Genomic DNA, 56,275 nt, shown 5'->3' with positions numbered 1-56,275 from the left:
CACCCACATGTCCGTCTGGATGTACTCCAGCATATGGCCAAGATGGATCGATCCATTGGCATAGGGCAGGGCGCTGGTGACGAGAATCTGACGTGGCTCGGACATGGTGGCTCGGCTACTTATCTGGCTACGGGGTAAAAATGAGGGTGATCGGCCACTATAAAGGGCTGGCGAATATATTTCACCCAGCAGAAGCATCTGCGGACGATTGACGGGTTAGGATAGGCGCCTGTTTTATATTCAGTTTGCCAATGGGAGTGTCCATGAGTGCCGTCACCCGTGCCGCCGTCGAAGGCGTGCTTCGCCAGTACACCGACCCCTACCTGAACCAGGACCCGGTCAGCGCCGGTTGCGTGCGCGCCATCGATATCCAGGGTGGGCAGGTCAGCGTGCAGTTGCAGCTGGGGTATGCCGCAGGGCTGTTCAAGAACGGCTGGGCCCAGGTGCTGCAGACCGCTATCGGCAACCTTGACGGCGTCAGCGGCGCCCAGGTGTCGATCGACTGCGTCGTGGCTGCGCACAAGGCCCAGGCCCAGGTGCCGGCCATGGCCAACGTCAAGAACATCATCGCCGTGGCCTCGAGCAAGGGCGGTGTGGGCAAGTCGACCACCGCAGCCAACCTGGCCCTGGCCCTGGCCCGCGAAGGTGCACGGGTCGGTATCCTCGATGCCGATATCTACGGCCCTAGCCAGGGCGTGATGTTCGGTATCGCCGAGGGCACTCGCCCGCAGATTCGCGAGCAGAAGTGGTTTGTGCCGATCAAGGCCCATGGCGTCGAAGTGATGTCCATGGCGTTCCTTACCGACGACAACACGCCTATGGTCTGGCGTGGCCCGATGGTTTCCGGTGCATTGCTGCAACTGGTGACCCAGACTGCCTGGGATGACCTGGACTACCTGGTGATCGACATGCCGCCGGGCACCGGTGACATTCAGCTGACCCTGGCACAGAAGGTGCCGGTGGCCGGCTCGGTGATCGTCACCACGCCACAGGACCTGGCGCTGCTGGATGCCAAAAAAGGCGTGGAGATGTTCCGCAAGGTCAATATCCCGGTGCTGGGCGTGGTCGAGAACATGGCCGTGCATATCTGCTCGAACTGCGGCCATGCCGAGCATCTGTTTGGTGAGGGTGGTGGGGAGAAGCTGGCGAGCCAGTACGGCGTCGACCTGCTGGCGTCACTGCCGTTGTCGATGTTGATCCGCGAGCAGGCCGACAGTGGCAAGCCAACGGCGATTGCCGAGCCGGAAAGCCAGATTGCCATGGTCTACCAGGAACTGGCGCGCCAGGTGGGCGCCCGGATCGTGCTGCAGGAAGCAGCAGCACCTGCCATGCCGAGCATCACCATCAGCGAAGATTGACCTGAGACCGAGTCGCCTGCTCCCGCAGCGGGAGCGGGCAAGCCCGCGAAGCAGGCGACCCGGTCTTTCAGCCAGGCATAAAAAAACCCGCCAGAAGGCGGGTTTTTTTGAAAGCTAGGAAGCTAGATCGACTTAGGCGATCTGAACTTCTTCAGCCTGCATGCCTTTCTGGCCGCGGGTAGCGACGAAAGTAACAGCCTGGCCTTCTTTCAGGGTTTTGAAGCCGTCAGCTTGGATGGCTTTGAAGTGCACGAACAGGTCGTCGCCCGACTGAGGGGTGATGAAGCCGTAGCCTTTCTCATCGTTGAACCACTTAACGGTACCGTTTTGACGGTTGGACATTTTTCTGTCTCCTTGGACAATTTAATTACGGTCAGGAAAAACCCTTCCCGGGACTGAGCGCAAAGAGAGCAGAAAATTCAGCGATGGTGCGATCTTGATCGTGCATCAAACTAGAGATTCTCGGTGTCACGTGCAGCACAGTGGCGACACCTTACCCCACTTTCCGCAACCTGCCAATGGCCAGAGGCCGCTTTACGCAAAATCGGATCGACGGCGGCTGCAAGCCCCGTCGGGCGGGGATTGTAGCCCTAATGCAGGATGAAACTTTGAAGCGGGCGCCGGGACCGGTAAGATGCGCGTCACCATTTTCACCTCGCAACTCTTCAGGACACCCCGCCATGAGCATCAAATCGGACAAGTGGATTCGCCGCATGGCGCAGGAACACGGCATGATCGAACCGTTCGTCGAGCGCCAGGTGCGCGGCGAGCAGGACAGCCGGGTGATCTCCTTCGGCGTCTCCAGCTATGGCTACGACGTGCGCTGCGCCGACGAATTCAAAGTGTTCACCAACATCAACTCGGCCACCGTCGACCCCAAGAACTTCGATGCCGGCAGCTTCGTCGACATCAAGAGTGACGTGTGCATCATCCCGCCGAACTCGTTTGCCCTGGCGCGCACCGTCGAGTACTTCCGCATTCCACGTGACGTGCTGACCATCTGCCTGGGCAAGAGCACCTACGCCCGCTGCGGCATCATCGTCAACGTCACCCCGCTCGAGCCCGAGTGGGAAGGCCACGTGACGCTGGAGTTCTCCAACACCACCACGCTGCCGGCGAAGATCTACGCCAACGAAGGCGTGGCGCAGATGCTCTTCCTGCAGTCCGACGAAGAATGTGAAGTCTCGTACAAGGACCGTGGCGGCAAGTACCAGGGCCAGCGCGGCGTCACCCTGCCGCGCACCTGAGCCGACGGGCGCGCGGAATTTCACGCGCCTTTGGCACTCCAACGGATAACCGTGCCGATGTGCATGACGCCCATCGGCTGTTGTCAGGAGGTGCCAATGAAACTCCATCCCGCGATCAGTGCGAAGCTGGCCGGCTTGCAGCCCAACCATGTAGGGGTGCTGCCGTGGTCACTGCTGGCGCATCCGCTGCCGCTGCAGGCGGGGGGCGTGCCCCACCAGCCTGGTCCCGATACCCCGCAACCACCGCAACCTGGTGAAACACCACCCATGGAGCCGGGCGAGCCGACCCTGCCTGATGAGCCACCTCCCGCACCTGTTGCCTGAGCCTGCGCTGCTATAGCAGCGGCCACACGCGGTCTGCGCCAGCCAGATAAACCTTGCTGGCGCTGGCCGGTGCAATTTCCCACCCGCCGGTGAACTCACCGAATGCGGGCAGCAGGCTGACTTGCTGATCGATCAGGAAGCACGGCAGGCGCAAGCGCTGGCGTGCCCTGCCGCGCAGGACGAACACCGGATGCACGTGGCCCGCAAGCACCGGGTAGGCCGGGTGCGGCTTGGGTTCGTGCTGCAACGCGAAAGGCGCCAGTACCCATGGCTCGTCGACGACCCGGATATCGAGCGCGGCCGGTGGGTCGCCGGCGTTGCGGTCGTGATTGCCCCGTATCAGTACAATTTCCAGGCCTGCATGGCGCTCGCGCCATGCTTGCAGCCTGGCCAGTGTTGCGGGTGCCCGGGCCGTACGTGCGTGCAGAAAATCGCCAAGCACGACCAGACGCTCGCAATCATGCGCTGCCAGCAAGGCATCCAGGCGGGCCAGCGTCGCATCGGTGGTCCCGCGCGGTACCGGTTGATGCAGGGCACGGTAACTGGCGGCCTTGCCGATATGCACATCGGCCACCAGCAAGGCCCGGCGGGCCGGCCAGTAAATGGCCTTGTCGGGCAGCAGCCATAGTACCTGACCGCACAAATCGATCGGCTGATGGTTGTTCACTGCCCACCCGCCGCGCGTTCCAGATCCGCCACCATTCGCGCAATACGGTCGGCCAGCTTCTCGGTGCTCAGGGTTTCGCGCATCCCCTCCACCAGCAAGGCAAACGCCAGCGGCCCCAGGCGCTTCAATGCCTGCAGGTCCAGGCGCAGGCCCTCCATTTTCACCAGTTGCCGATGCAGCCGGTCGATTTCCAGCTCCTCCCTGAGCACTTCATCGCTAGCCTGGCCCAGTAGCAGGTTCCCCGCATCGTGCTTGCGGAACACCTCATAGAACAACCCGCTGGAGGCCTGGATCTGCCGTGTACTCTTCTGCGCCGCCGGGTAACCACCAAACACCAGCCCGGCAATCTGGGCGATTTCGCGAAAGCGCCGCAGCGCCATTTCGCCTGCATTCAGGCTGGCCAGCACATCCTCCAGCAGATGATCGGTACCGAGCGCCCGAGGCAAATGCGTCGCCCAGTCCACGTTGCCCGGGCTGAGCAGTTCGAAACCATAGTCGTTGACGGCAATCGATACCGACAGCGGCTGGTCCCGGCTGACCCGCCAAGCAATCAGGTTGGCCAGGCCCAGGTTGGCCATGCGCCCGGCGAACGGGTACAGGAACAGGTGCCAGCCCTGGCGTGACTTGAAGGTTTCTGCCAGCAGCGTGCGGGTGGTGGGCAGCGCCGACCATTGCGCCTGCAGTTCCAGCAACGGGCGCACCGACCGCATTTCGGGCCCTTCGAAATGCTGATGAGCGGCAGCGTCGAGCTGTTCGACCAGCGCATCGGCCAGTTCGCTGGAAAGCGGCATGCGCCCGCCGTTCCAGCGCGCCAGCGCAGCCTTGCGCGCGGTGCTGCGGCGCACATAGGCGGTCATGTTTTCGACGCGGACCAGCTCCAGCACCCGCCCGGCAAAGACCAGGGTATCGCCCGGCCGCAGGCGAGCGATGAAGGCTTCTTCGACACTGCCCAATGTCTTGCCGCCACCGCCTTTGCTCCAGTATTTCAGTTGCAGGTTGGCGTCGCTGACGATGGTGCCGATGCTCATGCGGTGGCGTCGCGCCAGGCGTTCGCTGGCAACCCGATAAACCCCGTCGGCGTCGCGCTCGACGCGCTGGTAGTCCGGGTAGGCGGTGAGCGAGCTACCGCCGTGGCAGACAAAGTCCAGTGCCCACTGCCACTGGCTGTCGCGCAGTTCGTCAAAGGCCCAGGTGCTGCGTACTTCGGCCAGCAACTGGTCGGCGCGAAAGCCGCTGCCCAAGGCCATGGTGACCAGGTGCTGCACCAGCACGTCCATGCACAGCCGCGGCGAGAAGCGCGCCTCGATATGCCCCGCGGCCAATGCCTGGCGGGCCGCCGCAGCTTCCACCAGTTCCAGGCTATGGGTGGGCACCAGGGTCAGTCGCGAGCGCCGTCCGGGGGCATGACCAGAGCGCCCGGCGCGCTGCATCAGGCGGGCGATACCCTTGGCGGAGCCGATTTGCAGCACGCGTTCCACCGGCAGAAAATCTACCCCCAGGTCCAGGCTGGAGGTGCAGACCACCGCCTTGAGGGCGCCTTGCTTGAGGCTGCGCTCGACCCAGTCACGGGTATCGCGGGCCAGCGAGGCATGGTGCAGGGCAATCAGGCCGGCCCAGTCCGGGCGTGCGTCCAGCAGGGCCTGGTACCAGAGTTCGGCCTGGGCGCGGGTATTGGTAAAGACCAGGCAGCTGGCACTGGCATCGATCTCCCGGCTGACCTGGTCGAGCATTTTCAGGCCCATGTGCCCGGCCCAGGGGAAGCGCTCGATCGCCGCTGGCAGCAGGGTATCGACCTGCAGGGCCTTGTCCTGCCTGCCCTGCACCAGCAAGCCGCCTTGGGGCAGCAGAACGTCCAGGGCGTGCTGCAGGTTACCCAGCGTGGCAGACAGGCCCCAGGTGGGTAAGCCAGGGTGCCAGCGACGCAGCCTGGCCAACGCCAGTTGCAGTTGCACCCCACGTTTGTTGCCCAACAGTTCGTGCCATTCGTCCACGACCACCAGGCGCACGCTGGCGAAGTCTTCGCTGGCCTGTGCCCGGGTCAGCAGCAAGGTCAGGCTCTCGGGAGTTGTCACCAGCACGCTGGGCAGGCGACGCGCTTGGCGGGCACGTTCGGCGCTGCCGGTATCGCCGCTGCGCACGCCCACGCTCCACGGCAAACCCAGTTCATCCAGGGGTGCCTGCAGTGCCCGGGCGGTGTCTGCGGCAAGGGCGCGCATGGGCGTCACCCACACCACCTGCAAGGGCGCCGGCTGACGGCCTTGAGGCTGGGCCTTGAATGCACGCAGTGCGGCGAGCCAGACCGCGTAGGTCTTGCCCGCGCCGGTACTGGCATGCAGCAGGCCGGACTCACCCCGCTCGACAGCCGCCCAGACCCGCCGCTGGAAAGCGAACGGCGTCCAGCCGCGTTGGGCGAACCAGGCATCGGCAAGGTTGGTAGCGGCGGGCATGGGGCTGGTGGTCCTTCGAAGGCTGTGCTTCTACAGACCGCCCGCCAGGTGCAATGGTTTTACCGGATCAGTTGGCCAGCAGGTAGCCGCTGCGGCATACCTGTTGGCCAGCCACATGGGCGACGACCATGCCCGCAGTGGCCATGCGCCTTACGCTGCGTGCATACAACAGGCCCGGTTGACTGTTGCGTATGGCGGTCACCCGGTCGCTGAGCGGGTCGATCACCTCGGCGATCAACTGCCCGGCCTCAAGGTGCTGCCCGGGTTTGGCGTGATACACCAGCAAGCCGCCCAGCGGCGTTGCCACAGGTTCAACCGCAGCCAGCGGCGTGGCGGGGTTGAGCAAGGCGGGCAGGGCAGCGCTGGCACCCTCGATGACCCCGGCATGCGTCAGGAAATCCAGGATCGCCTGGCTGTCCTTGCTGGCCAGCGCGTGGCTGACGTCCGCCTGGCCACGCAGCTCGACGGTGACCGAGCAGCAACCCTGCGGGATCGGATAGCGCTTGCCGAAACGTTGTTGCAACTGCCACCAGACCAGGCTGAAGCACTCATCGAACGACTGCCCGCCCGAGTCGGTCGCCAGCAGGCTGGCCCGGGCGCCCAGGTAGCGGGCCAGTGGCTCGATCTGCGGCCAGGCTTCGGGCGTGGTGTACAGGTGCTCCACGGCCTCGAAGTCACAGTGCAGGTCCAGCACCAGGTCGGCATCGCAGGCCAGCCGCTGCAGGATCAGGCGCTGCGCCTGCAGCGGCGTGCGCGCGGGATGTGCATCAAGCCCCCGGCGCAGGTATTCACGGATCAGTGCGGTGTTGTGTACCGGGTCCAGGGTCAGGTGTTCTTCGACCTGGTCGCCGATGCTGTCCGACAGGTCGACGAAGTTGCGGTTGAAGTTCTCCCCACTCTGCAATTCGAAACGCCCCAGTGGCGCATCCAGCAGCACCTGCTCCAGGCCGACAGGGTTGGCCACCGGCACCAGAATGATCTCGCGCCGCAGGCGGCCTTGCTGTTCCAGCTCTACCAAGCGCCGCTTGAGGTGCCAGGCCACCAACATGCCGGGCAGCTCGTCGGCATGCAGCGAGGCCTGGATATAGACCTTGCCGCCCCCGCGGGGGCCGAAGTGGAAACTGTGCAATTGGCGGGTAATGCCCGGAACGGGTGAGAGCAGGTCGTGGGTCGAATGGTGCATGGTAGTCCTGGCTACGTGGCGAAAACGGTCTGCGACACGGGTCGGCACAAAGATAGAAGCATAAATTCTGCTGCTGCGCCTCTTCCGGTATCTGCTTGAAGCCTGCAGGTCGCACATTTGTCTCAGGCCAGCAGCGCCTGCAAGGTCGCCAGGTCATCGGCCTCATCCACCGGTTTGTCCAGCCGCCAGCGCAACATGCGTGGGAAGCGCACGGCGATGCCGCTCTTGTGGCGCCTGGACAGGGCTATGCCTTCGAAACCCAGTTCGAACACCAGTGTTGGCGTTACGCTGCGTACCGGGCCGAAGGTTTCCACGGTGGTCTTGCGGATGATGGCGTCGACCTTGCGCATCTCTTCATCGGTAAGCCCGGAGTAGGCCTTGGCAAAAGGCACCAGCGCTCGCCCCGGGGTGCCAGCCGGAGCGTCCCACACGGCAAACGTGTAGTCGCTGTAAAGGCTTGCCCGCCGGCCATGGCCGCGCTGGGCATAGATCAGCACGGCATCGACGCTGAACGGGTCGATTTTCCATTTCCACCAGGTGCCCATATCCTTGGTGCGCCCCACGCCATACAGGGCCTCGCGTTGCTTGAGCATGAAGCCCTCGACACCCAGGCTGCGGGACCGCTCGCGCTGGCGGGCGAGGTCGGCCCAGTCCGGGCCTTCGAGCAGGGGTGATAGCAGCACCGGGGCCAACGGATAGTGCTCCAGCAACAGCTCCAGCTGACGGCGGCGTTGGTACTGTGGCCGGCTGCGCCAGTCTTCGCCTTGCCACTCCAGCAGGTCGTAGGCCTGCAGCACTACAGGCGCATCCCCCAGCAGCTTCTTGCCCAGCGTCTTGCGCCCGATACGTTGTTGCAACAGGGCAAACGGCTGTACAGCCAGGTCAGCAGCGGTAGCGCCCGGCTTCCATACCAGAATCTCGCCGTCGAGCACCACGCCATCAGGCAACGTCTGCGCCAGGCTGTGCAATTCGGGGAAGCGGTCGGTGACCAGCTCTTCGCCGCGCGACCACACCCAGAGCTGGCCCTCGCGCTTGACCACCTGGGCGCGAATGCCGTCCCACTTCCACTCGATCTGCCAGTCGCCTGGCGGGCCGAGCAGTGCATCGAACTGCTCGGTTGGCGCTTGCAGCGGGTGGGCGAGGAAAAACGGGTACGGCTGGCCGCCACGCTGGCGATGTTCATCGGCAGACTCCGGGGCGACCAGTTGCTGGTAGCTGGCCGCAGTGGGGCGGTGGCTGATGTCGGTATACCCGACCAGGCGCTGGGCCACCCGTTTGGCATCCAGGCCCGCCAGTTGCGCCAGGGCGCGGGTGACCAGCAGCTTCGATACACCGACGCGCAAGCTGCCGGTGATCAGCTTCAGGCACAGCATCAGGCTGGGGCGGTCCAGCTGCGCCCACAAAGGCGGCAGGCGTTGCTGTATCTGTTCCGGGGGCAGCCCGCGCAACGGCAGCAAATGGGCTTCAACCCAGTACGCAAGGCCATCGGCGCTCTGCTGAGGGCTCTGCGGCAATAGCAGCGAGATGGTTTCGGCCAGGTCGCCAACGGACTGGTAGCTCTCTTCGAACAGCCAGTCAGGCAACCCTGCCAGGGCGGTGGCCAGCTCCCGCAACACACGGGTTGGCACCAATTGGCGGGGGCGGCCGCCCGCCAGGAAGTACACCGCCCAGGCCGCATCGTCGGCGGGGGCGCTTGCAAAGTAGTCGCGCAGGGCTTCGAGCTTGGCATTGCTCGAGGTGGTCGCATCCAGCCGCAGATACAGCTCGGCGAAGGCCTTCATGCGTCTGGCTCCGCGCTGGTCGCGTCGTCTTCCTCGCCGTACTCGGTGACGAAAGCACGGGCGTCCAGGCCTTGTTCGTTGAGGTAGCGAACCAGCACGTTGACCGAGCCGTGGGTGACCATCACCCGTTCTGCACCGGTCTGGGCGATGGCCCAGAGCAACCCTGGCCAGTCGGCATGGTCCGAGAGCACGAAGCCGCGGTCGACGCCGCGCCGCCGGCGCGTGCCACGCAGCAGCATCCAGCCGCTGGCGAACGCGTCGCTGTAGTCGCCAAAACGGCGCATCCAGCTGCTGCCGCCGGCCGATGGCGGCGCCAGCACCAGGGCCTGGCGCAGCGTTGGGTCGTTGCGCGGGATGTCACCGGCGTAGCGGGTTTCCGGCAGGTGCACGCCGGCCTCCCGGTACACCCGGTTCAGCGGCTCGACGGCGCCATGCCCGAGGATCGGGCCGATGCTGGCGTCCAGCCCGTGCAGAATTCGCTGGGCCTTGCCGAAGGCGTAGCAGAACAGCACGCTGGCCTTGCCCAGTTCGCAGTTGGCCCGCCACCAGGCATTGATGCCGGCAAATATTTCACCCTGGCTGGGCCAGCGGTAGATCGGCAGGCCGAAGGTCGATTCGGTGATGAAGGTGTGGCAGGGCACCGGTTCGAAGGGGGTGCAGGTGCCATCGGGCTCCACCTTGTAGTCGCCGGAGGCCACCCAGACTTCGCCCTGATACTCCAGGCGCACCTGCGCCGAACCCAGCACATGGCCGGCAGGGTGCAGGCTCAGGGTTACCCCGTGGTGCAGCAAACGCTCGCCGTAGGGCAGGGTCTGCAGGTCGATGTCCTGGCCCAGGCGGCTGCGCAGGATGCCGGCGCCCGGTGCGGCAGTCAGGTAATGGGCGTTGCCGGTACGGGCGTGGTCGCCGTGGCCGTGGGTGATGACGGCACGCTCGACCGGCCGCCAGGGGTCGATGTAGAAATCACCGGGCGGGCAGTACAGGCCTTCGGGGCGGGCAATGACGAGGTCCATGGCACGGGCACTGGTTTGGCGTTACCAGTTAGGAGCCATGGCAGACATGGGAAGTTCGACCGGAAATGACCGGGGCCGTAAAGCGGCCCCGATACGGGCGATCACGCTTATTTTCCAGGCACCAACGTCAGCCGCTGGTTGCCATACGCCCGCCCGAAGTTCTGCGGTTGCAGCGGCAGGCTCATGAAGCGCCCTTTGAGCCAGGCATCCAGCCCGTCGCTGTAATGCGCGCTGGCCGGGTTGCCGGATTGCCCGGTGCTGGTCAGCACCTGCAAGGGTTCGGCCTGACCGAAGTCGACGATCATCCGCGCCGAGGCCGGCAGGCGGGTATCGAAATCGTTGCCCCAGGCGTAAGGCGTCAAGGCGAGGGTCGTGAAATCGCCACCTGCGGCCATGGGCGAGCGGCCGAGCGGGTCGCCCAAGCCATGGTAGGCCGGTGCCGGCCAGCGGTACTGGTGCAGCTTGCCCCACTGCCAGGCGCGGCGGTCAGCGCCCAGTTGCGCGGTGCCGGCATCCACTGCCGCTGCCAGGCTGCGGGCGAGGATGGCCGGCTTGTCTTCCTTCTGTGGGGTGTTGCGGTCATCCCAGAACGGGCTGTCGTCGCGGCCCAGCAGGTGATCGGCCTGGGCCGAGAATGACAACCGCGCATTGCTGACGAAGGCTTGCCAGGCCGGGCCGGACTCCGGGCCCAGCTCGTCAAGGAACGTCTGCCGAGCCATTTCCTGAAGGAACAGCTCGTACAGCGCGGCATCTGCCGACACCGGGCTCAGGCGGCCATCGAACGCCTTGAGCCGGGCCAGGGTGTCGCGGGCCTTGTCGCGCTGTGCGGCGGGCAGGGCATCGATCGCCTGTTTCAGCGGCTGTGCCATCCCCGGGGCGTCGAACATCTGCTTGAGCTTGTCGGCCATCAGGGTGACCTGGTCATTCTGCAGGGCCATCAGGCTGCGGCTATCGTGGCGGCCATTGCCGGCCAGCTGGCCCAGGCGCTCGGCGCGCTCGGGGTAGTACCAGCTGCTGGACAGCTGCATGCCATAGCCGCGTGGCAGGCTGCGCTGGTTGGCGTGGCCGAGCCAGCCGGCAGGCGGGTCCTGGTCGTAGGGGTGCAGCATCGGGTCGGCATAGCCGTCCCAGTCGTAGCGCCCGTCCCAGCCTGGCGAGGGCAGCAGGCCTTGGCCTTCGCGGCGGTTGGGGTAGCGGCCGCTGACTTGCCAGCCGATGTGCTCAGGCTCGGCGAAAACGAAATTGAGGGCGACGGCGGTGACTTCGCGGGTACTGTCGAAGGCACGTTCCACGTTCTTGGCGCGGGTCAGGTCGAACAGCGCATACAGGCTGCGGTCGCCCTTGAACTGCGGCAGGTTCAGTGCCAGCCCCAGGCTGGCGTTGTCGGGCTGGGCCAGCAGGGTGCCATGGCGGGTGTCGTACATCACTTCGCGCAGCGGTCGCTGGCCGCGCACCAGGAAGGTTTCGCTGCGGGCCCGGGCCGGCAGCCACTTGCCGTCGGCCAGGTAGCTCAGTTGGGTGCCCTGGCGGCGCAGCTGCTCCAGGTACAGGTCCTGGTTGTCGGCCATGACTGCACTGCTGCTCCAGGCCAGCTTGCCGTTATAGCCGGCCAGCACGATCGGCAGGCCAGGCAGCGACAGGCCGGCAACCTGGTACTTGCCGGTGTGGATCTGTACCGGGCTGAGGGCCCAGGCGGCACGGCTATCGCTGGCCAGCAGGCTCTTGCCGCTGCGGCTGCGCTGCGGGGCCAGGGCCAGGTTGGCCGAGCCCGGGCTGCCGAGCAGGTCGAGCTCGGCGAGCTTCCGGCTGGCAGCCGCCAGGGCCGGCAGCCCCGGCAACTGGCTGGCCAGGTTCAGGCCCTTGAGCTTGTCCACCTCGCTTTCGGCCAACGGTTCGTCCGGGGCCCCCGGCAGCAGCCAGGCCAGCTTGTCGCTGCCGGTTTTCTGCGCCAGGGTCAGGGCGCTTAGCTCTTCCTGCAGGTTCACCGACTGGCTGAAGGCATACAGGCTGAAGATCAGCGCCGAGTCTTCTGGCTTCCAGTATTCGGGGCGGTAGCCACTGCTGGCCAGGCTGGCGGGCAGTTTGTCGCGGTAGCGGAACAGGTAGGCGTTGACCCCGCGCGCATACACTTCGAAGAAGCGTTTTAGCCGTGGCGATGCGTCGGCGTATTGCTGGGCGGCGCTCTGCTTGAGGTTGGCCGCGCGCATCAGGCGGTCGATGTCCAGTGCTTCGCTGCCGGCCAGCTCGGCCAGGCGGCCTTGGGCAAGCAGGCGCATGGCGACCATCTGTTCGATGCGATCGCCGGCGTGCACATAGCCCAGGCTGAACAGTGCGTCATGGAAGCTGCTGCTTTCGATCAGCGGTGCACCCATGGCGTTGCGGCGTACCGAAACGTTCTGTGCCAGGCCTTTGAGCGGTTGCATGCCGCTGGTCGGTGGCACGCTGTCCTGGTAGCCGCCCGTCTGGCAGCCGGCCAGCCCGAGCGTGCCGAGCAGCGTGGCGGCGGTTGCGAACCGCAGGCGGAAGGGAGGAAAGGCGGGGGCGGCCATGACAAGGGCTCCTGCAAGGCGTGGCAAGGTTTTAAAGGCGCTAAGGTAGTAAGCGCGCAGTCGCCGTGCAAGGTCACTCGGCGCTTTATTTACCGATGCCTGGCGGAACCTTGAAATGCTCGGCCACGGCGTCGGAAAAGTGTGTGCAGTTGATGCGCGCAAAGCGTTTGTAGTCACGCCCGACCGCAAACGCCGAGCCTGGCATCAGCAGCACTTTATGCTGTTCCAGCTTGTGCATGAAAGGTTGCAGGTCTGCCAGATCGGGGTGATGGACCCACAGGAACATGCCGCCTTGCGGGGTTATGTCGAACTGCCAGCCACGCGCCAGCAACAAACGCTGGGTTTGCGCCTGCTGGCGGATCAGGCGCTGCTGCACGTCATTCATGTGCCGGGCATAGGTACCATCGGCCAGGATGGTGTTGACGAAGCGCTCGCAAAACGCCGGGACGGCCACGCAGGTCAGCAGCTTCAAGCGTGTCAGCGGCTCGATCAGGGCCGCCGGGCAGGCGATGTAGCCCACCCGCAATGATGCCGACAGGCACTTGGAGAAGCTGCCGATGTAGATGACCCGTTCCAGGTTGTCCAGTTCCGCCAGGGTCTGGCGAACGCCGGGGCTGAAGTCGCCGTACACATCATCTTCAACCACGTGGAAGTCGTGCTCCACCGCCAGGCGCAACACGCTGAAGGCATTGTGCGGGGTGATATTGCCGCCGGTCGGGTTGTGGAAGGTGCTGTTGCAGAAGAACGCCTTGACCTTGTGCGTGGCCAGGTGCTTTTTCATCTCATCCACGTCCGGACCATCCTGGTTGCGCCGCACCCCGACCACCTGGCCACCGGCCAGCTGGACCAGCTTGATCAGGTTGCCATTGCCAGGCTCGTCGACGAACACATGGTCGCCTGGCGTGATCAGCAGCCGTGCGACCAGGTCCAGTGCCTGCGTGGCGCCCAGCGTGGTCAGCAGCTGGTGCGGCCGCGCGTCGATACGGGTCAGGCGTGCGAGGTGCACGCACAGCTGGTTGCGCATGGGCAGGTAGCCCTGGATGTCGCCGTATTCAGCCAGCGAGCTCTGCTCCAGGCGCGCCGTGCGCCGGATCGCCTTGGCCAGCAGTTCGGTGTCTCGCCAGGCGGGTGGCAGCCAGCCGCTGCCCAGCTTGGTGTAGTGCTGGCCACCCTGCAGCAGCTTGAACAGCGGGTCGCCAGCCATGCCGCTGGGGGCATCCACCGGCCCGTGCTGCCGTGGGTGGCTGGCCACGAAGTAGCCACGGCCAGGCACGGCCGTCAGCAACCCTTCGCCGACCAACCGGGCGTAGCCAGACACAACATCGTGATAGCTGCAGCCGATCGCTGCGGTCAGCTTGCGAATGGACGGCATACGCTGCCCGGGCAGCCATTCGCCGGCGTCGAGGCGTTGTTTCAACTGCTCATGAAGGCTGGGCGTAGGCATGGCGAGTCCGCGACTGTTAGAAAAACCAGCCTAACAGTTAAGCCAAAACCTCGTCGACTGTTCGAGCTAGCCCGCGCGGCTGATGCGACCATGCGCCAGTAGGCACTTTTTCGCGATGCCAAAACCCTTCGAACCACCGTGAGCACACGCCATGACCAGCACCCTACCGCGGCGCACCTACCTGTATTTCACCGCGCAGTCGATCAACCTGACCACGGCCGTCATGTCCGTCACCATGGCCGCGATCGTCGGGGCAGCGCTGGCGCCCGCTGCCACCTGGTCCACGGTGCCTTACGGCTTCCAGTTCCTGTGCCTGATGCTGGCGACGTACCCGGTGTCCCGGCTGATGGGCCGCATTGGCCGAAAAAAGGCATTCATGCTGGGTTCGATACCGCTGGCGCTGTCGGGCGTCAGCGGGTACCTGGCAGTGCAATACCAGCACTTTCCGACCTTGGTCCTCAGCCATTCGGCGCTGGGTGTCTATATCGCGTTTGCCAACTTCAACCGTTTCGCGGCGACCGACAACCTGCCCCAGAGCCTGAAACCCAGGGCGCTTTCGCTGGTGGTGGCCGGCGGGGTGATCGCTGCCGTGGTCGGGCCGGCGCTGACCGAGTGGCTGCGCGAGGTAGGCGGGTATCCGCTGTTTTCGCTGTGTTACGCCGCCTTTGTCGGCTTGGCGGTAATGGCCTTGCTGATCGCGGCCTGCCTGCCTGGCGATACTGCGACGGCGAGCCAGCAGCGCACGGTAAACACGACGGACGCGGCCGCGCAGAGGCTTAGCCCGGTCGTAGCCGTGGCCATGGCGGTTGCCGCGCTGGGGTATGGAATCATGAATTTGTTGATGATCCAGGCCTCGATGCACATGAAACACATGCATGAAGACTTTTCCGATGTGCGCCTGGCCATCCAGTGGCACGTGATTGCCATGTTTGCCCCGTCGTTCTTCACCGGCGCCATCATCCAGCGCCTTGGCATCAGGACTACTATCTGCGCTGGCCTGGGGCTGTTGATCGCCTGTACGGCCATGAACATGTGGTCGCACAGCTACGCGATGATGACGTTGTCGTTGATAGCCCTTGGCCTGGGCTGGAACCTGACCTATGTGGGCGGCGGGGCCTTGCTGGCGCAAGCGCTGCAGAACAGCCCGGCAGCCATGCAGATGCAGGGCAAGAACGACCTGGCGATTGCGGTACTCGCGACGGTTGGCGCGTTCAGCCCGTCGCTGCTGCTGGGTACCGCCGGCTGGAGCGGCACCAATGCCATTTGCATGGCCCTGTGCATCGTGCTGCTGGTGGCAACCGCCGGGTTGCTGCAGCGCAAGGTACCAGGGCCTGCCGCGGCCAACTAGCTGGCCAGGCCTCGCCTGTTGACGCTAGGCGCGTGGCGATCGGCTCAGGCGCCGTGGCACTTCTTGAATTTCTTCTCGCTGCCGCACGGGCACGGGTCGTTCCGGCCAACGTCCTTCAGGGCGTTGCGTACCGGCTCCTGGTGGCCGTGGTTGCAGTGCGGGCCGTGTACATGGCCATGATCCTGGTGGTGATCATGGTCGTGATCGTGGTTGCAGTCAGGGCCATGGACGTGAGGTTGCTGGGACATTGCAGGGTTACTCCGGGTTGAGATCGCCGGGGATTATCTCACCACTGCGCGACAAGTGCAGGTCCCGATGCACGATCAACCCGGTCGCCAGCTCGCCCTGCAGGGTGTAATGCAGCGGTTGCCCGCTTTTGAGCAGCTTGGCCAGGGGTTTGAGCTGCCGCCACAGGTTGGTCCGCGCGGTGATCTTGAAGGTGCGCCGGGCGTGCCCGCCCACGCTGCGCCAGATGCTGGCTTCATCCTCCACCAGCAGCAGGTCGTTGAGGCGTATCGCGTAGGCCAGGTTGCGGATGAACAGGCGGCTGTCGTTGGGGTTGTCGACCCTCAGGTGCAACACGAACTCCTGCTCCAGCAACCTCGCCTTGACCGTTTCCACCTCGACCAGGTGCACCTCGGGCTCGCGCCAGTCGTCGCCCCCCCAGCTGACACACCCCGCCAGCAGCGCCAGCCAGGCGATCAGCGTAGCCAGCAGCAGCGACCGGGCGCGGGCGATCATGCTCAGCTACCCACGTAACTGGCGCAGCATTTCTTGAACTTCTGCCCGCTGGCGCAGGGGCAAGGGTCGTTGCGCCCCGCCTTCAGGCCGACTGTTGGGTCAATGAAGTACCAGCGCCCATCATGCTGGACGAACGCCGAGCGTTCGCGGTGCTGATGGTCGCCGTCCTGATCGTGCCAGCGTGCGCTGAAGGTGACAAAGCCATGCTCCGGCTGGCCGCCCAGCACTTCCGCCTTTTCCACCTCCAGGCCCAGCCAGGTGCTCTGGGCGCTCCAGGCAGCCATGGCGGCACGATCAAGACCGGCTTGCTGGGCCGGCAGGGTGGTGGCCACCAGGTAGTCCATCAGGCCCAGCACATAAGCACTGTAGCGTGAGCGCATCAATGCCTGGGCATCCGGTGCCGGGGTGCCGGCATGGTAGTGCCCGCAGCAGGCATCGAGCAGGTTGCCACTGCCACAAGGGCAGACCGAGACACTCATCATCACCACCAGTACTTGCCGAAGTTTTCAGGGTTGGCCCAGAACCTGGCGTTCAGCCAGTCGGGGACCTGTTTGTAATCATGTAGATCATAGGTGAACAGGCTCAGCACCTGCTGGTCACGGCGAAATTTCTCGCTGGCCGACAGCGCCAGGGCGAAGAAGTCGGTGTCCTGCCAGCCGCAGGCACCCAGGTCGGCCAGCACCGCGACACGGCTGGCATTGAGGTTGCGGATGCCGCCGAGCAGTTCCAGGCCGGCGCGCTTGGGCAGGTGCTCCAGGCAGTCGACCAGCACCGCCAGGTCGAAACGCTGGGCTGCCAGTTCGGCTGGCAGCGGGCCCGGTGCAGCGCTGGCGATGGTCACCTGTGGGTGCGCCTGGGCAAAGGCGTCCAGGGCTGGAAAGCGCGTGCCGACCAGCAGCAGGCGTTGCGGGGTGAAACGCTCTAGCAGGGCTGCCAGGGCCTGCTGCGGGGTGCGTTGGGAAAAACCGTCGGTCATTGCCAATCCTCGTTCAAGTTGTCCAAGACTAGCGGTCCGGCGCGCGCGGGCAAAGCGGCATGTGACCGTGTCGTGGCTTATTGGTGGCAGGGTTGGAGTGCGCGGTCTTTACTCCCAGAGATCGGCCTTATGCCGATTCCCCCTAGGAGAAGCAATGAAATGAGCATAGTACGCACAGCGTTACCCCTGGTACTGCTGACCAGTGTGTTGACTGGTTGTGCAGGTTTGCAAAAAACCGACTGGCCTAAATGTGCCGCCGTCGGGGGTGTAGGCGGCGCCGCCCTGGGTGCCATCGAGAGTTCCAGCTGGGCTGGCTGGGGCGCGTTGCTGGGCGGTGGCCTGGCGGCGGGCTACTGCTGGGCTCACGGTGATGGCGACGAGGATGGCGATGGCGTTCCGGACAGCCGCGACAAGTGCCCCGGCACCCCGCGCGGCGTGCAGGTCGATGCCAATGGCTGCCCACCAGAGCCGGCCCCGGTGGTTGAGGAAGTGGTGGTGCAGAAAGAAGAAGTCATCGTCATCCGCGATGTGCACTTCGAGTTCGACTCTGCGCGGCTGACCGCCCGTGACAAGGAGCGCCTCAATACCATTGCCACGCGCCTGAAACAGGAAGCGCCTTCTGCCCGCCTGAGTGTCAGCGGCCATACCGACAGCGTCGGCTCCGACAGCTACAACCAGAAACTGTCCGAGCGCCGTGCCCACTCGGTGACCGACTACCTGGTCGAGAGCGGTGTACCGCGCAGCAGCTTCGTTTCGGTGGTAGGTGCCGGTGAAACCCAGCCAGTGGCGGACAATGCCACGGCCGAAGGGCGCTCCATGAACCGTCGTACCGAGATCAAGATCCAGCGCTGAAGGTTTGCGCTCTGCAGTCTGTGTGATACCGAGCGCCGCCCAGGCGGCGCTCGGTATCCCGGGCGATGGAAGGGTAAAGGGGGCAGCCCCCCAGCCTGGCTTTCAAAACGGTAGGGAGAACGCCATGAAGTTCATCCTGGGACTGGGCAAGGTCCTGACGGTCGCTTTCTGGGGAGTGCTGCTGTTCAACCAGCTGGTGCCGCAACCGTTGCCCTTCAATCTGCTGATCAATGCCACGGGCATCGTGTTGCTGGGGCTGCACCTGCTGGAAGTGCTGTTTTTCAATGGCAGCCTGCGAGGGCGCAGCCACCGCTGGTTCGACCGGCTGCAGATAGTGTTGACGGGGATTTTTCATGTGATGTCCATTCCCCGGGTGCGGAAGGTGCGGCGGGATGGTTGAGGGGAAGCGGCGGCGCTCGATCTCACAGGCGCTGAATGTGCTGCGGCTGGCCCAACTGTCACACCATCCCCCGCGAGCTGGCCACCGCCACCACGGCAATCCCCAGCAGCAGGTTAACCCCCACCATCCGCCGAATCCGTCCCAGCACCGCTGCACCCGCCGCCCAGTCCTCGGCCTGGACAGCCGCCTTCAGTTCCGGCAGCAGCAACGCCTGCACGCGCAAGAACAGGGCAAACATGGCAATTCCCCCGCCAATCATCACCTGTACATACTTCGGCGCAGTCTCGAAACCGCTGAAACGCATGTGCAACATGCCGATACCACTTATCGCCAAGATCGCCACCGCCAGCCAGACCCAGCCGAAGAAGCGTCGGAAAACTTCCACCCACAGACGCAGCCGCGCAGGGCCCTCAAGGGCTGCAACCGTTGCCGGGCGCAGCACCAGCCAGGCGAAGAACATGCCGCCGACCCACACCAGGGCGGCCAGAACATGCAGTGTGTAGGGCAGGGCAAAGGCAAGCATCAGGATCTCCATGCGGCACAAAGGGCAATAGCGGGGTATGATAGCCGCCCCATGCGAAACACTGAAAATATATCCAGCCCTCCGGGCGCCTGCAGACCATGATCAGCACCGAACTCAAAGCCACCATCCAGGGCGCCTACTCGCGTTTTCTCGAAGCCAAGAGCCTCAAGCCGCGCTATGGCCAGCGCCTGATGATCGCCGAAGTGGCCAAAGTGCTCGGCGACATTGCCTGCGACGATGAAGGCCGCCGTGCCGGCGAGCCCGCCGTGGTGGCAGTGGAGGCGGGCACCGGTACCGGCAAGACGGTGGCCTACAGCCTGGCCGCCATTCCGGCCGCCAAGGCTGCCGGCAAGCGCCTGGTCATCGCCACTGCCACCGTCGCCCTGCAGGAGCAGATCGTCTTCAAGGACCTGCCCGACCTGATGCGCAACAGCGGGCTCAATTTCAGCTTCGCCCTGGCCAAGGGCCGTGGCCGTTACCTGTGCCTGTCCAAACTCGACATCCTGCTGCAGGAGGGCCACGCCCAGTCGGCCACCGCGCAGCTGTTCGAGGAAGAAGGCTTCCACATCGAAGTCGACGAGCGCAGCCAGAAGCTGTTCAACAGCATGATCGAGAAACTCGCCGGCAACCGCTGGGACGGTGACCGTGACAGCTGGCCCGAGGCCCTGGAAGACCAGGACTGGGCACGCCTGACCACCGACCACAGCCAGTGCACCGGCCGCCACTGCCCGAACTTCCAGCAGTGCGTGTTCTACAAGGCCCGCGAGGGCATGGGCAAGGTCGACGTTATTGTCACCAACCACGACATGGTCCTGGCCGACCTGGCGCTGGGCGGCGGGGCGGTACTGCCTGACCCGCGCGACACCATGTACGTGTTCGACGAAGGCCATCACCTGCCAGACAAGGCGATCGGCCATTTCGCTCATTATTCGCGCTTGCGTTCCACTGCCGACTGGCTGGAGCAGACCGCCAAGAACCTCACCAAGCTGCTGGCCCAGCACCCGCTGCCCGGCGACCTGGGCAAGTACATCGAGCAGGTGCCCGAACTGGCGCGTGAAGTGCGCACCCAGCAGCAGTTCATGTTCACCCTGTGCGAGCAGGTTGCCGACTTCCGCCCCACCGAGGACACCGAGGGCCGCGAGCGCCCGCGCTACCGCTTCGAGGGTGGCGTGGTGCCGGAGCAGATCCGCGAAGTGGGCATCGAGTTGAAAAAGGGCTTTGCCCGCCTCAACGACCTGTTCACCCGCCTGGCCGACCTGCTCAAGGAAGGCATGGATGGCGAGGTAAGCATTGGTATCGCCAGCCATCAGGCCGAGGAGTGGTACCCGCTGTTCGGTAGCCTGGTCACCCGTGCCCAGGGCAACTGGGAGCTGTGGACGGCCTTTACCGCCGAAGACCCGGAGGACAGCCCGCCCATGGCCCGCTGGCTGACCCTGGCCGAAAGCGGTGCGCTGTTCGACATCGAGGTCAACGCCAGCCCTATCCTCGCCGCCGAAATGCTCCGCCGCAGCTTGTGGAGCGTTGCCCACGGTGCGCTGGTGACGTCGGCGACATTGACCGCGCTGGGCAAGTTCGACAGGTTCCGCATGCGTTCGGGCCTGCCCCGCGATGCGGTCACCTGCGTGGTGCCCAGCCCGTTCGTGCATGGCGATGCCGGTGTGCTGCGGGTCCCCGACCTGCAGGCCGACCCCCGCGACGCGGCGGCACATACTGCGGCGATCATCCGCGAGCTGCCAAATATCGTCGAAGGTGCCCGCGGCGCGCTGGTGCTGTTCTCTTCGCGCAAGCAGATGCAGGAAGTGTTCGACGGCCTGGACCGTGACTGGCGCAAGCTGGTGCTTATCCAGGGCAACCTGTCCAAGCAGGAAACCCTGAACAAGCACAAGGCGCGGGTAGACGATGGCCAGCACAGCGTACTGTTCGGCCTGGCCAGCTTTGCCGAGGGTGTCGACCTTCCTGGTGCGTACTGCGAGCATGTGGTGATCGCCAAGATTCCGTTTGCCGTGCCCGATGACCCCGTGGAAGCCGCGCTGGCGGAGTGGATCGAGGCCCGTGGTGGCAACCCGTTCATGGAAATCGCCGTGCCCGACGCCTCGCTGCGCCTGATCCAGGCTTGCGGCCGCCTGCTGCGTACCGAGCAGGATCGCGGCGTCATCACCTTGCTTGACCGGCGCCTGGTCACCCAACGCTACGGCAAGGCTATTCTCAATGCGCTGCCGCCGTTCCGGCGGGAGATTTCCTGACCGTCGGAGCACTTGCTCCGGCGCGTTGTCCACTACTCAGCCCTGGGCCATGATGGCCCTGAAGGAGAGCCACAGCCTTATGGTCCGTCGCACCCTGCCCGCCGTTTTTGCCCTGTTGTTCAGCTCGCCGTTGCTGGCCGGGCAGCAGACGCTGTTCAGCTTCGTGCGCCCGGCCTCGGTGGTCAACGTGGTCACCGAGGATGCCGGCATGCCGCAGTACAACGCGGAACAGACGGCCGAAGGCGAGGTATTGCGCCGTGTGGTGTTCAACCCGGCCGAGCGGCCGACCCTGCGCCTGAGCCCCCAAGCCGGCGTGTGGGACTGGTCCGCCGGGCAGTTTCTCACCTTGCGCCTGCAAAGTGCCATGGACTGGGCGCTGACCGTGGATGTCACGGTGCAAGGCAGCGATGGTCGTACATTGACCAGCCGCATCGACTTGCCGGCGGGCCCTGCCCAGACCGTGATAGTGCCGCTGACAGCCAGCTCGCCGTTGAGCCAGGGCATGCGTGCCGGCCCGCCGATGCCATGGAACCATGGCGGCCAGCGCCTGCTGCTGACCAGCAGCGTCGGTGCGCTCGACCTCAAGCAGGTGGCTTCGGTCAGCCTCAGTATCCCCAACCCCAAGGCAGCGCAAAACCTGCTGATCGAACGGGTTGGCATTCAGGATGACGACCAGGCCTACCAGGCGGCTTACCATGAGCTGATCGATGCCTACGGCCAGTCCACCCGCGCCCAATGGCCGGAAAAGATCGCCAATGACGAACAGCTGAAGGCGACCGGTGCGCGTGAGCAGCAACAACTCAAAGGCTGGCTGGCAGAGCGTGGCAAGCAGCAGCTGGACGCTTACGGCGGGCTGCTGGCCGGGCCGGCATTCGAGCCCAAGGGCTTCTTCCGCACCGAAAAGCGTGATGGCCGCTGGTACCTGTTAACGCCGGACGGCCACCCGTTCTATTCCCTGGGGGTCAACGCAGTAGCTGCCGATGGCGGTCGCACCTATATCGCCGGGCGTGAGGGCATGTTCAAAGGGTTGCCTGCCGAGGGCGACGAACTGGCCGCGTTCTATGGCGAAGGCAACAACGACGATGGCAATGCCTCTTCGCAAGGGCGCAACTTCAAAAAGGGGCGCTGGTTCGATTTCTATGCCGCCAATGTCCAGCGCACCTATGGCAAACCCTGCCCGCCCGCAGCAGAAGGGCAGCCGGCCAACTGCCCGCCGCTGGTGCTGGATGCTGCCCGCTGGCAGGGGCACGCACTCGACCGCCTGCAGGCCTGGGGTTTCAATACGGTCGGCAACTGGAGTGAACCCGGCCTTGCCCAGGCCAGGCGCATGCCGTACACCCTGCCGTTGGCGATCGTGGGTGATTACGCCAGCATCAGTACCGGCATGGACTGGTGGGGCCGCATGCCCGACCCGTTCGACCCGCGCTTTGCCATGGCCACCGAACGCGCCGTGGCCATTGCTGCCCGCGATCACCGGGACGACCCCTGGCTGGTGGGCTACTTCGCCGACAACGAGTTGGCCTGGGCCGCCCCCGGCAGTGACCCCAAGGCCCGATACGGTCTGGCCTACGGCACCTTGCGCTTGACTACCGATGTGCCGGCCAAGCGCGCGTTCCTCAAGCAGTTGCGCGACAAATACCGCAACCAGGAAGGCCTGTCCAAGGCCTGGGGCATCGAGCTGGCTGCCTGGGAGCTGATGGAAGACCCAGGCTTCGAGGCGCCGCTGCCCAGCGCAGAGCACCCGGAAATCGAACGTGACTATCAGCACTTCCAGCAAGTGTTCGCCGAAACCTACTTCCGCACCATTGCCGATTCGCTGCGCTGGCACGCCCCCAATCACCTGCTGCTCGGTGGCCGCTACGCCGTCAGCACGCCGGAGGCGGTCAACGCCTGCGCCGAGTTCTGTGATGTGCTCAGCTTCAACTTCTATACCCTCAAGCCGCAGGACGGCTACGACTTCGCCCGCCTGGCCGAGCTGGACAAACCGGTGCTGGTATCGGAGTTCCAGTTTGGTTCGCGTGATCGCGGGCCGTTCTGGCCGGGGCCGCTGGAAGTGGCGCGGGAAGAAGACCGTGGCCCGGCCTATGGCAATTTCCTCAAAGCGGCCATGGCGCAGCCGATGATCGTCGGCGCGCACTGGTTCCAGTACCTCGACCAGCCGGCCAGTGGCCGCTTGCTCGATGGTGAGAACGGGCACCTCGGGCTGGTGGCGATCACCGATGTGCCGTACCCGGGGTTCGTCGATGCCGTGCGCAAGAGCAACCTGCAGGCTTTGGCCGAGCTCCGCGCCCAACTGGAAAAGCCAGCCCCGTAGCACGGGCTGCTGCGGTCTGTGCATGAGCGGCCTGGTGTTGCGATGAATACCGTTCATCGCGACCACCCAGCCCAAGCCAGTTTGCAAAACGCCAAACTACTGAAACAATGCACACCCTTTTGGATATGGTCGTACGGAGAACAGCGGGTGCAGATCCAGGGTCACTATGAGCTGAAGTTCGAAGCCGTGCGCGAAGCGTTCGCCGCGCTGTTCGATGATCCCCAGGAGCGTGGCGCCGCGCTGTGCATTCAGGTGGGGGGCGAGACGGTCGTCGACCTGTGGGCTGGCAGTGCCGACAAGGATGGCCAGCAGGCCTGGCACAGCGATACCATCGCCAACCTGTTCTCCTGTACCAAGACCTTCACCGCCGTTACCGCCTTGCAGTTGGTGGGCGAGGGCAAGCTGGGTCTCGATGCCCCGGTTGCCAATTACTGGCCCGAGTTCGCCCAGGGTGGTAAACAGTCGATTACCCTGCGCCACCTGCTCAGTCACCGTGCCGGCTTGCCGGCCATCCGTGAACTGTTGCCGGCCGAAGCGCTGTATGACTGGCAGACCATGGTCGATGCCCTGGCTGCGGAAACTCCATGGTGGACGCCCGGTAGCGAACATGGCTATGCCGCCATCACCTATGGCTGGTTGATCGGCGAGCTGATTCGCCGTGCCGACGGCCGCGGCCCCGGCGACTCGATCGTGGCCCGCACCGCGCGCCCGTTGGGGCTGGACTTCCATGTAGGCCTGGCGGATGAGGAGTTCCACCGCGTGGCGCATATCGCCCGCGGCAAAGGCAACCCTGGCGATGCTGCAGCACAGCGCCTGTTGCAGGTGACCATGCGTGAACCCGAGGCACTTTCGACCCGTGCGTTCACCAACCCGCCGGCGATCCTCACCAGTACCAACAAGCCGGAATGGCGACGCATGCAGCAGCCGGCGGCCAACGGCCATGGCAATGCACGTAGCCTGGCGGGCTTTTATGCCGGTCTGCTGGACGGCAGCCTGCTCGAATCCGAACTGCTCGACGAATTGACCCGCGAGCACAGCCTCGGCCAGGACCGCACCTTGCTCACCCAGACCCGTTTCGGCCTGGGCTGCATGCTCGACCAGCCGGATGTGGCCAATGCCACCTTCGGCCTCGGCGCCCGCGCCTTCGGCCACCCCGGCGCCGGTGGGTCGGTCGGGTTCGCCGACCCGGAGCACGATGTGGCCTTCGGTTTCGTGGTCAATACCCTCGGCCCTTATGTGCTCATGGACCCACGAGCCCAGAAACTGGTACGTGTCCTTGCCAGTTGCCTTTGATCGGGTAACGCGGGTATTGCCCCACCCCTTTGACTATCCTCATTGCCAACGCCTGAAGTGTGTGGGCAAATTTTCTTTCTATTTCATGGTGTATCGCTGATGTCTTCACATAAAACCTTAGCACTCGCCCTGTGCCTGACCGCCGTCACCGGCTGTGCCAGCCACTCCCCGGACGGCTCCAAGACCAGTGGCTCGAGCTGGTGGCCCTTTGGTTCGGACAAGGTTGCCGAGCAGGAAGTGAAGCAAGCCGTCAGCGAAAACGTCGCCAAGGCCGACGCCAAGTCCGAGAGTGCCAGCCGCTGGTGGTGGCCGTTTGGGGGTGACGACAAGCAGGCCAAGGGGCCAGTCGTGCCGAAGATCGACCAGAAGGCCACCCAGGCCTGGCTGGACGAGTACGAGCCCAAGCTGCGTGAAGCGATCAAGGACAGCAAGCTGGAGCTGGAGCGCCGCGACAACGTGCTGGCCGTCACCATCCCGGTGGACAGCGCGTACAACCCTGACCGCCCGAACATGCTGCTGCCCATGACCCTCGGCCCCATCACCCGCGTGGCCAAAACGGTTGAGGGCGACCCCAAGACCGCCGTGCTGGTGCTGGGCCATGCCGACACCAGTGGTGCTGCCGCTGCCAACCAGAAGCTCAGCCTGGAGCGCGCCGCTTCGGTGTCGGCCATCTTCCGCCTCAGTGGCTTGCAACGTGACCGCCTGACGCTCAAGGGCATGGGTTCGGTCATGCCGCGCGCCGCCAACGACAGCGCCGAGGGCCGTGCCCTGAACCGCCGCGTGGAAATGCTGCTGACGCCGCAGAACACCATGGTCGCATTGCTGGCCAAATATCAGCAGGCTACCCCGGCACCGACCCCGGCCTCGATGGTGGCGGTGCAGGATGCCAAGGCACCTGCAGCCAAGGTCGCTGACAGCAAGCCTGCAGCCAAACCTGCGGCGAAAAAACCGGCAGCCAAGGCCAAGGCCCCGGTAAAAGCCACCGCCAAGAAGAAAGCCGCGCCGGCCAAACCGGTCGCCAAGAAAGCTACCGCGGACAAGAAAGTAGCTTCCAACAGCCCTGCGAAGACCAATTGATCGTCAAGGAACGCAGCAATGACCCAATCCCTGGCCGATATGCGCCGCGACTACACCCGTGATGGCCTGGCTGAAGCCCAGGCGCCGGGCGAGCCATTCGCCTTGTTCCACCAGTGGTTTGCCGATGCGGTGAAAACCGAGCAGGCGCCGGTGGAAGCCAACGCCATGACCATTGCCACGGTCGATGGTGACGGTCGCCCGCACTGCCGCGTGTTGCTGCTGAAGGGGCTCGATGAGCGGGGTTTCACCTTCTTTACCAACTACGACAGTGCCAAGGGCCAGCAGCTACAGGCCAACCCTTTCGCTGCCATGACCTTCTTCTGGCCGGCGCTGGAGCGCCAGGTACGTATTGAAGGGCGGGTGGAAAAGGTCACGGCCAAGGAGTCGGACGACTACTACCAGGTGCGCCCGCTCGGCAGCCGCCTGGGGGCCTGGGCTTCGCCGCAAAGCCGGGTGATTGCCGGTCGTGAGGAGCTTGAGGGCCTGGTCAAGGCCACCGAGGCGCGCTTCTCTGACACCCAGCCGCATTGCCCTGAACACTGGGGTGGCTACCGTTTGCTGCCGGAGCGCATCGAGTTCTGGCAGGGGCGTTCAAGCCGCCTGCATGACCGGTTGAACTATCGGCTGGTCGACGGGCAATGGCTGCGGGAGCGGCTGGCACCCTGATATCCTGGGGGCTGCCTTGCTGCCCCCGCAAACCCACCAGGCTAGCGCGAATAACCCTTCGCCTCCCGCTGCAACCATCCCGCCAACTGCTTGCGCCCCACCTTCTGCGTCCGCGCCTGCTGCAATCGTTGCAGCATATAGGCGCGTTTGCCCGGGTCTGCCCCCGCCAGCGACAATGCCAGGTCGCGGTCCATCCAGCGGCGAATGCGCAGGTACAACCAGCCGTGGAAATACAGCCCTGCAGCGGTTGTGACCACGATGATGAAGTAATCCATGGCTATTCTTGGTCTCACTTGAATGGCGCTTGGCACAGCCGCAGCGGCTGTACCCCGGCTGAATGAAAACAATTTTATTGCGTTTGTACCGTGACAGCGGTCAACGTGCAGCGTCTAATAAGCACCTGACTTATGGAGATTTTACCCATGCGTACATCCGCTTTGCTGGTGGCAACCTTCACCACCATGTCGCTGCTGCTGGGGGGCTGTGCCTCGAGCCTGACCGGCGATAGCTACTCTCGTGACGAGGCCCGCCGCGTGCAAACCGTGCGTATGGGCACCATCGAATCCCTGCGCCCGGTCAAGATCGAGGGCACCAAGACCCCGATCGGCGGTGGTGCGGGTGCCATCGTCGGTGGTGTTGCCGGCAGCGCCGTGGGCGGTGGCCGTGGCAGCATCGTTGCCGCTGTGATCGGCGCCGTGGCCGGTGGCCTGGCAGGTTCCGCCGCCGAAGAAGGGCTGACTCGCACCCAGGGTGTCGAGATCACCGTGCGTGAAGACGACGGCAGCATGCGTGCCTACGTGCAGGCTGTGCAAGAGAACGAGATTTTCCGCGTTGGCGACCGCGTGCGCATCATGACCGTCGACGGTACCAGCCGCGTCTCGCACTGACCGTACCGCAACTACAGAAAACCCCGACATGGCTGCTCGCCAGTCGGGGTTTTTTCATGCTGCGGGTGTATCAGTGGATGGCGGGTTTGCGGCTGGCCATGGCAGTGATGGTATAGCCAAGCACTGCGGCGAGGAACGAACCGGTGAGAATGCCCATGCGGTCCATGCCTGCGAACTCGCTACTGCCGGGCTCGAAGGCGAGTGAGCCCACGAACAGGCTCATGGTAAAACCAATCCCGCACAGGATTGCGACGCCAAACATTTGCCCCCAGCGGGCACCTGCCGGCAAAGCGGCGATGCCGAGTTTGACCGCTAGCCAGGTCAGGCCGAAAACACCTACGGTCTTGCCCAGCAGCAGGCCAATCGCGATACCCATCGGCACTGGGTGGGTGAAGCTGTCGATGGTCATGCCAGCCAGTGAAACCCCGGCATTGGCAAACGCGAACAGCGGCAGAATCGCGTAGGCCACCCAAGGGTGCAGCGCATGCTCGAGGGCCAGCAGGGGCGAAGCTTCTGCATTGCGGGTACGCAGCGGGATGCAAAAGGCCAGGGTGACTCCGGCCAGTGTGGCATGCACGCCACTCTTGAGCACGCACACCCACAGGATCAGGCCAACGACCATGTACGGCCCTAATTTGAACACCCCAAGCCGGTTCATCGCGACCAGCGTGACCAGGCAGCCGGCCGCGAGCATCAGCGACAAGCTTGACAGGGTGCCTGAGTAGAACAGGGCGATGACAATAATCGCACCCAGGTCGTCGATGATCGCCAGGGTCATCAGGAACAGCTTCAGTGACGCCGGAACGCGCCTGCCCAACAAGGCCAGAACGCCCAGGGCAAAGGCAATGTCGGTAGCAGTGGGGATCGCCCAGCCCGTCACGGCAGCCGGGTTGTCGCGGTTGATGAACCAGTAGAGCAATGCGGGTACTACCATGCCGCCGACGGCGGCGGTAGCAGGCAGAATTACCTGCGACGGCTTTGACAGCTGGCCGTCGACCACCTCGCGCTTGACCTCCAGGCCGATAAGCAGGAAGAACAGGGCCATCAGACCGTCGTTGATCCACAGCAGCAACGGCTTGGCGATGTTCAGCGCGCCAACCTGGACGGCGACGGGGATGTCCAGCAGGCCGCTGTACAGGTAGGAAAGCGGCGAGTTGTTCATGACCAGGGCCAGAATGGCGGCGACGATCAGCAGCACGCCGCTGGCGGCTTCTAGCTGGAAGAAACGGGTAAACAGGCTACGCACGGGCTATGGGCTCTCCATGAGCAGTTTACGAATGGAATGGGCGTACACCCTGGTCTGTGGCGATATGCTTTGAAATAAAAACTATATTCGTTTTTGTTATATGGGGTTACTGCCAAGCCTGGTGCAAGCCTAGATGCATATTGAGGGGAAGGGTGGAGGGGAAGTCAGACTGGTGTGGCGGAATTCTCTGAGGTTTGTACGGCCCCTTCGCGGGTGAACCCGCTCCCACAAGTACCCCACATGATTCAGCCATGTGGAAAATCCTGTGGGAGCGGGTTCACCCGCGAAGGGGCCCGTACAGGCATTCGAAATTACAGGGCGAGCATATCCCGCGCCACCGCCTCTGCAATGCGAATCCCGTCGACACCTGCCGACAGGATACCGCCCGCATACCCGGCCCCTTCTCCTGCCGGGAACAGCCCCCTGAGGTTCAGGCTCTGGAAATCCTCCCCACGGGTAATCCGCAGCGGCGAGGAAGTACGCGTCTCGATCCCGGTCAACACTGCGTCATGCAGGTTGTAGCCCTTGATCTGCCGGTCGAAGGCTGGCAGCGCCTCACGGATAGCCTCGATGGCGAAGTCCGGCAGGCTTGGCGCCAGGTCACCCAGGGTCACACCCGGTTTGTAGGACGGCTCGACACTGCCCAGCGCTGTCGAAGCGCGGCCGGCGACGAAGTCACCCACCAGCTGCGCTGGCGCCTGGTAGTTGCTGCCACCCATCACGTAGGCGTGTGCCTCCAGGCGCTCCTGCAGTTCGATGCCGGCCAGTGGGCCGCCCGGGTAGTCGCGTTCGGGGTCGATGCCGACAACGATACCCGAGTTGGCATTGCGTTCGTTACGCGAGTACTGGCTCATGCCGTTGGTGACCACCCGGCCCGGCTCGCTGGTGGCAGCGACCACGGTGCCGCCCGGGCACATGCAGAAGCTATACACCGACCGGCCGTTCTTGGCGTGGTAGACCAGCTTGTAGTCGGCGGCACCCAGTTTCGGGTGACCGGCATATTTACCCAGGCGCGCCTTGTCGATCAGCGTTTGCGGGTGCTCGATACGGAAGCCCACCGAGAACGGCTTGGCCTCCATGAACACGCCCTTGGCGTGCAACATGCGGAAGGTGTCGCGGGCACTGTGGCCGAGGGCCAGTACCACATGGCGCGAATGCAGCTGCTCGCCGCTCTCCAGGACCACGCCGGTCACCTGGCCGTCGTCGATCAGCAGGTCGCTGACCTTCTCCTGAAAGCGCACCTCGGCGCCCATGGCGATCATGTCCTGGCGCATCTGCTCGACCATGCCGGTGAGGCGGAAGGTACCGATGTGCGGCTTGTTGATGTACAGGATCTCGTCCGGGGCACCGGCCTTGACGAACTCTTCGAGCACTTTGCGGCCGTGGTGTTGCGGGTCCTTGATCTGGCTATACAGCTTGCCGTCGGAGAAGGTCCCGGCGCCACCTTCACCGAACTGCACATTGGACTCGGGATTGAGCACGCTTTTGCGCCACAGGCCCCAGGTGTCCTTGGTGCGCTGGCGCACTTCCTTGCCGCGTTCGAGGATGATCGGCTTGAAGCCCATTTGCGCCAGCAGCAAGCCGGCGAAGATACCGCAGGGGCCGAAGCCGACCACGATCGGACGTTGTTCAAGGTTGGCCGGGGCCTGGCCGACGTACTTGTAGGTGACGTCGGGTGCCACGCCGATATTGCGATCATCGGCGAACTTGAGCAGCAGCTCGGCTTCGTTGCTGGCTTCCAGGTCGATGGTGTAGATGAACAGCAGTTCGCTGTTCTTCTTGCGCGCATCGTAGCTGCGCTTGAACAGGTTGAAGCTGATCAGTTGCTCGTCGCGGATGCCCAGGCGCTGGATGATGGCATCACGCAGGGCTTCGTCGGGATGGTCCAGGGGCAGCTTCAGTTCGGTGATTCGTAGCATGGCAGGGTCCAGTATCCCGGCCATGGGCGGCCGGCGGCTTTACACAAACCGCCAAGTATAAGCTGTTAGCCGCCCCGACTGGCAGGATAAAAAGCGCCCGGCGATCAGTTGTCGCGCGCGCCGCCGTAGTAGCCGCAGCCCTGCAAGGTCTTGCCGTCGATGCGCAGTTCGGCGCGCAGGTGGTAGATGGCGCCTGTGGCGCTGCCCACGCAGCGCTGCGGTGCGACCCACAGTTCGACGTGCTGGCCGTTGGCTTCGCTGCTCAGGGTAAGGCCGCCGCCGGGTACTTCTTCTTCCAGGAAGGGCAGGGGCAGGGGGGGCTGGCCGACGCGGTTGAGCACCATGCCCTTGCCGCTGGCCTTGATGTCCCAGTCCGGCTCATGACCGTTGGCGCGCAGCGTCAGCTGCTTGAAATTGGGGTCTTCGCAGGCACGCGTGGACGGTTCCAGGCGGTACAGGCGGCGCACCTCGAACTGGCCGTCGTTATTGGCCTGCTTGGTCCCGGCGAGGCGGCCACGGACGTCGGCGAACAGTTTGTCATTTGCGTCTTCGGCGAGATTGGCGGCTTCTTGCAGGATGCCGGTGGCGCCGACGTCGTTGATCACGAAGGTACGGTTTTCGCTGCAGGGCTTGAACAGCAGCTGGCCGCCGGCGGCGCGCAGCTCGCCCTGCATGCGCGTGGTGCCGATGTTCGGGTCGCTGGGGGCGTCAGCCATGAGCTGGCAGCCGGCGAACAGGGGCAGCATGGCGGTGAGCAGCAGGGTGGGGGTGAGGCGCATGATAGGGCAGGCTCCGGGATCTTTGCCGTGAAAGCGGGCCACGTTACGCAGGCTGGCGGTGGATCTCAAGTTAATGGTTGCTTGTGCGGGCCTCTTCGCGGGTAAACCCGCTCCCACAGGTACGGCGCCAGATTCAAGCATGGTGCTACCTCTGTGGGAGCGGGTTTACCCGCGAAAGGGCCGGCAATGGCAATTCATTCCTTGCAGGCATTAAAAAGGGCCCGAAGGCCCTTTCCCAATCAACCACCCAGATACGCGTCGCGTACCTTGGGGTCGGTCAGCAGTGCCTCACCCGTCCCCTGCATCACCACCCGGCCGTTCTCCAGCACATAGGCGCGGTCTGCGATCTTCAGCGCCTGGTTGGCGTTCTGCTCGACCAGGAACACCGTTACGCCATCACGGCGCAGTTGTTCGATGATGTCGAAGATCTGCTGGATGATGATTGGCGCCAGGCCCAGCGAAGGCTCGTCGAGCAGCAGCAGCTTGGGCTTGCTCATCAGCGCCCGGCCGATGGCCAGCATCTGCTGTTCGCCACCGGACATGGTGCCGCCGCGCTGGATATAGCGTTCCTTCAGGCGCGGGAACAGCTGCAGCACCTTGTCCAGCTGCTCCTGATAGTCGCCCTTGTCGGTGAAGAAACCACCCATGGCCAGGTTTTCCTCGACCGTCAGGCGGGCGAACACGCGGCGACCTTCCGGCACTACCGCGATGCTTTTGCGCATGATGTGCGAGGACGGCTGGCCGACCAGTTCTTCCCCCAGGTACTTGATGCTGCCGCTGTGCGCCTGCGGCGAGCCGCACAGGGTCATCAGCAAGGTCGACTTGCCGGCGCCGTTGGCGCCGATCAGGGTAACGATCTCGCCCTGGTTGATCTCCACGTTGACGCTGTGCAGCGCCTGGATCTTGCCGTAGAAGGTGGAAACGTTTTCGAACTTCAGCATTTACGCTTCCCCCAGGTAGGCTTTGATCACATCAGGGTTGTCGCGGATCTGTTCCGGCGTACCGTGGGCCAGGGGGGTGCCCTGGTTGATCACCACGATATGGTCGGAAATGCTCATCACCAGCTTCATGTCATGCTCGATCAGCAGCACGGTGACGTTGTGCGACTCCCGCAGGTAGGCGATCAGCGCCTTCAGGTCTTCGGTCTCTCTCGGGTTCAGGCCCGCGGCCGGTTCGTCGAGCATGATGATGCGCGGCTGGGTCATCATGCAGCGGGCGATTTCCAGGCGACGCTGCTGGCCGTAGGCGAGGGTGCCGGCGGTACGGTTGGCGAATTCGGTCAGGTTGACCTTCTCCAGCCAGTACTGCGCGCGTTCCATGGCCTCTTTCTCGCTGCGGCGGAAGTTCGGGGTCTTGAACAGGCCGGCGAAGAAGTTGGTGTTGAGGTGGCGGTGCTGGGCAATCAGCAGGTTTTCCAGCGCGGTCATTTCCTTGAACAGGCGCACGTTCTGGAAGGTCCGCACCACGCCCTTGCGGGCGATTTGGTGCCCGGCCAGGCCTTGGATGGGCTGGCCATCGAGCAGGATGGTGCCACCACTGGGCTTGTAGAAACCGGTCAGGCAGTTGAACACGGTGGTCTTGCCGGCGCCGTTCGGGCCGATCAGCGCCACCACCTGTTTTTCCTTGACGGTCAGGGCCACGCCGTTGACCGCCAACAAGCCGCCGAAGCGCATGCTCAGGCCGCTGACTTGCAGAATTTCGCGGCTCATCGACGCAGCTCCATGTGTGGACGTTGCATGGGCAGCAGGCCCTGCGGACGCCAGATCATCATCAACACCATCAGCGCACCGAACATCAGCATCCGGTATTCGCTGAACTCACGCATCAGCTCGGGCAGCAGGATCATTACGATGGCCGCGAGGATCACGCCCAGTTGTGAGCCCATGCCGCCGAGCACGACGATGGCAAGGATGATTGCCGACTCGATGAAGGTGAACGACTCCGGCGTCACCAGGCCCTGGCGCGCGGCGAAGAAGCTGCCGGCGAAGCCGGCAAAGCAGGCACCGAGGGTAAACGCCGAGAGCTTGATGATGGTCGGGTTCAGGCCCAGCGCGCGACAGGCGATCTCGTCTTCGCGCAGCGCTTCCCAGGCACGGCCGATCGGCATGCGCAGCAGGCGGTTGATCACGAACAGCGCCAGCAAGGCCAGCAGCAGCGCCACCAGGTACAGGAAGATCACCTTGTTGATCGAGTTGTATTGCAGCCCGAAGAACTCGTGGAAGGTCTGCATGCCCTCGGCGGCACGGCGTTCGAAGGTGAGCCCGAAGAACTCCGGCTTGGGGATGTTGCTGATGCCGTTGGGGCCGCCAGTCCAGTCGGTAAGGTTGCGCAGGAACAGGCGGATGATCTCGCCGAAGCCCAGGGTCACGATCGCCAGGTAGTCGCCGCGCAGGCGCAGCACCGGGAAGCCGAGCAGGAAGCCGAAGGTGGCGGCCATCAGGCCGGCGATCGGCAGGCACACCCAGAAGCTCCAGCCCAGGTAGTGCGAGAGCATGGCATAGCTGTAGGCGCCGACGGCGTAGAAGCCGACGTAACCGAGATCGAGCAGGCCCGCCAGGCCGACCACGATGTTCAGGCCCAGGCCCAGCAACACGTAGATCAGGATCAGCGTGGCGATATCGACCGCACCGCGCGAGCCGAAGAACGGCCACACCAGTGCGGCAACGATCAGGCCGATGATCACGTAGCGCTGGGTTTTCGGCAGGGTCAGGTAGTTGCTGACAGCCGGCGGGATCAGCTTGCGATCCGAGCGGCGGCCCATCACCGAACTCCACTGCTTGTCGAACAGCACGCGCAGGAACATCAGCACCGAACACACGGCGATGATGCTGATGGTGAACGAACCCTGGCTGTGCACTACCAGGCTGATGCCGTCGATGCTCAGTTTCAGACCCAGCACCGGGAAGGCCACGGCCCATACCAGCAAGGCGCTGAAGAACGCCTGTTTGAGATTTCTGTTCATACTTTTTCAACCTCCGGGCGGCCCAGGATGCCGGTCGGCCGGAATAGCAGGACAAGAACCAACAAGCCGAATGCCACCACGTCCTTGTACTGGTCACCGAAGATATCGGCGCCAAACGCTTCGGCCACGCCCAGCACCAGCCCGCCGAGCATGGCGCCCGGGATGCTGCCGATGCCACCCAGCACCGCCGCGGTGAAGGCCTTCAGGCCCACCAGGAAACCGGCGTTGGGGTTGATCACCCCGTACTGCATGCTCAGCAGCACGGCCGCCACGGCTGCCAGGGCGGCACCGATGACGAAGGTGAGGGCGATGATGTTGTTGGTGTTGATGCCCAGCAGGTTGGCCATCTTGATGTCCTCGGCGCAGGCGCGGCAGGCGCGGCCCAGGCGAGAACGGGAGATGAACAGGGTGAGCAGGGTCATGGCCACCAGGGTGACGACGAACACCAGGATCTGCATGTAGCTGATCAGTACTTCCTCCGCGCCGCCCGGGCCGAACGAGAAACTGCCGGGGATCAGGTTGGGGATGGACTTGTCCTTGGAATCCTGCGAAAGCAGCACGGTGTTCTGCAGGAAGATCGACATGCCGATGGCGGAAATCAGCGGGATCAGGCGGTTGCTGTTGCGCAGGGGGCGGTAGGCAACCCGTTCGATGCTGTAGCCATAGGCACTGGTGACGAAGATCGTCGCGACGAAGGCAACGGTCATCAGGATGGGCAGCGAATGGATACCCATCATGGCCAGGCCCGCCAGGGCGATGAAGGCCACATAGGAACCGATCATGTACACCTCGCCGTGGGCGAAGTTGATCATGCCAATGATGCCGTACACCATCGTGTAACCGATGGCGATCAAGGCATAGGTGCTGCCGATGGTCAATCCATTAACCAGTTGTTGGAAGAAATGGTAGATCTCAGGCATTACAGCGCTCCTAAAAACCTGATTTGCATTTCGCTGGCGGGGGTAGGGCCAGGAAACCGCGGGTGACGGTTTTAAGATTTTCAGGTGAGCCGGCATCCGGATCGCGGCAGCCAGGCTCATGAACCTCGTAAAACAAAGCCCACTGCTCGCACAGTGGGCTTTTTACGGTCAGCTATTTAGTCACGCAGTTACTGAGGGGAGACTTCGGTCTTCGGCTTGCCGAAGTGCCATTCGTAGACCACGAACTTGAAGTCTTTCAGGTCGCCTTTCTCGTCGTAGGCCAGCTCGCCGGTCGGGGTCTTGAAGGTGCCGGCGTGGATGGCGGCTGCCACCTTGTCGGTGTCTTCGGACTTGGCGGCCTTGATACCCTGGGCGATCAGTTCGACAGCCGAGTAGGCCGGGAACACGAACGGGCCGCTTGGGTCCTTGCCGTCTGCCTTGATGGCATCGACGATCTTCTTGTTCTCCGGGTCGGCATCGAACGACTTCGGCAGGGTCACCAGCAGGCCTTCGGAGGCGCCTTGGGCGATCTGCGAGATGGAGTCGTTACCCACGCCTTCCGGGCCCATGAACTTGGCTTTCAGGCCTTTTTCCTGAGCCTGGCGCAGGATCAGGCCCAGCTCTGGGTGGTAGCCACCGTAGTAGACGAAGTCGACGTTGTTCTGCTTGAGCTTCTGGATGATCGAGGAGAAGTCCTTGTCACCGGCATTCAGGCCTTCGAACACGGCAACCTTGGTGCCTTTGCTCTCCAGGGTCTGCTTGACCGCAGTGGCGATGCCTTCACCGTACTGCTGCTTGTCGTGCAGTACCGCGACCACTTTCGGCTTGACGTGGTCGGCGATGTAGTTGCCGGCCGCCGGGCCCTGGGCGCTGTCCAGGCCGATGGTGCGGAAGATCAGCTTGTAGCCACGGGCGGTGATTTCCGGCGAGGTGGCGGCCGGGGTGATCATGATCACGCCTTCGTCTTCGTAGATGTCGGACGCAGGCTGAGTAGAGCTGGAGCACAGGTGGCCGATCACGAACTTGACGCCGTCGTTGACCACTTTGTTGGCGACTGCCACGGCCTGTTTAGGGTCGCATGCGTCGTCGTATTCCTTGGCTTCGAGCATTTTGCCATCGACGCCGCCCGCGGCGTTGATGTCCTTGATGGCTTGCTTGGCGCCGATGAACTGCATGTCGCCGTACTGGGTCACAGGACCCGTCTTGGGACCGGCGATGCCGATCTTGATGGTATCGGCGGCAAACGAATGGCTGGCTACCCCGGCCAGAACCATTGCGGCGAACAGCTTGGAAATCTTGATCATAGTGCTCCACTCATTCTGTTGTAATTCTTATAGTCCTGGCGGCCAGGGCTACAGACCGGGCGGGATTTGCGGCGTGGCCATGCCAACGCGCAAGCCCACCTTCCCCCGGAACATGTCCCGGAACTGTACCGGTACAGTGTAGAGCGCTGTTCGAGCGCTTGAAAAGCGGTCGAAAAGTGCCTGTTTCCCGTGTTGTCGCTTGGTCGACAGAAAGATACAGAAAGGCGCCATCAAACTGCCTGCATCTGCGGCTTTGCCCCGCGAATTCGGGGGCAATCGACCAAATTACTTATTTGAAACCGGGTTTTTCTGCAAAAATGCCGACCTTTTCATTGGCCGATTTTTTGCGGATACCACCCATGACTGATCAAACAAGCACCCTCTATGCCAAATTGCTTGGCGAGACAGCAATCATCGAGTGGAAAGCGCTTGAGCGTTTCTGGGCCAAGGGTGACCTGATTTGGGTCGACCCCCGCCTGGACCTGATCACCGTTGCCGAGGCGATGGCCGAGAATCGCGGCGAGATCTTCGCCAAGTGGCGTAGTGATGGCACTGTTGGGCCGGTCACCGCCGAGCAGGCCCTGGACCTGCAAAGCCGCGATCCAGAGATCTGGGCCGTGGTCGTTTCGCCGTTCATCGTTATTCAGGTAAAAGACCAGAAAGAGGCGTGATCGCTTTTGGTGCGTGAAAATACGCAGCGGCCCCGTTTTGGTGCTTGATGGCGTTCAAGGCGGGTAGAGGTAAGTAACAATTCGGCGTGGCGGTAACAGTTTACGGAATGCGTAATGTGTCCCCAGTTCCGCCAGGCCACGCGCAGCCTTAATGTTCGAACCAGTCAGGAGTCATCGATGAGCACTGCACTACCTTCGCTTGGATTCGCCGGCATCGGCCTGATGGGCCTGCCCATGTGCCGGCGTCTGTTGGCGGCGGGTTACCCGCTGACTGTCTGGAATCGCAGCCCTGACAAGTGCGCGGCGCTGGTCGCCGCTGGCGCGCGCTTGGCCAGCAGCCCGGCGCAACTTTGCCGCGACAGCGACATGGTGCTGTTATGCCTGGCCGACACCGCTGTGGTGCGCGAGGTGGTGTTCGGCATTCAAGGCATTGCCGAGGGTGGGCGTAGTGGCCAGCTGCTTGTCGATTTTTCCAGCCTGGAGCCCACCGCTACCCGCGAAATGGCCAGCGAACTGGCGGCACTGTGTGGCATGGCCTGGCTGGATGCTCCGGTGTCCGGCGGCACCTCCGGTGCCGAGGCCGGCAGCCTGGCGATCATGGTCGGCGGTGAGGCAGCCGACCTGCAACGTGCACGCCCGGTGCTGCAGGTGCTGGGCCAGCGGGTGACGCACATGGGCGCGGTGGGCGCGGGCCAGGTGACCAAGGCTTGTAACCAGATGATCGTGGCCTGCAATGCCCTGGTCATTGCCGAAGTGGTGGCGCTGGCCGAACAGTCGGGGGTTGATGCGACCCTCATCGCCGAAGCCCTGGCGGGTGGTTTTGCCGATTCCAAGCCGCTGCAGATACTCGCACCGCAGATGGCCGAGAGCCGCTTCGAGCCGATCAAGTGGCATGTGCGCACGCTGCTCAAGGACCTCGATGGTGCGGTCAAGTTTTCCCGCGAGCAGGGTTCTGCGACGCCGCTCAGTGGCCTCGCCGCGCAATTGATGCGTCTGCACGGTAGCCAGGGTTACCTGCATAAGGATCCTGCGACCCTGGTAGAGCTGTATCGCAGCAAGGGGTGAGCCCAGCGCCGAGGCGTTGTGGCCGCTCCAGTAGCGGCCGCAGTTCAGCCAGGGGCACAGGGCGCCCCAGCAGGTACCCTTGCAGGTAGTCGCAGCCGTGGCCTTCGAGAAACGCCTGCTGTTCGACGGTTTCCACGCCCTCGCTGACGACCTGCAGGTGCAGGGTATGCGCCATGACGATGATCGCCTGGACAATTTCGCGATCCTTCTGGCTGCCCGGCACATCTTGCAGGAAGGTACGGTCGATCTTCAGTACGTCGAGCGGTAGCCGTTTGAGGTACGCCAGTGATGAGTAACCGGTGCCGAAGTCGTCGATCGACAGCGCAACGCCCAGGGCACGAACACGCTTGAGCAAGCTGACGGTGCGCTGGATATCCCCCATCAAGGCGTTCTCGGTCACCTCCAGCTCCAGCTGGCGGGGCGCGAGGCCGGCGTGGAACAACGCCTTCTCTACCTCTGCGGGAAGTTCGTCGTGGCTGAGGGTGACCGCAGAGCAATTCACGGTGACCTTGAGCTCGCCATAACCGTGGCGTTGCAAGTGGGCCAGGTCGGCGCAGGCGTGGCGCAGTACCCACAGGTCGAGGTCGATGATCAGGCCGTTGGCTTCGGCGATGCCGATAAACCGGTCGGGCCCGAGCAGGCCGTGTTGCGGATGCTGCCAACGGACCAGGGCTTCCAGTTTGGCCACTTGCCCGCTGCGCAGGTCAAAGATCGGCTGGTAGTGTACGCACAGCCCACGCTCTTCGAGCAGGGCCAGGCGCAGCTCTTCTTCCAGTTGCAACGCAATTGTGGCCCGCGCCTTCAGGCTGTCGTTGAAGAAGTTCAAGCTGTTACGCCCGTTGTCCTTGGATTGGTACAGGGCCAGGTCGGCATGCTTGAGCAGCTCTTCGGCTGTGCTGCCGTCGTCAGGGAAGATGCTGATACCGATGCTGGTGGTCATGACCATGCGCCGGCCACCCAGGTCGATCGGCTCTTTCATCCGCTGCATGATGCGCTGGCCCAGGTGGCGCGCTTCGTCGCGGCTGTTGAGGCTGGTGACCACGCAGAACTCGTCGCCGCCAAAACGCGCCACCAGGTCCTGGCTGCGGGTGGCGGCCTTGATGTGATTGGCGATCACTTTGAGCAGCTCGTCGCCGGCGTCGTGGCCAAGGCTGTCATTGATACGCTTGAAATGGTCGATGTCGAGGAACATCACCGCCAGGCGGCTTTCGCTGGCCTGGTGTTCGGCAAGGCGTTCGGCCAATACCTGGTTGAAGCCACGGCGGTTCACCAGGTTGGTGAGCGCATCATAATGTGCGGCCTGCTGCAGCGAGGCTCGGGCCTGGTCGAGCTGGCCGAGCAGTACGCTGACCCGGCGAAGGTCATGCTCCTTGCTTTGCAGCTTCTTGTCCGCCAGTGCCGCGCTGATGCTGGCGCCACTGATCAGCAGGGTGATGAAACCGATGCCCAGCCCCAGCTGCAGGCTGTTGTCGCCAGAGGGTAGGCGCAGGGCGGTATCGGCGGGTATGACCAGGGTCATGGCCGACATGGCGGTGAAGTGGGTAGCCACGATGCCGCCGGCCATCAGCAGGCTGGCGCCGTATTTCATCGCCTGGTGCAGGGTACCGCTGCCATTGCGAAAGTAGCGGGCCAGGCACAGTGCCGCCAGGCTGGTGAGCAGGGCGATCGCGGCAGACGCCAGCAGCAGGCCTGTCTGGTAGTACTGGCGGGCGCCGGTTTCCATTGCGGCCATGCCGACAAAGTGCATGAGGATGATGCCCAGGCCGATCAGGACGGCGCTCAGCACAAAGTGACGCGAGTCTAGGTGGCTGCGGTCGAGGCTGTGCATGGCCAGCCAGGCGACAGCCAGGGCGATGAGCAGCGAGAGAATGGTCAGGGAAATGTCGTAGTGCACTTCCACTGGCGCCTGGAACGCCAGCATGCTGATGAAGTGCATGGCCCAGATGCCGCCTGCCAGGCAGCACGCGCCAAGCATGTTCCATTGCCGGTGTGCGGTGGGGTCCTCGCTGTGCGACTGGCGCTCAGCCATGTCGAGGGTGGCGAAGCACGCCGCGCAGGCGACGAGATAGGCGAGCAGAACCAGGAAGGGCTCATGGCGGCAATCGATGACGATACGCCCGGTTGCAGGAAGGTCGGCGAACAGTTGCAGCCCCAGCCACTCCATGGAATGCCTCTTGATCGAGTTTTCACTCGTCTGCGCTACAACCCTGTGCAGACTGTCCAGAGGCAGTATAGGAAGAGGTGTTTAAGCCTTCCTGAATAATGGCACATTGATTCCTACGATTTGGTTATCAGCCTAATCGCCCGAGGGAATAAATGGGGGACCGTTCAAGCAACCCCTGTAGGAGCGGCCTTGTGTCGCGATGGGCTGCGCAGCAGCCCCCCGGATTTCTGCGCCAAGGCCAGGGGCTGCTGCGCAGCCCATCGCGACACAAGGCCGCTCCTACAAAAAGGTGTGCCAATCCTTGATCAGCCAGCCACCAGCACGCGAATGGCTTCCAGGCGCAGGGCGGCTTTCTCGAGCATCGCCAGCCCGTCTTCGCGCTGCTTGCGCAGGGCGTCGATTTCGCTGTCGCGCACGCTCGGGTTGACCGCCTGCAGGGCCACCAGGCGGGCCAGTTCTTCGTCGGCTTCGGCTGCCAGGCGGCGCTGGGCTTCGGCCACGCGCTCGACGTGGATCGGCAGGATCTTCTCCTCACCGCCACTGATGCGCTTGGCCAGCACGTCGCGCTGGGCCTGGACAAACTTGTTGGCACTGGCGCGCGGCACGCTTTCCAGCTGGTCGTTGAGGGTTTCGAAGGCCACGCGCGAGGCCAGGTCGTTGCCATTGGCATCGAGCAGGCAGCGCAGTGCCGCCGGTGGCAGGTAACGGCCCAGCTGCAGGCTGCGCGGTGCTACCACCTCGCTGACGAACAGCAGTTCGAGCAGGACCGTGCCTGGCTTGAGCGCCTTGTTCTTGATCAGCGCCACGGCGGTGTTGCCCATCGAACCGGACAGCACCAGGTCCATGCCGCCCTGCACCATCGGGTGTTCCCAGGTGAGGAACTGCATGTCCTCGCGCGACAGCGCCTGGGCACGGTCATAGGTGATGGTCACGCCTTCATCGTCACCCAGCGGGAAGCTGGCATCGAGCATCTTTTCGCTAGGCTTGAGGATCAGGGCGTTCTCGGAATGGTCTTCGCTGTCGATGCCGAAGGCGTCGAACAGGGTTTCCATGTAGATCGGCAGGGCGAACTGGTCGTCCTGCTCGAGAATGTCCTCGACCAGCGCCTGGCCTTCGCCGGCACCGCCGGAGTTCAGTTCCAGCAGGCGGTCACGGCCGCTGTGCAGTTCGGCTTCCAGGCGCTCGCGCTCGGTGCGGGCGTCGGCCACCAGGGCCTCCCAGGCTTTGCTGTCGCCACTTTCGAGCAGCGGCAGCAGGCGCGGGCCGAACTGGTGTTGCAGGGCGCTGCCGGTGGGGCAAGTGTTGAGGAAGGCATTGAGGCCTTCGTGGTACCACTGGAACAGGCGTTCTTGCGGGCTGTCCTGCAGGTACGGGATGTGCAACTGGATGGTGTGCTTCTGGCCGATCCGGTCGAGGCGGCCGATGCGCTGTTCGAGCAGGTCCGGGTGCGCCGGCAGGTCGAACATCACCAGGTGGTGGGCGAACTGGAAGTTGCGGCCTTCACTGCCGATTTCGGAGCAGACCAGCACCTGCGCGCCAAACTCTTCGTCGGCGAAGTAGGCAGCGGCGCGGTCGCGCTCGAGAATGCTCATGCCCTCATGGAACACCGATGCCGGGATGCCGGAACGCACGCGCAGGGCGTCTTCCAGGTCCATCGCGGTTTCGGCGTGGGCGCAGATCACCAGCACTTTGGTGCGCTTGAGCATTTTCAGGGTGTCGATCAGCCAGTCGACACGCGGGTCGAAACGCCACCAGCGCTCGTCGTCGGCCACCTCGCCCTGGGCCTGGAAGGCGACTTCCGGGTACAGCTCGGCCCGCTCGCCGGCTGGCAGGTCGCGGTATTGCTCTGGTGTGGCCAGCGGGTAGGGGTGCAGCTGGCGCTCAGGGAAGCCCTGGATCGCTGCGCGGGTGTTACGGAACAGGACGCGACCAGTGCCGTGGCGATCGAGCAGTTCGCGGATCAGCCGCGCGCTGGCCTGGGTGTCGCCATCGCTGACCGCAGCCAGCAGGGCTTCGCCTTCGGCACCCAGGAAGCCCTGGATGGTGGCGTGAGCCTTGGGCGACAGGCGGCCTTCGTCGAGCAGTTCCTGCACGGCCTCGGCCACCGGGCGATAGTGCTCGCTCTCGGCGCGGAAGGCGGCCAGGTCGTGGAAACGGTTGGGGTCGAGCAGGCGCAGGCGGGCAAAGTGGCTGTCCTGGCCAAGCTGCTCGGGGGTAGCGGTAAGCAGCAGCACGCCCGGGATCACCTGGGCCAGTTGCTCGACCAGGCTGTATTCGGTGCTGACCTGGTCTTCATGCCAGACCAGGTGGTGAGCCTCGTCGACCACCATCAGGTCCCAGCCCGCAGCAAACAGCGCGTCCTGGGCCTTTTCGTCGTCTACCAGCCATTCCAGGGCAACCAGCGCCAGCTGGGCATCCTCGAACGGGTTGCTGGCGTCGCTTTCGATGAAGCGCTCGGCGTCGAACAGCGCCACCTGCAGGTTGAAGCGGCGGCGCATTTCCACCAGCCACTGGTGCTGGAGGTTTTCCGGTACCAGGATCAGCACGCGGCTGGCACGGCCCGACAGCAGCTGGCGGTGAATGACCAGACCGGCCTCGATGGTTTTGCCCAGGCCCACTTCGTCGGCCAGCAACACCCGTGGCGCGCTGCGGTCGGCTACTTCGCGGGCAATGTGCAACTGGTGGGCGATGGGTTGTGCACGGCAACCACCCAGGCCCCACAGTGCCGACTGCATCTGCTTGCTGGTGTGCTGCAGGGTGTTGTAGCGCAGGCTGAACCAGGACAGCGGGTCGATCTGCCCGGCGAACAGGCGGTCGCTGGCCAAGCGGAACTGGATGAAGTTCGACAGCTGGGTTTCTGGCAGGGTGCGTGGCTGGTTCTGCCCGTCCAGGCCGTGGTAGACCATCAGCCCGTCGATGTCATCGACTTCGCGCACGGTCAGTTTCCAGCCCTCGAAGTGGGTGATCTGGTCACCTGGCGAGAAGCGCACGCGGGTCAGCGGCGCATTGCGCAGGGAATACTGGCGGGTGTCGCCAGTGGCCGGATAGAGCACGGTCAACAGGCGGCCATCCTGCGCCAGGATGGTACCCAGGCCGAGCTCTGCTTCGCTGTCGCTGATCCAGCGTTGCCCCGGTTGATACTGCTGCGCCATACTGCCTGAACTCCCGCGATGAAAAGCCGGTTATGTTAACGGATCGGCCGGTCAGACCAAAGCGCCGTGCGTACCGAAAGGTATCAAAAGGCACAGTCTAGTCGTTTCATCGCCCCGTACTGCGTCGCCGACGAGGGTTCCGGATCAACATGTCTGCCAAGCACAGCTGGATCAGCGCTTCCATGGCCGTGGGCAGCCTGCTGCTGCTGAGCGCCTGTGAGCAGAAAAACTTCGAGACCTTGCCTGCCATCCCCATGGAGCAACTTGAGGTGCTGGGCGTACAGACGCCGATCAAGAGCGTGCACTTTCGTGACCGCGATGGCGAAGGCCTGCTGGTATTGAGCCGCAGCGATGGCCAGGCCAGCGACCCGGAAAGCGAGCAGGAAGTCGACAAGGTGGTGCTCAAGGCCACGCTGTACGGGCGCGGCGGAGCAAGCGACACGTTCAAGGCCCGCTGGCAGATCGAGCAGGAAACCACCTGCCCGGGGCTGGACCTGGACGTGGACTTCTACACCGATGTCAGCGATGTCAGCGACCTGAACAAGGACGGCACGGCCGAGGTGACAGTGGCCAGCCATGCCTTCTGCGGTGGCGGTATAGATCCGCATGATATCGCCATCGAGATGCGCGAAGGCCAGGCCAGTTACACCATCACTGGCCAGTCGCTGATCACACCCGCTGGTGAAGAACCGATCGGCGGTGAGCGCGACGACAGCGCTTCGCTCAAAACCGCGCCGCCGGTGCTGCGCGAGCACATGGACGCGGTCTGGCAGCAGGTTTACAAGCGGCCCTGGAGCGAAGCCAGCACGCCGAGCTACGACGAGCCTGACGACGAAGCCGAGTAAATGTTGTCCAAGACATCAAGGTAAACCCGCGCCTGCCGATACAGGGGGCATAGGAGAACGTCCATGCTGCCGCCGATCATTCCGCTCAGTGCCGCTCCGGTGACCTCGCAACAGGACCCGGTCAAGCCAACCCCCGACATCAAACCGGTGGTGCCGACGCAGCCTGCCTCCGGGGAAAGCGCCATCGACCTCAAGCAGCAACGTGATCCCCAGGAGCAGGCGCTTTTGCTGCGTGACGAGCAGCGCCGCCAGCAGCAACGCAGGCAGCAGGGTGACCAGCAGCGCTACAGCGCGCTGCCGGGTGACGAGGTCAATGCCGATAACACCGTGCCGGTGGCGCCGTTGATGGGGGAGCATGTACGCCAGGGGTTGCTGGTGGACATCGAAGTCTGACGCGGGGCTGGTCAGCGCCTGCGCCTGGCTTCATCATGCACGTCTCAGTTCACCGTCGAGCCCGCCAATGAGCCAAGACAACCTCATCGATTTCGATGCCGAACGCGCCAAGCGCGCCCACGATCTCAAGGAAAAGCGCCTGAACGAAATGCGCAATGCATTCGAACAGGCCCTGCCGTTGAACGCCAGCAAGAAAAAGAAGCCCAAGGGCAAGCCGAAGAAGCGCTGAAACTTGACGCAGGTCAACCCTGCACCCGCCTCGCGTGCCCGGCCCCGGGCACCATTGACGCCGATCAATTTTTCCCGCCCCCACATTGGTTATCTTGCACCCATCGGACAACGGCAAACGAATGGGGAGGCAGGCATGTTCTTCGACAACGTGGTTATCGCCGGTGTGGTAACGGTTGGGTTGATGGTCGCCTTCTTTGCCGGTCTGGGCATATTCATCTGGAAAGACTCGAACAAGCGCAAGCCGCGCTGAGCTTCCGGGTACACGAGCACGCAAGGCATTTAGGGCGACTTCGGTCGCCCATTTTTTTGCCTGGAATTCGGCTTGCCCGCCCAGAGGCCTGCCGAGGAGACCCGAACCTCTAAAAGATGATTAGCTAGCTAATTAATCGTTTCCGCTTTATTCTGTCCACCATTGTCTATCGTTCAATCAAGACCCTCCCGCAAGGTCCGCCTCGTGCCCATCACTCTCCAGGCCCTGTTCGCCCCCAGCAGCCTCGCCCTCAAGTTCGCCATCAAGACCCTGCTCGGTGGCGGGTTGGCGCTATGGCTGGCGATGCGCTGGGGCCTGGAACAGCCCTCATGGGCACTGATGACCGCGTTCATCGTGGCCCAGCCGCTGTCTGGCATGGTGGTGCAGAAAGGCTTGGCGCGGCTCGCCGGGACCTTGGTCGGCACCGTCATGTCGGTGCTGTTCATTGGCCTGTTCGCCCAGACACCGGGCTTGTTCCTGCTGGCCCTGGCCCTGTGGCTGGCCCTGTGCACCGCCGCGTCTACCCAACTGCGCAGTGCCTGGGCCTATGCCTTCGTGCTGGCGGGCTATACTGCGGCGATCATTGCCCTGCCAGCCATCGACCACCCGTTGCAGGTGTTCGATCAGGCAGTGGCGCGCTGCACCGAGATCTGCCTGGGGATTTTTTGCGCCACGGCTTGCAGTGCCTTGCTGTGGCCCATGCGCGTTGAACAGCAACTGGCCGGGCAGGCGCGACAGGCCTGGCTTAATGGCCTGCAGGCCGCCAGTGCCATGCTGGGCGGCGAAGACGAGGCGCGCAAAGGCTTGCTGGAAAGCCTGGGGCGCATCGTGGCCATCGACAGCCAGCGCGAACATGCCTGGTTTGAAGGCAATCGCGGGCGCCAGCGTGCCCGCGCCATCCGCGGCCTGAGCCAGAAACTGATGGTGCTGTTGCGCATCTCGCGCTCGGTACGCCGCCAATGGCGGCAACTGGATGAGCGGGAGACCGAGCACCTGGCACCCTGGCTGCAGGAAGCGCGGTCGCTGCTGGTCAAACCCGACCCGCCCAGCCTGCTACTGCTGCGCCAGCGTATCTGGGATGCCGCCCACGATGAGCAAATCAGTTCGACCGAACACTTCTGCCTGGCACGCATGGCCCTGCTGCTGGATTACGCCATGGCGGCCGGTCAGGCACTGGCGGATGTCGAGGCGGGCAGGGCACCGAAGGATGTGTCCCAGGGGCTGGCCGCACACCGCGACTGGTCGCTCGCCTTGCTGTTCGGTTCCCGCAGTGCTCTGGCCTTTCTGGTAATGAGCGGCTTCTGGCTGGCCACGGCCTGGCCTTCGGCGCCGGGGGGGCTGGTGCTCACCTGTGTGGTCTGCAGCTTGTTTGCCAGCCGTGAGAACGGCGCGCAGATTGGCCTGAGCTTTCTGCGCGGAATCTTCCTGGCGATACCTGTGGCGTTTCTGGTGGGGCAGATTCTGCTGCCGCAGTGGAGCAGCTTCGCCATGCTCTGCCTGGGCATGGGCGTGCCGCTGTTTCTTGGCGCCCTGGGCATGGCCCATCCACGTACCGGGGCCACGGCGACCTCCTATTGCCTGCACTTCATCGTGCTGGTGTCGCCGCTCAATGTCATGCAGTTTGGCGTAGCGACGATGCTGAACAGTGCCTTGGCCATGCTGGTGGGGGTGTCTGCCGCAGTAATGGCGTTTCGTCTATTGGTGTTCCGCCACCCGGCCTGGCTGGGCCGGCGTCTGCGTGCAGCCACCCAGAGCGACCTGGTACGCCTGACCCGGCGCGACCTGCGCGGGGCCGACAGCTGGTTTGGCGGGCGCATGGCCGACCGCCTGATGCAATTGGCCAGGCATGCCAGCGAGCTGCCCGAAAGCGAGCGCAAGCGCTGGGATGACGGCCTGCACGGGTTGGACATAGGCGACGAACTGGTGCATCTGCGCATGTGTCTGGCAGTTGCCCAAGCGCCTTTGGGCCGGGCCGAGCGCGAGTACCTGCAACAGGTGCAGGCGGTACTGGCCAACGGGCCTGCCGTCGGGCGTGGTCAGCGCCTGGACAGCGCCAGCGAACAGTTTATTGCCGCCTTGCGCCGGCTACCTTCGAGCGACTCGCTACGGCTGGCCGAAGGGGCGGTGCTGCAATTGCAGAAAAGTTGGCGCAAGTGGTGCCGCTGGCAGGAGGAGACCCATGGGGTTGCGTGAATGGGAAGTGGGCGGCGTACTGCTGAGCCCGTTTCTGCTTTATGTGTTGCTGGCGCTGGTGCTTACCGGCGTGTTGCGCCTGGTGGTGCAGGCCACGCCGCTGGGGCGCTGGATCTGGCATGAGGCGCTGTTCGACACGGCGCTGTTCGTTTGTGTGTTGTTCCTGGTGGTACGACTGCTGGGAGCTTTATAAAGGAGTGTTTGGATGCGTGCCGCCGTACGTACTCTGGTGACCTTGTGTGTGGTAGCCCTGGCCGTGTTGGCCGGTTACCAGTTATGGCAGTACTACATGCTTACCCCCTGGACTCGCGATGCCCGGGTGCGCGCCGACGTGGTGGTAATTGCCCCCGATGTGTCCGGTTGGGTGCGCGAGCTCAAGGCCCGCGACAACCAGCAGGTCAAGGCGGGCGATCTGTTGATGAGTATCGACCGCGAGCGCTTCAAGGCGGCCTTCGACCAGGCCAGCGCCGTGACCGAGACCCGCGCCCAGCAACTGCGCCTGCGCGAGCGCGAAGCAGCCCGGCGTACCGCCCTTGGGCCGGAGGCGATCAGTGCCGAGTTGCGGGAAAATGCACAGATCAACGCCGCCATCGCGCGGGGCGAACTGCATGAAGCCGAGGCCCAGTTACAGGTTGCCAAAATCAACCTGGCGCGCAGCGAAGTACGGGCACCGCGCAGCGGGCATATCACCAACCTGCGTCTGGCCGAAGGCAACTATGTGAACACCGGGCAATCGGTGATGGCGCTGGTGGATGATTCAACGTTCTATATCCAGGCCTACTTCGAGGAAACCAAGCTGCCGCGCATCCGCGTGGGCGACGCGGTGAAGGTCTGGCTGATGGGCGCCGGCGAGCCGATGCAAGGGCATGTGGAGAGCATCAGCCGCGGTATCACCGACCGCAACAGCAACCCGGACAGCCAGTTGCTGCCGGAGGTGGAGCCCACCTTCAACTGGGTGCGGCTAGCCCAGCGCATTCCGGTAAGGATCTGCCTGGACCAAGTACCGGAAGGCGTGACCCTGAGCGCCGGGATGACCGCGAGTGTGCAGGTGCATGAACAGTAAGACGGGCGGGACGAGCGCCTTAAAGGAACATCCCGCCTGACACTTCCAGCCGCTGCCCGGTGATCCAGCCATTGCCGTCTTCCAGCAACAGCGCGATTGCCGCCCCGATATCGTCCGGCAAGCCCACCCGGCCAAGCGCCGTGTTGCCGGCAATGTACGCGTTGACCTGCTGGTTGTCGCGCACCACGCCGCCGCCAAAGTCGGTCTCGATGGCGCCCGGCGCCAGTATGTTCACCCGAATCCCACGTGCCCCCAGCTCCTTGGCCTGATACCGCGTCAGCACCTCCATTGCGCCCTTCATCGCGGCGTAGGCGGCATACCCCGGCAGCGCAAAGCGTGCCAGGCCGGTGGAAATGTTGACGATACGGCCATTGTCGACCAGCAGCGGCAGCAGGCGTTGGGTGAGGAAGAACGGGCCCTTCAGCTGAATGTTGAGCAGTTGGTCGAACTGCGCTTCGCTGGTTTCGATGTACGGCACATTCAGCCCGATCCCGGCATTGTTCACCAGAAAGTCGAAACGCTCGCGAGCAAAGCGCTGCTGCAGGGTTGCGCCCAGGCGCTCGGCGAAACCGGCAAAGCTGGCGCTGTCGCTGACATCCAGCTGCAGCATTGCAGCCTTGACCCCGGCCTGCTCCAGCCGGGCTGCTACGGCTTGCGCTTCGTCGGCCTTGCTGTGGTAGGTGCCGATGACATCGATACCGCGTGCTGCCAGGTGTTCGGCCGCATTTCGGCCGAGGCCGCGACTGGCGCCAGTGATCAGGGCAATCTTGCGAGTCATGGTGGAAACCTCATGGTGGGTGAATGATCACAGGTTATTGGTCGCTCTGGTGCTGTTAAATCCTGTAAAAATGGAAATACTGTTCGGTAAAACCGGACAGTTGAGGCCTCGAGTGAACAAGCTGGATTTGTTGCGCACCTTTGTGCGGGTCAGTGAGGTCAGCAGCTTCAGGCTGGCCGCCGAGAGCCTGGGCCTGCCACGGTCGACCGTGTCGGAGCAGGTGCGGGCGCTGGAACGGCTGTTGGGCACGCAGTTGTTCAACCGCACCACCCGGCGGGTCCGGGCGACCCAGGATGGCGCTTTGTTGTACGAGCGTAGCAAGGACCTGCTGTCGGGCATGGACGAGATCGAGAGCCTGTTCAGCACCGATGATGCCGAACTGTCCGGGCGCCTGCGCATCGACCTGCCGACCATGATGGCCCGTCGCGTGATCATCCCGGCGCTGCCGCAGTTTCTGCAGCGCCATGCGCGCCTGGAAGTGGAGCTCAGCTGCACCGATCGCCAGGTCGACCTGCTGCGCGAGGGGTTCGATTGCGTGATGCGCATCGGCGCCCTGCATGACCTGGACGTGGTGGCGCGGCCGGTCGGGCAACTGAGCATGCGCAACTGTGCCAGCCCCGCCTACCTGGCCCGCTACGGCGTGCCGCGCACGCTGCAGGACCTGGCCGAGCATCAGCTGGTGCACTACGTACGGACCCTGGGTGCGCGCAGCGCCGGTTTCGAATACCTGCAAGGCGGGGAACTGCAGTACCAGGCCATGGCCGGTGGGGTGACGGTCAACAACGCCGAAGCCTACTCGGCGGCCTGCCTGGCCGGGCTGGGCCTGATCCAGGTGCCTGCGGTGGGAGTTGCCGAGCATTTGCAACGCGGCGAACTGGTTTCGGTGCTGGAAGACTGGCAGGCCCCGGCCATGCCGGTGTCGCTGTTGTATGCCCGGCAACGGCATGTGCCGCGCCGGGTGCAGGCATTCATGCAGTGGCTGGGCGAGGTCCTGCACACCCAGGTTGATCCCGCGGCCAGTGATTGAGCCAAGCCATGGCGCTGCAAAGGCGACTTGCGTTAGGCTGCCTGCTGCGAGTCGCCCGGCAGAGGCGACCTGGTACCCTTCCTGCGTGCGTATCTTCCGAGTTCATTGCGAGGTTACGTCATGGCCATCACTTCCCAAGACATCTGTATTGCCGCCGACCAGCTCATGGGCTTTGTCGGCTTTCATGGCAAACGCGGCATTCATATCGTGCGGTTCTCCGAAGACGCGTTCGGCATGGACGTAGCCGACGACAGCATCACGCCCTGTAGCGAATTCGTCTGGCGGCCAGTCCAAGGGCTGCGCATGGCCCTTTGTCGCGAGCGGTTGTCGCTTTTGCTGGCGCAGCATGTGGATGACCGCTTGAACATCGGTGAGCCGCTGCGCGCCTACTTGCGCCGCAGCGAGCTGCCGGAAATTGTCGCTGAGCGCAGCCTGCAACGGCCCGGACCCGGCGGCACCGGTGTTTGCGGGTAAACCCGCTGCTACAGCGGGCGCGCGGTTATCTGGGGTGTGTGGTGCAGCAATGCCTCAACCCCAGGGCCGTCCAGTGGCCGGCTCAGGTAATAGCCTTGCACTTCATGGCAGCGGTCCTTCTCCAGCGCCTTGAGCTGCTGTTCACTCTCCACCCCTTCGGCGGTAACCGTCAGCCCCATGGCCTCGCCCAGGCTGATGATGGCCTGGACCACGGCGCGGTCGCTGCCGCTGTTGCTGCCCAGGCCACTGATGAAGCGTTTGTCGATCTTGATGCTGTCGAACGGGTAGGTGCGCAGGTACCCCAGCGATGAATAGCCGGTGCCGAAATCGTCCATGTTCAGGCGCACGCCCAGTTCCTTCAGCGACAGCATGGTGCCCAGGGCGCCCTCGATGTCGTTGAGCATCACGTTTTCGGTAATCTCCAGCTCCAGGCGCTGTGCCGGGAAGGCCGTTTCCAGCAGGATCTCGCGCACGTCGGCCACCACATCGCTGCGCAGGAACTGCGCCGGCGACAGGTTCACCGACACCACGATGTCGGCGGGCCAGTCGTGAGCAGTGTGGCAGGCCTCGCGCAATACCCAGCGGCCCAGCGCGACGATGATGTCACTCTGCTCGGCCAGCGGAATGAAAGTATCCGGCCCGAGCAACCCCTCCTGCGGATGCTGCCAGCGCAGCAACGCTTCGACCGCGACAATGCGCAGGTCGCTGAGGCGGTAGCGCGGCTGGTAATGCAGCTCGAACTCCTGGTTGCGCAGCGCCCGGCGCAGATCGTTCTCCAGCTGGCGGCGGTACTGGATCTGCTGGTTCATTTCGGCAGCGAAATAGCGCCAGGTGCCCTTGCCATCGGCTTTGGCCTGATACAACGCGATATCGGCGCAGCGGATCAGTTCGCCGGCATCGAAACCTTGGGTGCGGGTCTGCGCGACGCCGACGCTGGCGCCAATGTGCAGGTGCTGGCTGTCGAAGTCGATGGGTTGCTGCAGCAGGCCGATCAGCCGTGCACAAAAACGGTCGACTTCGTTGCGGTTGTCCATACCGTTGAGCACCAGCACAAACTCGTCGCCGCCCAGGCGCGCCACCAGGTCGCCCTCGCGGGTGGTATCACGCAGGCGTGTGGCCACCTCCTGCAGCACGGCATCACCGGCACCATGGCCAAGCGAGTCGTTGATCGGCTTGAAGTTGTCCAGGTCAAGCAGCAGCAACGTCAGCGGCGGTGAATCACTGCCGCGCAACAGCGCCTGCTCCAGATGCCGGGCGAGCTTGTTGCGGTTGGCCAGCCCGGTCAGCGGGTCGTGCAGCGACAAGTGCTGGATGCGCGCGTGGGCATCCACTTCGTCGGTGATGTCGCTGGCGGTGCCGCGATAACCCATGGGGTCGCCATGGTGGAAGATCGCGCGGGCAGAGATTCGGCAGTAGCGGTTCTGGCCATTCTGGTCACGGTAGGAGCAGCGCAGGTTGGCCAGCTGTTGCGGGTCGGCCGTGCCCAGGGCGTCAAGCCATGGCGACAGCGGGGTGGTATCGCAGGCCAGCAACTGGTTGAGCGGGTGGCCCAGCCAGTCGTCCACGCTGTAGCCGGTGACATTGGCAAAGCGCTGCGACAGGTAGGTCAGGCGCTGTTCACGGTCGGTCTCCCAGATCCAGTCGGAAGCCGACTCGGCGACAGCGCGGAACCGCTGCTCGCTGGCCTCCAGGGCCTGATTGCTCTGTTGCAGGTGCGTCAGCGTCATGCCCATCGCCCGCGAGCTGCGCAGGGCATGGTGGAACAGGTAGAGCATGATCAGGCCGAGTATCAGCAGGGCAGCTGCCAGGGCTGGCAACACCGCCCGGAGCATTTGCCGCCCTGGCAGCGGGCTGCTCCAGGCCAGATGGTAGCCGGTATCCCCTAGTTCGATACGCAGATGGTCGTGCGCCTTGGTCTGATCCTTTTCCACGTGCATCCCGGTCAGGCCGGCACCGCTGCCCAGCACCGCCAGTTTGTCTTCGGTAAGCTGGTCGACGAACAGCATCACGGGCGCATGGGCTACATCGCTGTCGGTCACTTCGCGGTCCGGCCGCACCGCCGCAGCACTGAGCACGGCCGGCCAGCCATTGAACAGGACGAAACGGGTGATCTGCTCGCGCGGGATGGCAGCGGCACGGGCCTGGTCGAGGATCGGTTGCAGCGGTGCATCTATATAAGTACTGGCGCTTGCCTGGCTGGGCTGCCCTTTGAACAGGGCGTAGGTAGTGCGCTCGTTCTCCAGCACAAACACCCCTTCGTAGCCGCTGGCGCTGTACAGCGATTCGCCAATGTTCTTTTGTTCGTAGGCCCACTGCCAGTCGGCCTGGCCCGCCAGGTGCTCAAAGGCGGCATCCCACACGGCGTAGCTGGACAGGAACTGGCGCGAGGCAAGCAGCCGTTGCTCCAGCGCCTGGTTCGCGTGGAAGGCGCTGCGCTGGCGCTCCTGCTGGTCCAGGGTGCCTGCGATATTGAACAGTGCAGCGAGAATGACCAGGCAAGCCAGGCCGAACACGGCGCTGAAACCGGCGATCAGGCGGCGCACCTGAACGCGTGGCGTAGGGCTGGTGGGTGGAAGGTTGGCAGTCCTGGCCATGCGCGAGCGGCTCCTTCAAGCAGCCCCCCCGCCGGGTAGTCATGCAGGAGGTTCAATCAGGATAGGCCAGCTTGAGCGCCGCAGCTTCGTTGCGGGCAAAATTGACCCGGTCGCGGCCAGCATGCTTGGCGGTGTAGAGGGCCTTGTCCGCCTGTTCAAGCCATTGTTCGGGTGAGTCCAGGCCAGCCTCGAAAGGCGACAGGCCGATGCTCAGGCTGATACGCAGATGCGGCAACTGCGGGTTGCGATAGCTGGCAACCTGCTCGCGCAGGCGCTCCATGGCCTGGCAGGCCTGAGTTTCGCTGGTGCCTGGCAGGATCACGCAAAACTCGTCGCCGCCGTAACGACCGGCCTGGTCGCCCTCGCGCAGGTTGCGCCGCAACTCGGCACTGAGCTGGCGCAGCACGCAGTCGCCGACCACGTGGCCGAAGGTGTCGTTGATGGTCTTGAAATGGTCAATGTCGATCAAGGCAATCACCGCTTGCCCCTGTTGCTGCCTGCAGGCTTCGAACTTCAGCAGCAGCAGGTCTTTCCAGGCGCCGTGGTTGAGCAACCCGGTCAGGCTGTCGGTGAGGCTCAGGGCGCTGAGCCGGCGCTTGTGCTCGGCCAGCTTGATCGCCAGCTGGTAGCACACCCAACCCAGCGCCAGCGGGTACAGTGTCAGCATCGGCAAGCAGGCATACACCTGCAGCGGCGTGGCATTCAGCTGCAGGCCCGTGCCGAGCAGCAAGGTGGCGATGAGCATGCCCGCCAGCTGGGCCAGCCCCCCACGAAAGACCATGCGTTTGCCGCCAGCGGCGACATTGTTCATGGTCATCATCGACAGTACGGTCACGCTGGGCAGCGGGTTGAAGTGCATGGCGGCGGTCCAGAAACCGCCCATCAGCGAGTCCAGCACCAGATTACGTTGTTCTGCCTGGTAGGGCGTCGCCGAGCGGGTGGCCCACAGGTAGGCGACGTGAGGCCACAGCAGCCCGTTGAACAGCATCAGCAGCCATACCCAGATCGGCGGCGACAGAGGCGCGATGGCAGCCATCACACTGAGCAGGCCGATGCCCATGCCGATGACCCGCGGCAGGTAGATGCGCTTGACGAATGAAAGGCCTTTGCCGCTGCGTTTGTCCATCATGGTCATCGTTCTTCTGCCGGATACCGTTTATCGCATAACGCGCGTGAATATTGTTGAACAGTGTTTCACCGTTGAAAAATGACCTTACAAGCCATTTCACGGTTGATCCGGTCACTGTGGGGTAACATGAACACTTTCCTGTTGCTCGGAGTGCTGCTGATGGTTCCCTTGGCCAACGCTGCCGGCGAGCCAGCGCCACATTGGGACGGACGTTTCCACAACCAGGTGGTGAGGCCACAGGATGGTGTAATGAAAAAGCTGCGCATCGGGCTCAAATACCTGTTCTTGCGCAAACCGCCGGAAACCCGGCCATCCATGCCCGTCAGCCTGCAGCCCATGACCCGCCAGCAGGTGTTCGATGCCCCTGACCACAGCCTGTGGCGCCTGGGCCATTCAACGGTATTGCTCAAGTTGCGCGGGCGCTTCTTTATTACAGACCCCGTGTTCGCCGAGCGCGCCTCACCCGTGCAGTGGGCCGGCCCGCTGCGTTTCCATGCGCCACCACTGCCACTTGAGCAGTTGCCGCCGCTGGCGGCGGTTGTGCTGTCTCATGATCACTTCGACCATCTAGACGAACAGGCCATTCGCAGGTTGGCCCCACGCACCGCAGTGTTCCTGGCGCCGCTGGGCGTGGGCGACCGGCTGATGAAATGGGGCGTGCCGCCTTCGAAAGTACGGCAGCTGGACTGGTGGCAGGAACGCGAGGTGGAAGGCGTGCGCTTCGTCGCCACTCCGGCCCAGCACTTTTCCGGGCGCGGGCTGCTGGACAGCAACCGGACCCTATGGGCATCCTGGGTGATCATGGACGAGGATGTGCGCGTGTTCTTCAGCGGTGATACCGGCTACTTCGACGGCTTCAAGCAGATCGGCGACCGCTTCGGGCCGTTCGACCTGACCTTGATGGAAGCCGGGGCCTACAATGTTGCCTGGCCCGATGTTCACATGCAGCCCGAGCAAAGCCTGCAGGCGCACCTGGATCTACGCGGGCGCTGGATGCTGCCGATTCACAACGGCACTTTCGATCTGTCGATCCATGGCTGGCAGGAACCCTTCGAACGCATATTGGCCCTGACCAGCCAGGCCCAGGTGCGGCTGAGCACGCCGCAGATCGGCGAGCGGGTCAGCATCGACTCGCCGCATGCCGGGCAGAACTGGTGGCAACCGCGGCCGGTGCGCCAACGCGGCCAGGCGAATGAGCCCACGGTAGCGACCCGCTGAGCGTCATTGTTTGCCTTCCTTGGTGCGCGGGGGCGGGGCCTGATCATTTTCGGATAGCTGCGAAGGGGGTCTGCCACTGTCACTGCGCACTTGTGCATGGCTGATCAGGCCGAAGATGAAGCTGCCGCCGATGATGTTGCCGGCCAGCGTCGGCAAGGCGAACTCGAGCCAGAAGCTGCGCCAGGTTTCATCGCCGGCCCAGACCAGATACGACACCTCGACCGAACCGACCACTATATGTGTGAAGTCGCCCAAGGCCATCAGGTAGGTGATCATCAGGATGATCCAGATCTTGGCGTGCTCCATCGACGGGATCATCCACACCATGGTGGCGATCATCCAGCCTGAGACGATGCCTTTGGCAAACATCTGGCTGATGTCGTTCTTCATGACCTTGCGGCCCACCTCGAGGAAGGCCACATCAGTCTTGCTGTCGAAGATCGGCAGCTCCAGCATGACCCAGGCTACCAGCAGGGTGCCCGCCAGGTTGCCAAGCAGTACCACGCCCCACAGGCGCAGCAGCCGGCCGAAGTTGGCCAGGGTAGGGGAGGTCATGACCGGCAGT

The 56,275-nt window shown here is 64.0% G+C and carries 53 protein-coding genes (2 of these 53 only partly in view); 24 read left to right on the top strand and 29 right to left on the bottom strand.

The window, feature by feature from the left end; all coding sequences use genetic code 11:
* A protein-coding gene (gene metG, locus AC5O5I_RS22475) for a methionine--tRNA ligase (protein ID WP_172227909.1) crosses the window boundary here: on the bottom strand, positions 1-105 show its 5' end (the start). The gene continues 1,935 nt to the left of window position 1, outside the view; only the first 105 of its 2,040 coding nucleotides appear in the window; its start codon is at positions 103-105; the stop codon falls past the left edge of the window.
* Positions 106-263: 158 nt separating this feature from the next.
* Between metG and apbC the strand changes: the two genes are divergently transcribed.
* A complete protein-coding gene (apbC, locus tag AC5O5I_RS22470) occupies positions 264-1,358 on the top strand; it encodes an iron-sulfur cluster carrier protein ApbC (protein ID WP_494511597.1) in 1,095 nt (364 codons plus the stop codon).
* A gap of 132 nt (positions 1,359-1,490) precedes the next feature.
* Here apbC and AC5O5I_RS22465 read toward each other — a convergent pair whose 3' ends face one another.
* The gene (locus tag AC5O5I_RS22465) at positions 1,491-1,700 is read right to left on the bottom strand and encodes a cold-shock protein (RefSeq protein WP_012273869.1); all 210 of its coding nucleotides are present in this window, start codon (positions 1,698-1,700) and stop codon (positions 1,491-1,493) included.
* Positions 1,701-2,038: 338 nt separating this feature from the next.
* Between AC5O5I_RS22465 and dcd the strand changes: the two genes are divergently transcribed.
* Both dcd and AC5O5I_RS22455 read left to right on the top strand, forming a co-directional pair.
* Positions 2,039-2,605, top strand: coding sequence for a dCTP deaminase (dcd, locus tag AC5O5I_RS22460; RefSeq protein ID WP_003258001.1), 567 nt, complete (start codon positions 2,039-2,041; stop codon positions 2,603-2,605).
* A 96-nt stretch (positions 2,606-2,701) separates the two neighbouring features.
* Positions 2,702-2,929, top strand: a complete 228-nt coding sequence (locus AC5O5I_RS22455; protein WP_172227896.1) for a hypothetical protein — start codon at positions 2,702-2,704, stop codon at positions 2,927-2,929.
* Between the two features lie 10 nt (positions 2,930-2,939).
* Here the strand turns inward: AC5O5I_RS22455 and pdeM are convergent, their stop codons facing one another.
* The 7 genes from pdeM to AC5O5I_RS22420 form a co-directional block, all read right to left on the bottom strand.
* A complete protein-coding gene (pdeM, locus tag AC5O5I_RS22450) occupies positions 2,940-3,596 on the bottom strand; it encodes a ligase-associated DNA damage response endonuclease PdeM (protein WP_494511596.1) in 657 nt (218 codons plus the stop codon).
* The gene (locus tag AC5O5I_RS22445; RefSeq protein ID WP_494511595.1) at positions 3,593-6,043 is read right to left on the bottom strand and encodes a ligase-associated DNA damage response DEXH box helicase; all 2,451 of its coding nucleotides are present in this window, start codon (positions 6,041-6,043) and stop codon (positions 3,593-3,595) included. The genes pdeM and AC5O5I_RS22445 overlap by 4 nt, the downstream gene beginning before the upstream one ends.
* Before the next feature lie 67 nt (positions 6,044-6,110).
* Positions 6,111-7,226: a succinylglutamate desuccinylase/aspartoacylase family protein gene (locus AC5O5I_RS22440; protein ID WP_494511594.1), complete on the bottom strand. Its 1,116-nt coding sequence runs from the start codon at positions 7,224-7,226 to the stop codon at positions 6,111-6,113.
* Positions 7,227-7,348: 122 nt separating this feature from the next.
* On the bottom strand, positions 7,349-9,007 hold the full coding sequence (locus AC5O5I_RS22435; protein WP_494511593.1) for an ATP-dependent DNA ligase: 1,659 nt from the start codon (positions 9,005-9,007) through the stop codon (positions 7,349-7,351).
* Complete coding sequence (locus tag AC5O5I_RS22430) at positions 9,004-10,020, bottom strand: ligase-associated DNA damage response exonuclease (protein ID WP_494511592.1); 1,017 nt, start codon at positions 10,018-10,020, stop codon at positions 9,004-9,006. The genes AC5O5I_RS22435 and AC5O5I_RS22430 overlap by 4 nt, the downstream gene beginning before the upstream one ends.
* Before the next feature lie 107 nt (positions 10,021-10,127).
* Positions 10,128-12,569, bottom strand: a complete 2,442-nt coding sequence (locus tag AC5O5I_RS22425; RefSeq protein ID WP_494511591.1) for a penicillin acylase family protein — start codon at positions 12,567-12,569, stop codon at positions 10,128-10,130.
* Between the two features lie 85 nt (positions 12,570-12,654).
* The gene (locus tag AC5O5I_RS22420; RefSeq protein ID WP_494511590.1) at positions 12,655-14,013 is read right to left on the bottom strand and encodes an aminotransferase-like domain-containing protein; all 1,359 of its coding nucleotides are present in this window, start codon (positions 14,011-14,013) and stop codon (positions 12,655-12,657) included.
* Positions 14,014-14,164: 151 nt separating this feature from the next.
* Here AC5O5I_RS22420 and AC5O5I_RS22415 point away from each other — a divergent pair, with 151 nt between their 5' ends.
* On the top strand, positions 14,165-15,361 hold the full coding sequence (locus AC5O5I_RS22415; RefSeq protein ID WP_494511589.1) for an MFS transporter: 1,197 nt from the start codon (positions 14,165-14,167) through the stop codon (positions 15,359-15,361).
* A 44-nt stretch (positions 15,362-15,405) separates the two neighbouring features.
* Here AC5O5I_RS22415 and AC5O5I_RS22410 read toward each other — a convergent pair whose 3' ends face one another.
* From AC5O5I_RS22410 to AC5O5I_RS22395, 4 genes are read right to left on the bottom strand one after another with little or no spacing between them, the layout of a single operon-like run.
* Positions 15,406-15,609: an SEC-C metal-binding domain-containing protein gene (locus AC5O5I_RS22410; protein WP_172229210.1), complete on the bottom strand. Its 204-nt coding sequence runs from the start codon at positions 15,607-15,609 to the stop codon at positions 15,406-15,408.
* Between the two features lie 7 nt (positions 15,610-15,616).
* On the bottom strand, positions 15,617-16,102 hold the full coding sequence (locus AC5O5I_RS22405) for an LEA/WHy family protein (RefSeq protein WP_172229212.1): 486 nt from the start codon (positions 16,100-16,102) through the stop codon (positions 15,617-15,619).
* Between the two features lie 2 nt (positions 16,103-16,104).
* Positions 16,105-16,581, bottom strand: coding sequence for a YchJ family protein (locus AC5O5I_RS22400; protein WP_172229214.1), 477 nt, complete (start codon positions 16,579-16,581; stop codon positions 16,105-16,107).
* 2 nt (positions 16,582-16,583) lie between these two features.
* Positions 16,584-17,078: a DUF6231 family protein gene (locus tag AC5O5I_RS22395; RefSeq protein ID WP_172229216.1), complete on the bottom strand. Its 495-nt coding sequence runs from the start codon at positions 17,076-17,078 to the stop codon at positions 16,584-16,586.
* Positions 17,079-17,237: 159 nt separating this feature from the next.
* Between AC5O5I_RS22395 and AC5O5I_RS22390 the strand changes: the two genes are divergently transcribed.
* Together AC5O5I_RS22390 and AC5O5I_RS22385 are read left to right on the top strand one after the other, a co-directional pair.
* Complete coding sequence (locus AC5O5I_RS22390) at positions 17,238-17,930, top strand: PA1041 family peptidoglycan-binding anchor lipoprotein (RefSeq protein WP_172229218.1); 693 nt, start codon at positions 17,238-17,240, stop codon at positions 17,928-17,930.
* A gap of 124 nt (positions 17,931-18,054) precedes the next feature.
* Positions 18,055-18,330 carry a DUF1145 domain-containing protein gene (locus AC5O5I_RS22385; RefSeq protein ID WP_172229220.1) on the top strand — a complete coding sequence of 92 codons (276 nt, stop codon included), beginning with the start codon at positions 18,055-18,057 and terminating at the stop codon, positions 18,328-18,330.
* A 58-nt stretch (positions 18,331-18,388) separates the two neighbouring features.
* On the opposite strand, the gene AC5O5I_RS22380 is transcribed toward AC5O5I_RS22385, so the two are convergent.
* Complete coding sequence (locus AC5O5I_RS22380; RefSeq protein WP_172229221.1) at positions 18,389-18,853, bottom strand: CopD family protein; 465 nt, start codon at positions 18,851-18,853, stop codon at positions 18,389-18,391.
* 98 nt (positions 18,854-18,951) lie between these two features.
* On the opposite strand from AC5O5I_RS22380, the gene dinG reads away from it, so the two are divergent.
* The 5 genes from dinG (at position 18,952) to pdxH (ending at position 26,446) form a co-directional block, all read left to right on the top strand.
* Positions 18,952-21,096: an ATP-dependent DNA helicase DinG gene (gene dinG / locus AC5O5I_RS22375; protein WP_172229223.1), complete on the top strand. Its 2,145-nt coding sequence runs from the start codon at positions 18,952-18,954 to the stop codon at positions 21,094-21,096.
* A gap of 79 nt (positions 21,097-21,175) precedes the next feature.
* Entirely contained in the window at positions 21,176-23,410 is a 2,235-nt protein-coding gene (locus AC5O5I_RS22370) for a beta-galactosidase (protein WP_494511588.1), read from the top strand.
* Positions 23,411-23,557: 147 nt separating this feature from the next.
* Positions 23,558-24,703, top strand: coding sequence for a serine hydrolase domain-containing protein (locus AC5O5I_RS22365; RefSeq protein ID WP_172228540.1), 1,146 nt, complete (start codon positions 23,558-23,560; stop codon positions 24,701-24,703).
* Positions 24,704-24,802: 99 nt separating this feature from the next.
* Positions 24,803-25,780, top strand: a complete 978-nt coding sequence (locus AC5O5I_RS22360; RefSeq protein WP_172287965.1) for an OmpA family protein — start codon at positions 24,803-24,805, stop codon at positions 25,778-25,780.
* Positions 25,781-25,798: 18 nt separating this feature from the next.
* Positions 25,799-26,446, top strand: a complete 648-nt coding sequence (gene pdxH, locus AC5O5I_RS22355) for a pyridoxamine 5'-phosphate oxidase (protein ID WP_172228544.1) — start codon at positions 25,799-25,801, stop codon at positions 26,444-26,446.
* Between the two features lie 41 nt (positions 26,447-26,487).
* Here pdxH and AC5O5I_RS22350 read toward each other — a convergent pair whose 3' ends face one another.
* Complete coding sequence (locus AC5O5I_RS22350) at positions 26,488-26,721, bottom strand: hypothetical protein (protein ID WP_172228546.1); 234 nt, start codon at positions 26,719-26,721, stop codon at positions 26,488-26,490.
* 147 nt (positions 26,722-26,868) lie between these two features.
* On the opposite strand from AC5O5I_RS22350, the gene AC5O5I_RS22345 reads away from it, so the two are divergent.
* The gene (locus AC5O5I_RS22345) at positions 26,869-27,333 is read left to right on the top strand and encodes an outer membrane lipoprotein (RefSeq protein ID WP_172228548.1); all 465 of its coding nucleotides are present in this window, start codon (positions 26,869-26,871) and stop codon (positions 27,331-27,333) included.
* 70 nt (positions 27,334-27,403) lie between these two features.
* Here the strand turns inward: AC5O5I_RS22345 and nhaA are convergent, their stop codons facing one another.
* From nhaA to AC5O5I_RS22305, 8 genes are all read right to left on the bottom strand, one after another.
* A complete protein-coding gene (gene nhaA / locus AC5O5I_RS22340; RefSeq protein ID WP_172287971.1) occupies positions 27,404-28,579 on the bottom strand; it encodes a Na+/H+ antiporter NhaA in 1,176 nt (391 codons plus the stop codon).
* 311 nt (positions 28,580-28,890) lie between these two features.
* Entirely contained in the window at positions 28,891-30,498 is a 1,608-nt protein-coding gene (locus AC5O5I_RS22335) for an NAD(P)/FAD-dependent oxidoreductase (protein WP_172228552.1), read from the bottom strand.
* A 104-nt stretch (positions 30,499-30,602) separates the two neighbouring features.
* Positions 30,603-31,277, bottom strand: coding sequence for a COG3650 family protein (locus AC5O5I_RS22330; protein WP_172228554.1), 675 nt, complete (start codon positions 31,275-31,277; stop codon positions 30,603-30,605).
* A 239-nt stretch (positions 31,278-31,516) separates the two neighbouring features.
* The gene (locus AC5O5I_RS22325; RefSeq protein WP_003254879.1) at positions 31,517-32,218 is read right to left on the bottom strand and encodes an ABC transporter ATP-binding protein; all 702 of its coding nucleotides are present in this window, start codon (positions 32,216-32,218) and stop codon (positions 31,517-31,519) included.
* Positions 32,219-32,986 (bottom strand): high-affinity branched-chain amino acid ABC transporter ATP-binding protein LivG, encoded by a 768-nt coding sequence (gene livG, locus AC5O5I_RS22320; RefSeq protein ID WP_172229093.1) that lies wholly within the window; start codon positions 32,984-32,986, stop codon positions 32,219-32,221.
* Positions 32,983-34,239 (bottom strand): high-affinity branched-chain amino acid ABC transporter permease LivM, encoded by a 1,257-nt coding sequence (locus AC5O5I_RS22315; RefSeq protein WP_172229091.1) that lies wholly within the window; start codon positions 34,237-34,239, stop codon positions 32,983-32,985. Before AC5O5I_RS22315 ends, livG begins: the two co-directional genes overlap by 4 nt.
* Positions 34,236-35,159 (bottom strand): high-affinity branched-chain amino acid ABC transporter permease LivH, encoded by a 924-nt coding sequence (livH, locus tag AC5O5I_RS22310; protein WP_008097482.1) that lies wholly within the window; start codon positions 35,157-35,159, stop codon positions 34,236-34,238. The genes AC5O5I_RS22315 and livH overlap by 4 nt, the downstream gene beginning before the upstream one ends.
* Positions 35,160-35,347: 188 nt before the next feature.
* Positions 35,348-36,463 carry a branched-chain amino acid ABC transporter substrate-binding protein gene (locus AC5O5I_RS22305; RefSeq protein WP_172229089.1) on the bottom strand — a complete coding sequence of 372 codons (1,116 nt, stop codon included), beginning with the start codon at positions 36,461-36,463 and terminating at the stop codon, positions 35,348-35,350.
* Positions 36,464-36,822: 359 nt separating this feature from the next.
* Here AC5O5I_RS22305 and AC5O5I_RS22300 point away from each other — a divergent pair, with 359 nt between their 5' ends.
* Positions 36,823-37,134, top strand: a complete 312-nt coding sequence (locus tag AC5O5I_RS22300; RefSeq protein ID WP_172229087.1) for a DUF2288 domain-containing protein — start codon at positions 36,823-36,825, stop codon at positions 37,132-37,134.
* A gap of 177 nt (positions 37,135-37,311) precedes the next feature.
* Positions 37,312-38,199, top strand: a complete 888-nt coding sequence (locus AC5O5I_RS22295; protein WP_172287903.1) for an NAD(P)-dependent oxidoreductase — start codon at positions 37,312-37,314, stop codon at positions 38,197-38,199.
* On the opposite strand, the gene AC5O5I_RS22290 is transcribed toward AC5O5I_RS22295, so the two are convergent.
* Positions 38,099-40,363, bottom strand: a complete 2,265-nt coding sequence (locus AC5O5I_RS22290; RefSeq protein ID WP_494511587.1) for a putative bifunctional diguanylate cyclase/phosphodiesterase — start codon at positions 40,361-40,363, stop codon at positions 38,099-38,101. The genes AC5O5I_RS22295 and AC5O5I_RS22290 overlap by 101 nt on opposite strands.
* Positions 40,364-40,668: 305 nt before the next feature.
* The gene (gene rapA / locus AC5O5I_RS22285; RefSeq protein WP_494511586.1) at positions 40,669-43,515 is read right to left on the bottom strand and encodes an RNA polymerase-associated protein RapA; all 2,847 of its coding nucleotides are present in this window, start codon (positions 43,513-43,515) and stop codon (positions 40,669-40,671) included.
* Between the two features lie 149 nt (positions 43,516-43,664).
* On the opposite strand from rapA, the gene AC5O5I_RS22280 reads away from it, so the two are divergent.
* The 7 genes from AC5O5I_RS22280 to AC5O5I_RS22250 all read left to right on the top strand — a co-directional run bounded on the left by AC5O5I_RS22280 (position 43,665) and on the right by AC5O5I_RS22250 (position 48,490).
* The gene (locus tag AC5O5I_RS22280; protein WP_172225822.1) at positions 43,665-44,360 is read left to right on the top strand and encodes a M949_RS01915 family surface polysaccharide biosynthesis protein; all 696 of its coding nucleotides are present in this window, start codon (positions 43,665-43,667) and stop codon (positions 44,358-44,360) included.
* Positions 44,361-44,423: 63 nt separating this feature from the next.
* Positions 44,424-44,753, top strand: coding sequence for an aspartate-semialdehyde dehydrogenase (locus AC5O5I_RS22275; protein WP_172225824.1), 330 nt, complete (start codon positions 44,424-44,426; stop codon positions 44,751-44,753).
* A gap of 67 nt (positions 44,754-44,820) precedes the next feature.
* Complete coding sequence (locus tag AC5O5I_RS22270; protein ID WP_172225827.1) at positions 44,821-44,982, top strand: hypothetical protein; 162 nt, start codon at positions 44,821-44,823, stop codon at positions 44,980-44,982.
* A gap of 135 nt (positions 44,983-45,117) precedes the next feature.
* Entirely contained in the window at positions 45,118-45,234 is a 117-nt protein-coding gene (gene ccoM, locus AC5O5I_RS22265; protein ID WP_003254862.1) for a cytochrome c oxidase subunit CcoM, read from the top strand.
* A gap of 204 nt (positions 45,235-45,438) precedes the next feature.
* Positions 45,439-47,427, top strand: a complete 1,989-nt coding sequence (locus tag AC5O5I_RS22260; protein ID WP_494511585.1) for an FUSC family protein — start codon at positions 45,439-45,441, stop codon at positions 47,425-47,427.
* Entirely contained in the window at positions 47,414-47,620 is a 207-nt protein-coding gene (locus tag AC5O5I_RS22255; protein WP_172225833.1) for a DUF1656 domain-containing protein, read from the top strand. Before AC5O5I_RS22260 ends, AC5O5I_RS22255 begins: the two co-directional genes overlap by 14 nt.
* Positions 47,621-47,632: 12 nt before the next feature.
* Positions 47,633-48,490, top strand: a complete 858-nt coding sequence (locus tag AC5O5I_RS22250; RefSeq protein WP_494511584.1) for an efflux RND transporter periplasmic adaptor subunit — start codon at positions 47,633-47,635, stop codon at positions 48,488-48,490.
* 19 nt (positions 48,491-48,509) lie between these two features.
* On the opposite strand, the gene AC5O5I_RS22245 is transcribed toward AC5O5I_RS22250, so the two are convergent.
* The gene (locus AC5O5I_RS22245) at positions 48,510-49,268 is read right to left on the bottom strand and encodes an SDR family NAD(P)-dependent oxidoreductase (protein WP_172225838.1); all 759 of its coding nucleotides are present in this window, start codon (positions 49,266-49,268) and stop codon (positions 48,510-48,512) included.
* Between the two features lie 112 nt (positions 49,269-49,380).
* On the opposite strand from AC5O5I_RS22245, the gene AC5O5I_RS22240 reads away from it, so the two are divergent.
* Positions 49,381-50,295, top strand: a complete 915-nt coding sequence (locus tag AC5O5I_RS22240; RefSeq protein ID WP_494511583.1) for a LysR family transcriptional regulator — start codon at positions 49,381-49,383, stop codon at positions 50,293-50,295.
* Positions 50,296-50,415: 120 nt separating this feature from the next.
* Positions 50,416-50,769: a DUF2025 family protein gene (locus AC5O5I_RS22235; protein WP_172225844.1), complete on the top strand. Its 354-nt coding sequence runs from the start codon at positions 50,416-50,418 to the stop codon at positions 50,767-50,769.
* An 8-nt stretch (positions 50,770-50,777) separates the two neighbouring features.
* Here the strand turns inward: AC5O5I_RS22235 and AC5O5I_RS22230 are convergent, their stop codons facing one another.
* Both AC5O5I_RS22230 and AC5O5I_RS22225 read right to left on the bottom strand, forming a co-directional pair.
* Positions 50,778-53,363, bottom strand: coding sequence for a bifunctional diguanylate cyclase/phosphodiesterase (locus AC5O5I_RS22230; RefSeq protein ID WP_494511582.1), 2,586 nt, complete (start codon positions 53,361-53,363; stop codon positions 50,778-50,780).
* A 52-nt stretch (positions 53,364-53,415) separates the two neighbouring features.
* The gene (locus AC5O5I_RS22225) at positions 53,416-54,489 is read right to left on the bottom strand and encodes a diguanylate cyclase (RefSeq protein ID WP_172286898.1); all 1,074 of its coding nucleotides are present in this window, start codon (positions 54,487-54,489) and stop codon (positions 53,416-53,418) included.
* 129 nt (positions 54,490-54,618) lie between these two features.
* Here AC5O5I_RS22225 and AC5O5I_RS22220 point away from each other — a divergent pair, with 129 nt between their 5' ends.
* Positions 54,619-55,710, top strand: coding sequence for an MBL fold metallo-hydrolase (locus AC5O5I_RS22220; RefSeq protein WP_172286899.1), 1,092 nt, complete (start codon positions 54,619-54,621; stop codon positions 55,708-55,710).
* Between the two features lie 3 nt (positions 55,711-55,713).
* Here AC5O5I_RS22220 and AC5O5I_RS22215 read toward each other — a convergent pair whose 3' ends face one another.
* Positions 55,714-56,275 carry the 3' portion of a formate/nitrite transporter family protein gene (locus AC5O5I_RS22215; RefSeq protein WP_172225853.1) on the bottom strand. 335 nt of this gene lie beyond the right edge of the window, so the window shows 562 of its 897 coding nt (coding positions 336-897); the start codon falls outside the window, past its right edge; the stop codon is at positions 55,714-55,716.

The organism is Pseudomonas sp. 9_2_1 (assembly GCF_059295275.1).
This window is presented reverse-complemented; position numbering and strand designations above follow the sequence as displayed.

Coding starts and splice junctions, on each gene's coding strand:
- apbC (WP_494511597.1), top strand. CDS start 264: ATGAGTGCCGTCACCCGTGCCGCCGTCGAAGGCGTGCTTCGCCAGTAC.
- AC5O5I_RS22465 (WP_012273869.1), bottom strand. CDS start 1,700: ATGTCCAACCGTCAAAACGGTACCGTTAAGTGGTTCAACGATGAGAAA.
- dcd (WP_003258001.1), top strand. CDS start 2,039: ATGAGCATCAAATCGGACAAGTGGATTCGCCGCATGGCGCAGGAACAC.
- AC5O5I_RS22455 (WP_172227896.1), top strand. CDS start 2,702: ATGAAACTCCATCCCGCGATCAGTGCGAAGCTGGCCGGCTTGCAGCCC.
- AC5O5I_RS22445 (WP_494511595.1), bottom strand. CDS start 6,043: ATGCCCGCCGCTACCAACCTTGCCGATGCCTGGTTCGCCCAACGCGGC.
- AC5O5I_RS22440 (WP_494511594.1), bottom strand. CDS start 7,226: ATGCACCATTCGACCCACGACCTGCTCTCACCCGTTCCGGGCATTACC.
- AC5O5I_RS22435 (WP_494511593.1), bottom strand. CDS start 9,007: ATGAAGGCCTTCGCCGAGCTGTATCTGCGGCTGGATGCGACCACCTCG.
- AC5O5I_RS22430 (WP_494511592.1), bottom strand. CDS start 10,020: ATGGACCTCGTCATTGCCCGCCCCGAAGGCCTGTACTGCCCGCCCGGT.
- AC5O5I_RS22425 (WP_494511591.1), bottom strand. CDS start 12,569: ATGGCCGCCCCCGCCTTTCCTCCCTTCCGCCTGCGGTTCGCAACCGCC.
- AC5O5I_RS22420 (WP_494511590.1), bottom strand. CDS start 14,013: ATGCCTACGCCCAGCCTTCATGAGCAGTTGAAACAACGCCTCGACGCC.
- AC5O5I_RS22415 (WP_494511589.1), top strand. CDS start 14,165: ATGACCAGCACCCTACCGCGGCGCACCTACCTGTATTTCACCGCGCAG.
- AC5O5I_RS22410 (WP_172229210.1), bottom strand. CDS start 15,609: ATGTCCCAGCAACCTCACGTCCATGGCCCTGACTGCAACCACGATCAC.
- AC5O5I_RS22405 (WP_172229212.1), bottom strand. CDS start 16,102: ATGATCGCCCGCGCCCGGTCGCTGCTGCTGGCTACGCTGATCGCCTGG.
- AC5O5I_RS22400 (WP_172229214.1), bottom strand. CDS start 16,581: ATGAGTGTCTCGGTCTGCCCTTGTGGCAGTGGCAACCTGCTCGATGCC.
- AC5O5I_RS22395 (WP_172229216.1), bottom strand. CDS start 17,078: ATGACCGACGGTTTTTCCCAACGCACCCCGCAGCAGGCCCTGGCAGCC.
- AC5O5I_RS22390 (WP_172229218.1), top strand. CDS start 17,238: ATGAGCATAGTACGCACAGCGTTACCCCTGGTACTGCTGACCAGTGTG.
- AC5O5I_RS22385 (WP_172229220.1), top strand. CDS start 18,055: ATGAAGTTCATCCTGGGACTGGGCAAGGTCCTGACGGTCGCTTTCTGG.
- AC5O5I_RS22380 (WP_172229221.1), bottom strand. CDS start 18,853: ATGCTTGCCTTTGCCCTGCCCTACACACTGCATGTTCTGGCCGCCCTG.
- dinG (WP_172229223.1), top strand. CDS start 18,952: ATGATCAGCACCGAACTCAAAGCCACCATCCAGGGCGCCTACTCGCGT.
- AC5O5I_RS22370 (WP_494511588.1), top strand. CDS start 21,176: ATGGTCCGTCGCACCCTGCCCGCCGTTTTTGCCCTGTTGTTCAGCTCG.
- AC5O5I_RS22360 (WP_172287965.1), top strand. CDS start 24,803: ATGTCTTCACATAAAACCTTAGCACTCGCCCTGTGCCTGACCGCCGTC.
- pdxH (WP_172228544.1), top strand. CDS start 25,799: ATGACCCAATCCCTGGCCGATATGCGCCGCGACTACACCCGTGATGGC.
- AC5O5I_RS22350 (WP_172228546.1), bottom strand. CDS start 26,721: ATGGATTACTTCATCATCGTGGTCACAACCGCTGCAGGGCTGTATTTC.
- AC5O5I_RS22345 (WP_172228548.1), top strand. CDS start 26,869: ATGCGTACATCCGCTTTGCTGGTGGCAACCTTCACCACCATGTCGCTG.
- AC5O5I_RS22335 (WP_172228552.1), bottom strand. CDS start 30,498: ATGCTACGAATCACCGAACTGAAGCTGCCCCTGGACCATCCCGACGAA.
- AC5O5I_RS22330 (WP_172228554.1), bottom strand. CDS start 31,277: ATGCGCCTCACCCCCACCCTGCTGCTCACCGCCATGCTGCCCCTGTTC.
- AC5O5I_RS22325 (WP_003254879.1), bottom strand. CDS start 32,218: ATGCTGAAGTTCGAAAACGTTTCCACCTTCTACGGCAAGATCCAGGCG.
- livG (WP_172229093.1), bottom strand. CDS start 32,986: ATGAGCCGCGAAATTCTGCAAGTCAGCGGCCTGAGCATGCGCTTCGGC.
- AC5O5I_RS22315 (WP_172229091.1), bottom strand. CDS start 34,239: ATGAACAGAAATCTCAAACAGGCGTTCTTCAGCGCCTTGCTGGTATGG.
- livH (WP_008097482.1), bottom strand. CDS start 35,159: ATGCCTGAGATCTACCATTTCTTCCAACAACTGGTTAATGGATTGACC.
- AC5O5I_RS22305 (WP_172229089.1), bottom strand. CDS start 36,463: ATGATCAAGATTTCCAAGCTGTTCGCCGCAATGGTTCTGGCCGGGGTA.
- AC5O5I_RS22300 (WP_172229087.1), top strand. CDS start 36,823: ATGACTGATCAAACAAGCACCCTCTATGCCAAATTGCTTGGCGAGACA.
- AC5O5I_RS22295 (WP_172287903.1), top strand. CDS start 37,312: ATGAGCACTGCACTACCTTCGCTTGGATTCGCCGGCATCGGCCTGATG.
- AC5O5I_RS22290 (WP_494511587.1), bottom strand. CDS start 40,363: ATGGAGTGGCTGGGGCTGCAACTGTTCGCCGACCTTCCTGCAACCGGG.
- rapA (WP_494511586.1), bottom strand. CDS start 43,515: ATGGCGCAGCAGTATCAACCGGGGCAACGCTGGATCAGCGACAGCGAA.
- AC5O5I_RS22280 (WP_172225822.1), top strand. CDS start 43,665: ATGTCTGCCAAGCACAGCTGGATCAGCGCTTCCATGGCCGTGGGCAGC.
- AC5O5I_RS22275 (WP_172225824.1), top strand. CDS start 44,424: ATGCTGCCGCCGATCATTCCGCTCAGTGCCGCTCCGGTGACCTCGCAA.
- AC5O5I_RS22270 (WP_172225827.1), top strand. CDS start 44,821: ATGAGCCAAGACAACCTCATCGATTTCGATGCCGAACGCGCCAAGCGC.
- ccoM (WP_003254862.1), top strand. CDS start 45,118: ATGTTCTTCGACAACGTGGTTATCGCCGGTGTGGTAACGGTTGGGTTG.
- AC5O5I_RS22255 (WP_172225833.1), top strand. CDS start 47,414: ATGGGGTTGCGTGAATGGGAAGTGGGCGGCGTACTGCTGAGCCCGTTT.
- AC5O5I_RS22250 (WP_494511584.1), top strand. CDS start 47,633: ATGCGTGCCGCCGTACGTACTCTGGTGACCTTGTGTGTGGTAGCCCTG.
- AC5O5I_RS22245 (WP_172225838.1), bottom strand. CDS start 49,268: ATGACTCGCAAGATTGCCCTGATCACTGGCGCCAGTCGCGGCCTCGGC.
- AC5O5I_RS22235 (WP_172225844.1), top strand. CDS start 50,416: ATGGCCATCACTTCCCAAGACATCTGTATTGCCGCCGACCAGCTCATG.
- AC5O5I_RS22230 (WP_494511582.1), bottom strand. CDS start 53,363: ATGGCCAGGACTGCCAACCTTCCACCCACCAGCCCTACGCCACGCGTT.
- AC5O5I_RS22225 (WP_172286898.1), bottom strand. CDS start 54,489: ATGGACAAACGCAGCGGCAAAGGCCTTTCATTCGTCAAGCGCATCTAC.
- AC5O5I_RS22220 (WP_172286899.1), top strand. CDS start 54,619: ATGAACACTTTCCTGTTGCTCGGAGTGCTGCTGATGGTTCCCTTGGCC.